We start from the raw sequence: 52,706 nt of genomic DNA on the forward strand, positions 1-52,706 counted from the left end.
CGCGAACAGGGAGATCAAACGTCCGCCCACAGGGAGATCCCGATGTCCCTTGACACCAGTCTGGGAGACCCAGAAGGTTGTGGACTCCGGCGAAACGGATGGCTCGATGTGTTCGAGCACGGCGGGAGGGAGCAGGCCCTCAGCGGTCGCGCCGACCATCTTGTCGTACGTAGACATTGTTCCCCTTTCGGGCATAAGAAAAGCGCCCGTGCGATGCATGGGCGCTTGGTGGAGTGGGGTGCCTATTCGGTCACTGATTCCTCGTCGACGGCGTGCAGGTCGATGCCACCGTCGTATGGGTCTGGGTCAGGCATCGGCACTCATAGCGGCGATCTGTTCCTGGGTCAGTGCGTCGGTGAGTGCCTGCTCGTCCCCGCCGCCGTCGCGGTACACCTTCGCCAGAGCCTCGATCTGTTCGGGGATCGCCGCGAGGTTCACGCGCCGCTCCTGCTCGGTGATGACCGCCCGGCGAGACTCGTCGAGTTCGTCATCCGAATACGTGCGGTAATCGTCCATTTCTGCTCCGTTCATGCCGGTTTGCCCGGTGGCATTGAGGGGGTGCTCTCCTGGGTCATCCACGACACGAGGCCCTGGATCGGCTGCACTGCACCTGCGCCGTCCTTCGCGCTGTAGATAACGAGGGAGCCGTTCGCCGCCAGCCGGACAGGCCCGAGAGCCTGGGACTGATTGACAAAAGTGTTCGCCGAGGACCGGCTTGACAGCGTCGGAGCCAGCGGAACATAGGACCAGTTGCGTGCGGTCCTGAACCCGTCCGGGATGGTCACGCCCCAGGAGTGCCACGTAGCAGAGGGAACGTCCGTGACGAGCAGGTTGTAGAAGTCGAGCCACACCGTCGATCCGGTCCGGGCAAGGTACAACTTCCCCGACGTGACCGGGACCGGGATCAGCGACGTGATGTCGCGCCACCCCGAGTCGTAAGCATCACTCGAGGGGGCCACTGTGTCGTACAGGCCCACCACGGCAGTCTCGACAAGGTCACCAAAGCCGCCGCCTGCGCCCTGGCGCGCCACCAGGCCCCAGTCCGCAGCGGAGACGCCAGGTTCGCCTGTGTCGCCAGCAGTCAGCCTCGCCCACGAGTCGCCACCGTGAGTGACGACGTCGTTGACCCGGTAGGTCTGGCCCGCCTCCCACGCTCCGACGTAGGTCATGCCCTCCATGCCCGCGATGTCAGCCGCAAGCACATCGTCGCGGGCGAGCGACGCGGACTCCACGGTCGAGGTGTATGACGTCGCGCCCGCGAGCCCGGCATCCACATAGCCCGTCGACGCCTTCCCTGCGAGATCCGAGTTGATACTGCTCTCGAGATCGTCGATAGCGAAAGCGGTTGTCGATGCGACCTTCTGCATCTCTGCGGCGCCCGTCTTGATGTTCTCGTCGTTCGCTGGCGCGGTGATTCCGCGGCCCATGTTCGGTGCCACAAGGGCCCCCTTTCGTGATGGTCACCCCAGCGGGGTGTTGCCGAAGTCTGTCCAGGTGTCCCCAGCCCGGTCAGCACCGAAGTCCGACCAGGTTTCCCCGGCGCGTGCGGCACCGAAGTCGTTCCAGGTGCGGGCGAGACTGATGACCGTGGTGGGCATCAGGCCGATGGACTGCGTCATGGTTCCGGCTGCGAGATCCACACGGAGCCGGTTGCTGGTCACCACGCCGGTGATGTCCAGCTCGGTCCGGTCCGGCATGACGGCGCGCACCCGGTCCCCGACCTGTAGGGCGAGGGCCGGCATTACATCGAGACCGTCGATCGTTGGCCGCGGCTGGGTGAGGGACGCTGCGGCGTAGTCGGCGGTCTGGCCCGCGTAAGTGGCGGACTGGATCCACCAGCCCGGATCGTGGGTGAAGTCCGGGGCTGCGCTATCGCCCCTGATGGACGATGTTGCGACGTCGTCCATGAACACGATGCGGCGCTTGCCGCGCAGGATCGGAAGCCTCTCGCCCCGGTTCCGTTGCCACAATGCCGTGTCCGTCTCGTACTCGCCCGGCAGTTCGAGCGCGGCCTGCTCGCCGGACTGCAGGTTGGTGACGGTGTGCTCGAACACGAACGTGTCATCCGTGACGCGGCGCACCGACGGGATGATCGAGTTTGTGACCCGCTCACCGCCCGTGTCGTTGACCGCGATCCCGCCGTAAACGGACTTGATGCCCCGGTTGATGACGTAGTAGTTCGGGGTGTTCGCGGAGTACCGGATCGGGTCGAGGTCGACGCCGAGCCAGATCTCATCCGAGGGGACGTTCACGAAGACCTCGGACGTGTCGCCCGCTTCGAGAGTGTCGCCCGAGTTCTGCCACAGGGTGAGGTTGGTGCGCCACCGCATGGTTACCATCGGGTCCCGGTACTTCACGTGCACGCGACGGCGGGCCGACTCGGCACTGTGCGACCAGGACAGTTCCTTCACATGGTCGGCCCCGGTGAGGGTGCCGACTGTGCCGCGTGAGGCGAGGAGGCCCCGGTCCCACCACTGCAGCACGTCGAGTTCGTCGATCCACCACTGGGCGAACTCGGCGTCCGCGAGATCGTTGAGCAGGTCGAGGACGTTGCCGTTCACCTGCGTGGGGAGGCCCGTCAGGGAGTTACGCCCGGACATGGACGCGTTGATCACCGCCGACGGCGTCGAAGACAGTGGCCCCCATTCGATGGTGGGATACCCGGCCTGGAATGCTCCCTGCGCGTCGGTACCGTTCGCCCAGATCTGGGTGACCACGCCGGACAGGTCGCCGGACTTGATCGTGGCCGTGCCGGTGCTGATCGTCGACAGGGTGCCGTCAGCGTTCCGGAAGCGCAGTTGCGCGGTTAGCGTCGAGCCTGAGCGGGAGTAGCGGACAGCGACCCGTGTCGCGTTCCCCTTCGTGGCAGACACCAGATCAACCGGCGAGCCTGACGAGGGGTAGTAGCGGGCGTACACGGTACCGGCAGCGTGACCGATCGCGAGATCGCCCGACCCGACACGCACTCGAAGGAACGTCGACCCGCCGTCGAGGTCGACAATCTCCTGCGTGATCTCCATCGGACGGTTGAAAGTCAGATCGAGGCCCGACCAGGAGAACGGCGCGTACGTCGCGGTCACGTTGTGGACCGCCATGCCGTAGCTGGTCTTGCGCCAGTTCGGGTACGCCTGGCCTGACGCGTCCGGCTCCTGCTTCACCGAGGTCAGGCAGTCGCCGCGCTCCGGCCACGTCGACCCCTGGAATGTCACCGACGAGAAGCAGTACGCCGATGGTGCCGGGGTCGCGTACCGGCCCGCCGCACGCAGCAGCCGGTCGGTGATCCACGTGGTGTGCAGGTAGATGTACCGGTGCGTGTTCGTGTCAACCAGGGACGGCATGATGTCCGACAGGGCAGGCAGAGTGACGAGGGTGTCGAGGGCGCGGTAGTTGTCCCGGACGCCGAAGCTGATCGTCCTGCTCGTGTCAGTGCCGGAAGGGTCAACGACCACACCCTTGAGCTGCGTCCACTCGGTGCCGGTGCCGTCGGAGAGGATCACCTCAACACGAGCCTGCGGGCGCGGAGGCCACACCGGATCAGTGCCCCACGGATGGTGGACACGGTCGTCGACAATGTCGCCCCACGTGGCAGTCACGTCGCCGGTCGCGGCAGTGAACCCCGCACCTGTCGGGAGCCCGGACGGGATCTCGCGATCCACCGACACGGTCTGCACGCTCGCACCGATGTCCCGGCCATCGACCAGGATTCGCCCCGTGATGTCGTAGACGTTCGATGTAGTGACTCCACCTACCTGCATTACCCGACCTCCGTGACTGTGAAGCTCGCATCTTCGAGCGTGAGCCTGGACTGGGCGATGATGAGTTCCCGAGACAGGCCGTGCACGACCGTGCGGGTTGCGCCCCGGCCCGGCGCGTACGGCATCAGCGAACTGGTCAGCGAGATTGCGATGCCTGCTGTCTGCTGCGCCCACATCTGGAACGTCATCGACGCGGCCCCCGGAGGGGGCGTCAGGGTGACGTGACGGCGCGTCAGTGTGCTCGTGCCTGTGAACCGTGTTGACTCGGTCGCGATGTACTCGCCAGCCGCGCCGCGCCAGATCACCGAGATCTGCGTGTCGCCAGAGACGGTCCCGCCGCGCATCCACGCCGACACAGTCACCGGGACACCCTGGGGGATCGGGACTTGATCCAACAGTCCGTTCCGGTAGGGGAACGAGAAGTTGTTGCCCGAAGCGGCGACCGCCTTCACGAACAGACCCGGCTCAACCTCCACCAGGCTCGCGTCGAGACCCGTGTGAGTCCCGACTGCGAGCGCCGCGTAGGCAGGGGCGAGGATGTTGTGCAGCACCGCGTCATCCGGGTAGTACACGAACGGCGGCATGGAGAAGTCGGCCAGATGCTCGAACACGGCCATGTCCCGCGGTGACACGGCCCCGATGTCCACGGACCACTCGCGGAGCACCGACCGGCCAAGGAACGCCTTGCGCCGCGACTGGGTGTCCTCGAACAACACCGCCCGCCCGCCCCCACTGGAAAGGCGGGACGGACAGGCGACCTTCATCAACGCGCCCGGTGTACCGATGTACGTCGTCATCGTGCCCCCATCGCTCGTGAGTTGGACTTGCCGCGCTGGTAGAGACCCGCCGCGACACGGTCAGTGACCTGAGCGATGACAGTCGCGGACTGGAGTCCACGCACCATCGCGGCCTCGATCCCTGCCTGGTCGACGGACGCCGTCACCGGGCCCGACTGCTGGGCACGCTGCTGCTGATAGGCCGGCGCATACTGCACGGGCGCCACCGACCCGTTCTCGACGCCGCCACCCGTTGCCAGGTGGAGCGTCTTCGCGCCGGCGAGGATCTGCTGACGGAGCGAGTAGATCGCCTGGTGTCCGCCTGCGACACCGACCTCGTTCGCGGTCCACACGTGCTCGTTGTTCGACAGCTTCGCGTCGATCGAGTCCGACGTGCCAGTGCCGGGACCGTGGACAGCGCCACCCGATGCGAACCGAGACGAGCCGCCACCACCCTTGAATCCAGGGTCGGAGTACGAGACGTTGATTCGCGCCGTACGTGTGCGCGCCGCGTAATTGATGGCGTTGTTGGCTGATCCCGTGTTGGCGTTCACGTCGATGGATCCGCTCGAGCTGTTCGCGTGCCCTACGGCGCTGTCCGTCGAGCCGATTGCGCCCGAGTTGTTGCCGTCGATGTCGACAGTGCCGCCTGAGCGGTTGATCGCCGCGATAGCGACACCGAGCGCCTGATCTGCGGGGTACGTGGTGCCGTCAATGGTCACCGTGCCATCGGAGTTGTTGATGATCCCCACCAGCGAATCCAGCACCTGATCGCCAGGTGTCGCATTGCCGTTGATCGTCACCGTGCCGCCGGCACTGTTGACCGCCAGTGACAGCTGGTTCAGCTCCCAGGAGGCGGGCTCGATGTCGGCATTGATCGGCACGTCACTCGTGTAGACGTCACCGACCTGGGAGCCCCAGATCGTGACTTCCTCCTGCGCACCCGACGTGTCCGCGTCGACCGGCACCTCGGGCGGCTCCTCGGACAGGATGCCCGTGGTGAACTCATCCCACTCGCCTTCGGCGGGGGCAGTATCTGCACTGATCGGCACCTCGGGCGGGTTGTAGCCGAGATCGTCCCAGTGCGCCGCCCAGTCAGCCTTCGCCTGGTCGGTCTCGAGCTTGACGAGAGTCTCGATCTCCTCCGGTGTACCGAGCAGCTGATCGACGTACTCCTCGGCAATCTCCTTGCTGCCCGTCATCTCCGTAGCGACGTCGATCAGATCCTCGCGGGCCTTCTCAAGGAACGTCCCCGACTTGCCCTCTGCGGCGAGAGAATCCGCCGTAGCGAGAGCCTGGTCCGCCAGGTCCAGGAGAGCGGTCTTGTTGGCGTCAGCCGCCTTAGTGCCGTCCTCCCAGTGCTTGCCGTTCTCGTCGACGGCCTTGCCGGCCTCCTTGAGAGACTCCTTGTAGTCCATCGCGGCACGCTCGGCGGTAATGAACTCGTTCGACAGGTCGTTCAGGGACTTTCGGTAGTCCTCCGTCGCTGTCGCGGCCTCCTCGGCCGCGCTAGCCGCACCATCGAGACCTTCCTCGAGGCCTGCGGCGGCAGCACCTGTCTCATCCATTACTGGGGCGAGCTCGCCGGTGGCGATCTTCGCCAACGTGGCATTATCGGCCGTCAAACCCATCTCGGTTGCGATCGGTTCAAGGGCGGTACGGAGTCCCGGCATCTGGGCGATGATGTCCTCAGCCGTGTACCCGTACTCGGCGGCAGACTCCACCGCGGCATTAAAGGTCTCCGACAGATGGTCCATCGTGCCAGCCATCGCGAAAGTTGACAGCGCCTGGTCGAGTGAGGAGATCTGCTCCTTCGCAAGCGACACATCACTGTCGAACAGCCCGAACACAGAACCAGCAGAGTCCAGGGCCTTCATGAAGCCGCCCATGTTGACGGACTCGATTGCGTACCCGAAGTCCTTCACGGACGCGCCACCCGTGCCCGTCACAGCCACCATTTCGTCGATGTCTGCTGCAGTGACGACAGCGGTGGCGGCGAGGTTCGCCAGCTTCGACGACATCTCATCGGCAGACACTGCCGTATCTGAGAACAGCTCAGCAACCGCGCTCGCCCCGGCGAGCACCGCGAACGCGGCGCCCGCAATGCCTGCGGCCCTGCCAACCTTGCCCATCCCGGACGCGACGCGTGGGTTGATGTCCGCCAGAGTCTTGAACGACTGGACGGTATCCATCACTCGCGGGAACAGTAGAAGGAAGCCGCCTGCCCCGAGACTTGCCGCACCTGCGATACCGGCCAGGCCGCCGAGCGCGGCGTGGATTGGCCCGGGCAGATCCGCGAACCAACCCGCCAGGTCCGCAACGCCGCCAGCCGCATCGGCCACCGCAGGGAGGAAGACGCCTCCGATGCTGATCCCAGCGTCCACGAAGGCGTTCTTCGCGATCTGCACGCGAGACTCGGCGGTCTTGTACCGCTCATTGGCCTCTTCTATGAGGGCGGTACCCTTCTCGAACTCAGAGTTCCCCAGCGCCATCGCGTCGGACATGACTCCAGTCGCGAGCGCGAGACGACGCATTGTGTCCGCTTCACGCAGGCCAGTGATGCCGAGCTCTGTGAGGACCCCGTTCGTGGACATCCCGAGCGCGGACGTGTCCGACAGCCCCTCAGTGAACGCCACGAGCGCCTGGGCCGGGTCGTTCTGCCATGCCTCGGTGAACTGTTCGGCAGTCATGCCGGAGACCGCCGCGAATAGGTCGAGCGAGTCGCCGCCCTCTTCGACAGCCTTGCTCATGCGGTTCATGCTCTGCGTCATGGCAGAGCCGCCTGCCTCAGCTTCGATGCCTACCTGAGACATCGCAGCCGAGAGACCCATGATCTCGCCCTCGGAGAGGCCGGCCTGCGTGCCAGCAGCCGCGAGGCGCTGGGAGAGTGCCACGATCTCCGATTCCGTCGTGGCGAAGTTATTGCCGAGGCCCACCACCGTGGCGCCCAGTCGACCGATATCGCCCTGGGATGTGCCAGTGACCGTGATGAAGCGGGCCAGGGCGGTCGCGGCTTCGTCTGCGGAGAGGTTCGTCGCCTCGCCCATGTCGATCATCGTGCGGGTGAAGCTGAGGATGTTCGGGGTCGCGATACCGAGCTGACCTGCAGCCTCAGCTACGGCTGCGATCTCCTGATGGGACGCGGGAAGCTCGCGTGCCATTCCGCGCAGGCCGGCTTCGAGTGCCGCGAATTCGGACTCCGAAGCGTCAACCGTCTTGCGGACGCCTGCGAACGCGGACTCCCAGTCCATCGCGGCCTTCGTTGCGAGACCGAGGCCACCCAGAGTCGCAGCGCCAAACGCCGTCAGTGTCGTGCCAGCAGTCGTCCACGCCGCCTGGTTGTTCTTTGCGGACTGGACCATCCGGCCCATCGATGTCTCTGCCTGCTTCGCAGACTGCTCCGTGGCCTTCGCTGTAGACTCGGCAGCCTTCGTCGCCGCATCGAACTGCGACTTGAAATCCTGGACATTCGCCCGGAGAGTGACTGTAATGCTGCGGTTTCCGGCCACGAATGCCCCCTATTTGGTTATGGAGTCGCCATGAACGGCCCACGCGGAACGGTCCTGCTCGCTGTGCTTCTTGTGATTTCGGGGTACCTCGGGGTCATCGCCCGGGCCCTCACGGGGTTGCCTCTGTTTGGGCTTATGGGGCTCGCCGGGTTCCTGTTCGCAGCCGCGCTGGTCTTGGGCGAAGTGCTAGCTCGGTTCCGCTCCGGTCTTGCCGAGCCGCGAGTCAAGGAGCGCAAGCCGAAGCCGGACGGGGAATACCGAGAAACCAGAGATGGCGGGCCCGTGCCGACCTTCCTCGACCCGCCGAAGCGGTCAATCCGCGAGGACTACTACCGGGGCCCCTAAGCGCTCCCGTCCCGCCAGCCCACAAGTAGCCCGCGCTCGCGCACGTTGCCCTCCTTGGACTGCTCCTCCGTGTACTCCTCGACCGCGACCAGCCACGCACACGTCGACTCGACTGGCTCGGGTTCCGGGTCCGTGAAGGTGGGGGAGTCTTCATCGCACTCATCGCGGTAGTGGCGAGCGCCCGCGCCGGACGGGCACAGCTCGGCGTCATGCACCTTCCGCGCCATAGCCAGCAGACGATCGACTTCATCCCAGCCAGGGGGGCCACCCAGGAAGTGGGACAGCGTCGTGCCCCACTCCCGGGCGACGTCCTGGGTGTCTCTCAGTCCCGGGAATCGTCGGAGGACTCGGGCGAGAAAGGGACGCTCGGAAGCACCTTCCCTGCGGATCGCAGCTCCGTCGCCGTCTGGTAGAGCGTCAGGGTCGGCCCGTCGCCGAGCTTCTGCCGCATCTTCGTCACCTGGCTGCGGGACAGCTTGGGAGACACCGTCGCCTCGGCCACGAGCGCGTCGCCGACAGCGACCTGGTCCGGCTTCATGCGGACCTGCTCCTTGCCATGCTGATCCGTGTACTTCTGCTCGATCTCGGGCACGCCGGCAGCGACGTCGCGAACTTCCTCGTTCGTGAGCGCCTGCAGAGTCACCTCGATCGCGGACTCGGCCAGCTTGTCGAGCACGGCCTGATACTGCTCGCGCAGTTCCTCGCCGGAGACATCATCCATCGACGGATCCTGCTCCTGATCGGCCGCGGTGATCTTCTCCTCGATGCGCACGAGCTCGCCCATGAGGGACCAGTCGCGGTACACCTTCACGGTCGCCTGCGGGCGCGATCCCTGGTCCAGCCAGTCATCGAGGTTGAATTCTTCGGGGGTGTCGCCAAAGTTCTCAGTCATGTCCTTCTCCTTCTCCTGTGTTCCTGTGTCCTGTGGGGTGCCCCCGAAGGGGCGGGCCGACGGAGCGCACAGGAAACACTCGACGCCGGCCCGCAGGCATAGAAAAAGGACCCCGTCAGGAGTCCTCCGTCATGCCGGTCTTGTCACGCGCCAGCGGCGATCTCGCCCTTCCAGGCGTTCCGAATCGCCAGCGGCACGATCCGCTTCTGATAGCCCTCGCGGGACGACGGACGCTGCGGCTCGTCGGTGACGACCTGGTACAGCTCGTACTCGTCACCCGAGGCCAGCGCCTCACGGGACCGCTTCGACGTGTCCCGGATCAGGACGTACAGCTCGGTGTCCTTGTCCTTGAGGAGCTGGTACACCTCGTCACGAACGTCGCCATCCGTGCCCTCCTCGGACGCGCCCATCTCGTCGAAGAATCGGAAAGGCGCCACGTTCCCCTCGAAGTTCGACTGCCCGAACTCCGTCACGGCGATCTCGTCGCAGATCGCCGGGTCAGAGAACGTCGCCGACGCGGCAGCGCTGATCCGGGAATCAGCCGAGGAGATCGCGCACGATGCGTCGATCCCGGCCTGCGCCTCGGTCAGGGTGACAGCGGTCGGGTCGGCGGGCGGTGCGGACAGGAGCATCCACTTCTCACGGCCTTCGGCCTTGGACTTGGGCATGGTCAGCCCTCCTTCGTGCTTGCGGCCTTCGAGGCCTTCGAGGCCTCAGCGGCCTTCTGAATGGGGGTCTTGCGGAGGTTCGGGAAGATACCGAACCACTTCTCAGGGACCTTGTACGGGATCTTCCGCCCCGTGGTCTTGTCGTACGCGTCGACCTTCGCCATCACGCACTCCCTTCTGTCGTCTCGACTCGATAGGTGAGGACGCCGAAGTACGGATACCGTGCCCCGCCGCCCGCAGTAGGTAGCTGAACCTCACGGTCCACCTGGACGGGGCGCACTTCCTGCCCGGCCAGCTCGAAGCCGTGGCGCCCCGGAACGTCCACCACGGCCCCATCGAGGAGATCCGCGATCGTGGACTGCAGCTGACGCGCGGCGCCCGCCACCGTCGACACGCACGTGACGCCGATATCGCCCACCACCTCGACCCGCGAGCCCGCGACGTCGACGGAGAACCGCTCGAAATCGCCGCCCCACAGGACGATGTACGGGAACACCGGCTCGCTGCCGGCGTCCGTGTCGTAGACGGTGTACTTGGCGGGGATGAGCGCCTTCACGGCCTTGAAGTGCTCAGCGATCACAGGACACCATCCAGCAGCTTGACGAGGGCGTTCTCGAAGTTGTCGCCCTCGGACTCGAGCGCATGCGCCGGGTCACGAACCGACGCGCCACCGCCCCGGGATCCGCCCCAGTAGGCGATGTGCGCGAGCTTCGCGCCGCCGCCTCGGGACTTGTCCGGGCCGATCTCCGCCTCGACATCACCACTCGAAGCAGTCACGTCGAAGGAGATCGTGCGAGCGATGTGGCCGAAGTGGCGGGAGCCGCGGAAGTCGCTCTGCATCGTCTTCTTGATGTTCAGCGCGCCCTTCTTCACGACCTGCGGAATGCCCTTCGCGACCTTCGGCGTGAACGCCTGCAGGTCTCGGGTGAGATCCCGCAGCTGGGACACGTCAGCCGGCATCGACGACACCTCCTCCGGTCTGGACGACCTCGAGCACGTTGAAGCGGACCGCGGTGGCCCACGTCTTATCGCCGTCGATGCGCACACGCACCTTGAGGCCGACGAGACGCTCGTTCCTCGACTCCATGCACTCGACGATGTCGCCGGTCTGCACTGACGTCGTGCCGATCGGGAAATGCACCTGCCGGACACCAGCCGTCCAACGCGCCCCGCCGGCATCGGGTGTCGACGGGTATGGATCCGAGTGCTGGAACTTCGCCAGACCCTCGTAGACGATCAGCGGTTCGGGCTCGAGGACGTTGCCGTCCGCGTCCCAGGATGGTTCGCCGTCAGGATCTGCGCGAGTGACGCGGACCGTGTCCGTCATACCTGCTTCCGCTCGCGCCTGAAATCCGGGCATCTCTCGTGCGATCTGTCGCCAGTGGTCATCCATCACGGACATCACCAGCTCGGGTTGATCGAGAAGGCGCCAGAGCGGCGGCGGGGGCGGAGCCTGGACAGCGAATCGTCGGGGAAGTACAGCAGCCCCGCAGACACGGCAGAGTCGATCGTCCGAGACACCGTGGCGTCATCAATCGTTGTCGACATCTGCCGCGTGAAGTCCGGGTTGACCATGACCCGCTTGAGGGCCATCGCAATCTCGAACCTCACCAGTTCCTCAAGCTCCGGGTCGGCGGCGACGCGATCAGCGAGCCCCGGCACTTCTCGCGCCAGGATCAGCCATGCGTAGCGGGCGAGCCCGTTGACCGTCGCCTTCTCGGCGTCAGTGAGGGGCCGCCAGATCGCCTCGACATCCTCGGGTGTAACGATGATCTGCACAGCCCCTCACCTTCTTCACTCGGTCGGCTTGCCGGCCGCAGCGATCGCCTTGATGATGTCGTCACGCTCGGCGGACTCGTCGACGCTCACGCCGACCGATTCCGCGTATTCGCGCCACGCGCCCTTTGCGGATCCGGGGCCGGACTTCGCAGGCGGCTTCACGTCGCCCTGCGACTCCTGACCCTCGTCCTCCGCAGACTCCTGGCCCTCGGCCTTCTCGATGTACCCCTCGCGCTCGAGGCGCTTGAGGTCGTCGCTCTTCACGCCACTGGGGACGGTCGCCCCGGTGAGCAGCTGACGCCACTCACCGGAGACGACCACCGCGATCAGGGGAGCGGTCACGACATGGGTCACGCGGTGATCCCGGTCAGCTTGATCGCGGCACCCGGATCGGTGATGTAGTGAGCGAGCGGACGACGGGCGCGGAGACGCCACTGATCGTTCAGCTCGTCACGAATCGACTTGGTCTCCACACCGGTCGCGGCAGAGCCCTGGTAGTTGCCGCCCAGATCCTCGAACGCGATACCGCCGAGGAAGTTGGTGTCGGCGATGAACGCCTCGGCACCGGCGGGCAGGTAGTTGGTCGGCAGCACACGCAGACCACCCACGATGGGGAACGACCCGGAGTAGGCCGGGTTGCTCCGGTCCTCACGCGCGTAGAACGCGGCGAGCTGCTGGTCCGAGGCGAGGAGTGCGAACACCTCGTCGTTGACGACGATGACGTTCGGGTCGTAACCCTTGTCCAGCTCGGTGACCTTCGCCTTGGCGAGCAGGATGTCACGGAGGACCTGGGGGGTATCGCCCGTCCCATCCCACGGTGCCGCAGCCCCGTAAGAAGCGGACACGGCGGACCCGATCAGCGACAGGCCGATGCTGTCGGTCTTGCGGACGTTGCTGTTGACCAGCTTGTTGAAGCCGCGATCGACCTCGTTGAGGCCGGACCGCTTCACCTTCTCGTCCGTGATGATCGTGTCCTGGCCGATCTTCTGGATCTTCGCGACCGCGGGGGCGACCTCGGAGATCGGGGTCAGCGGGTATTCGCCGCCGGGGGAGATCGGCTCGGGCTCCCGGACGGTGAAGTTGTCCTCGTCGACCTGGTACTGCACGGCACCGCCGGACACATCAGGGGTGCGGCCAGCGAGCAGCACATCAGTGACGTACCGCTGATTGGCGAGCTCGTTGACGCGGCGCTGCACGAGCGTCGGGGAGTTCAGGAACTTCGAGACCTGAACGCTGTCGCCGACCACAGTGGGGCCGGTGCCGGGGTAGGTGTATGCCATGGTGGCGTCTCCTTATCGAATGAACTGGACGCGAACTTCGGCGTCCGTGGCGGTGGTCAGGGCGACGCCGACAGCGGGCTCGTCAGCCGCGACAGTCGCGACCTTGCCCTCAGCGGCGACGGCGACAGCATCGCCAGCGGTGACAGCACCGTCAGCGGTGGGTGCCTGAGTGCCGCCAGCATGGACGGTGACTCGGTCACCCGACTTCGCGTCGAACGCGGCCACGCCGAGCCACTTGGCGGATTCCGCACCAGCGGGCGCGACGGTGTCATTACCGGAGACCTCGACGATCTGGCCCGCCGTGATAGCCGCAGAAGCGGTCGCCACGAGAGCCTGGCCGGGGATCCGAATCGGCAGGTAATCAGCCATGATTCATGTCCTCCTCAGGACTTGTTGGGGTAGAGAGAGTTGTAAAGCTGGTCATCCTCGGAGGCGGGCGCGTTGCCGCCAGCCCCCTGTGCCGGATTGGGGTTTGGGGCAGGCGCAGGCTTGTCGCCCCGCCACGTGAGCAGACGATCCGCATGGGCGGTCATCTCCTCCTCGGTAGCCCCGGTCAGCAGTTCCGGGTCCACACCCTTCGTGCGGGCGATATCGGAGCGGAGGCGTGCCTGTTCGGCCTGCTCCCACTTCGTTCGGAAGTCGTCACGCTCAGCCTGGGCACGCTCGATGTCGGAAAGCTTCTCCCGCTCGCGCTGCTCCTCGGCCTCCTTGAACGCCTTCACCTGATCTCGAGCCTTCTTGAGATCAGCGAGGAGAGACTGCTTCGACTCCTCGGACTTGAAGCCGTCGGGGCTCTGCTCGTCGCCGCCGGTCGTCTCGACCTGCTCCTGCGACTCGACCTGCTCCGGGGCCTGCTCCTGCTGTTCCTGCGTGTCATCCGGCATGGATGTTTCCTTCCCGTCTCGGGCTTGCCTCCGCGCATCACGCGCTCGGGACGAATGAACCCGCTTGATCAGCGGGTAGTAGGTAGGGCGGGATCGCCGCCATCGAGGCCGAGCACGTACTTCCTGTACGCCGCCTCGGCACGTGCACGGTCGGCATCGACCAGCGGGCGGGGGAGTGAACCACCCACCGGGGCCGCGCGACCTTCAACCAGTGCGCGCCACCGCTCGGGAGCGCCCGCCTGGTATGGATTGAGACCGGCCCGAACCATCTGCCAGTCACGGTCGGCGCGATAGACGCGCTGCTCGGCAGCTGTCATCGTCGCCATGTTTGTGGGGGCACGGATGCTCGTGGCCCAGGACTCGCGAGTCGCCTTCGAGGCGCCCTTCGCGATCGCTCCGGCACCTCGGATGCTCCCGACCGGGTTCTGCCCGCCAGGGAGGATGTACCCGTTATCCGTGAGCGCCTGGATCACCTGCTCGCGAGAGCGGGACCCGTCGCCGTAGATGCCGTACGGGGTGAGACGGTTCCGGTACTGCGACGTCTGCCGAAAGTTTCCGAACCGCGTCGTGCCCTCACGAGTCATCCGGCCACCCGCATACATGCCAGCACGGGGCGAGGTCGCGTTCACGACCTGGAACATGTCCGCACCGTCGCGGATCGCTTGCGAGCTGTACTCGCCGAAGATCCGGTGCTGCTCGTCGGCGGACATTCCCTCGAACGCCTTGTACGGGTCCGCGAACCAGCCCTCATCCTCGGCCCATTCCTTCGACTTCGCGGGCATGTGCTTGCACTGGCACGACGGGTGTCTCAGGAAGCCTGCATTCCAGCGGAAGAACTTCCCCGCCAGAATGATGCATCGCGAGCAAGCGCCGGCCTCGACGACGCGAACGTACCCCGTCTGCTTCCGGGTGATCATGTCCATCTGCATCGCTTCGCGGCCCGTGTCGGCCACGATTGTCGATGAGAGCGACGAGATCGCCGTTGCGCCATACAGCATCGCGTCAGCGAGAGGTGCGCCCGACTTGATCTGCGACTTGACGCCGATGACGGGCGAGTACAGAGCATCATCGAGGGGGACTCCCTGTGACCCGTAGCCAGAGAGGCTGCGCGGGTCGTGGAATGCCTCAGGGAGCTCGTACTGGCCAGTATCGACCGACACCTCCCGCGACGCCCTCACGGCTGAATCCGCGACGCGGTTCTGCTCGGAGGTGACCGCCGCGGCAAGCACCGGCACGATCGGCTCCCATGACTCCGAGATCCTGGCCGGGTCTACCTCGGACCATGCCAGGACAGCCGTCTCAGCGATCCGATCCTCAGACCTGTTCGACAGCTCCTCGTGAGTCCTCAGCGCCGGAGGAGCCATCTGCACCATCGAGCGCCCCCTCGTCCGTCATATTGCGCATGATCGCGCTGTACGTCCCATTGCGATCCTGCTCGTCATAGCCACGCATCCGGTTCCGCTGCTCCGGGGAGTAGCCGAGGTCGATGCGCGCCTGCTCGAGCGGGATGATCCGCGCCTGGAACTTCTTCACGACCGCGTCCGCCTTCTGGGCGACCGTTGGGGTGCCGGCATCGCGCCACTGCGTCTCCATTAGGCGCGCCTCAGGGAGTCGCTTCCCGGCCATGCGGTGCAAGACGTGTCGCTGAACGTTCTGGTGACCGCCACCGAACGACGTCTGCATGCGCTCCTCGCGCTTCACGAAATCGTTCTCCGCAGAGCGCATGGAGTCGGCAGACGGCGGGTTGACGGTGTCGAACGCGGTGGTGTGCCCCGGGAGGGCGACCAGCATGCCGATCATCTTGATCAGCAACTTCGCCGAGTCGTGGAAGTTCTTCAGGTCGGCTTCGTCGAACTGTCCGAACTTCGCTTCCTCCGAGGAGACGGCCCATACCTGATCGGCCATGAGCTTGAAGACAGACAGGTCGTTGCCGTTGTCGTCCTTGAAGTCCCGCTCGCTGAGCCCGGTCGCCCAGCGGCGCGGGATCGCATGGAACTCCATCGACGTCATCATGTCCGACAGCGTCTTGTTCAGCCCGTCCGAGATCGGCAGGAGCGACTCGAAGACCGACCGGCCGTTCTTGTCGAGCGTCCGCGGCTTGCACACGAGCGGCTCGACCGACACGGCGCCACGCTCGTGCACGTCCTCCCAATCCAGCACCCACCCCGCACCAGTGCGCCGGTATGTCGCGTCGCGGTCGGGAGTCCAGATCGCAGACCACAGCTGATCCTGTGAGGGCCGGTCGCCCGGCTCCGTCCAGAACTTGCCGGCCGACTTCACGCGCCTGGTCCGAGCGTCCCGAATGTCAGTCATCTGCAGGGCAGACTCGACCGTGATCAGCGGCGGGTCATCGCTCGAGTCACCGTCGCCAACGACCATGTACGAGCGGCCCAGCGCCAGAGCATCCGTGTGCGCCATTGATGCGCCCTCGTCCATGTCCGAGGCCCGCCAGACCTCCCACAGATCCTCTGGGGATGGCCCATCCTTCGGTGCCGGATAGTCGAACCCCTCGACATCGAGGCGTGCCTCATAGGTCTCCACGATGAACTCGCAGAAATTCGCCACCATCGGCAGGATCCGGTCGTCCAGCTTCTCCTTGATCAAGGGCTGCATGAACGCCAGCGGGTGCTCGCCGCGGAAGTACGCGTCGTTGCGGTTCAGAGTCTCCCGAGATGCAGCAAGCCTGCCCCCGAGATCAGTGATCAGCTTGTGCTCGACAGAGTCCGCGGGAAGCGCCTGAGAGAAATGCGGGACGGCCGTCATAGCGCCTCCTACCTTCCGAACCGACGCAGCCGCGCCGGGGTCGTTGAGTCCTGCTCGGGCCAGCCATCGGAAAACGCGTCCGCGCACGCCTCATGGGCGAGGATGCGAGCCATCGCTGGGTCGATCTTCTGGTGCTGAGCGCCAAGCGGCTTGCCAAGGAAGTACCTCTGGTTTCGCTTTGCGACCTTCTTCGCGTTCCGGACTGCCAGGGTCGCGAGCGGGCACCCGTCATGCTTGATCCGACGCTGAGCAAGATCCGTCTCAAAACGCTTGATCGCCGCATACATTGGTTGCTCCCGATATGTCGCCCACTCCATGAAAGCTCCGTGACCTCCGGCCATCTGGTCCCACTCCCATATCTCGGTGCGCCAATCAGGAGGGTCGCAGTACGCTAGGCGAACCCGAAAACGAGTGATCAGCTCATCAACGGCGGCCTTTACTTCCTGACGGGGGATCTGTCCGCCCCACTCGGCGGGATTCCAGATCGTCGGCCGCGCATCCGCCCCGTACCGCGGAGTGAAGCTGTACCCGTCGCGCGTCTCCGCCTGGATGACCGTGAGGTCATCGTTCTCGCTACCGTCGAAACCCAGACATACCTGTGTGCCATCAGGGGGATTCGGAAGCCATGTCATTTCCGGCATATGCGGCCTCCCAGACGTCATCTCGCAGCCATGAGCCGAGTCCCGCAACGATCCGGTTCCCGTAGAACCGTTCCGCCTGCGCAGGATCCGTCTCGAGGAGCTCCGCGGCTTCCGCCTCAATGTCATCGAGGATCACCCACGGTGATCCGTCGTAGACGAAGCGGTGGATCTTTGCACGGTCGCGCTTGTTCTTGTACGAGAGATCCGCCGGGGGCTTCCGGTAGAACTTGAAGATGTCAGGACGCTGCGACTCCATGCCCTGCTGAACACGCGAGTTCTCGGCGGGGTCGTAGGCGTTCGACCACTCGATGCCACGCCCGCCCATGCCAGCGAGGCCACGGGACATCGTCTGCGCGACCCGAAGCATGCCGTTGCTCTTCGTGTAGAGGCCCGACTCGTCGAAGTTCGCGAAGTTCAGCGGGTTGCCCAGACGGGTCTGCGCCGAGGACGTCACGATCTCGATCACGCCATCATTCGGCAGGCGAGCGAAAGCCTCGCCCACGTTGATCAGATCGATCAGTGGGCCGAGGCGAACCATCTGCTTGAGAGGGCGCCACATATTGTCGACCTGGTCCTCAGACATCGCGACCAGCTGGATTAGCGACGTCTCGCGCGGCATTCCCATCGGCTCGCCCGGATCGTAGGCGTACTCGAACCCGCACCAGCATCCGTGATCGGCGCACGAGTACACGTCGCCAGCCTCAGCCCAGCCTGCGAAGATGCATGGACCGACAGCCTCGAACAGCGTCACGCCTGCAGCCAACGGGCCCTTGCCTGTCTTCTGAGGCGCGATCACGATCGAGCGGCGGTAGTGGAACGCGGAAGCGCCGACCGGATGCTCGGGGTCGAACACCGCCGAGGACTTCACCCGGTAGTGATTGCACTGGATCCACGTCTGCCATGTCGACAGAGTGAACGCGTCACCCCGGGAGAACCCGTCCGGCACTCGAGCGTGCTGCTCGATCCAGTCGGACGCCAGAAACCCGAGAGTCGGGAAGTCGACGACGTACTCGTCAGCCGCCTCCACCGGAGACCACCTTGAGCCGCGCCTTCGACGACGAACGGCGAGGAGCAGCCTTCCGAGGCGCATCCTCCATCGCGGCCGGAGCGCCAATCTTCCAGCCGTTCTCCTTGAGGCCAGCAGGGGAGAGGCCGAGCTGGTCCTTGTACCGGTGCGTCTGGGCCACCAGGGCGGCATTCGCATCCGGCGACAGCTCGACGATCGCCTTGAGCCGGCAGAACTCTGCCAGCGTCTCCTGACGCCACGCCTCCTCAGCCCACACCAGCGCTTGCGGGTACGTCCACAGCGTCTCCCACACGGCCACCTCGCGGGATCCGATCAGCTCATCCGACGTTGACGCCGGCAGCGGAAACTCCGGGACCTTGCCGGAGTAGCCCGCCGCGTCCAGCGTGCGGAACGCCAGACCCCGCTTCGCGCTCGTCAGGGACGAGTCAGTCGGCTGGGGGCCAGACCGATTACGTGCACCTCCGCTCGCCATGATCACTCCTCAGCAGCATCTCGCTGCATAGAAATTGACCCGGCGTCTCGCCAGGTCAGAAAGCTTTGAACCCCAAAAAGTTCTTCGAGCCCTCCCCGGCGGTCCCTTGTACCAAGTGGGCTAGGGGTAATGGCCCAGGTCAGGGCGGCGCGACTTGATACAAGTTCGCACGTTGCGCTCGCGTCGACTCACGCACTGCACTGCGTAACTGCAGGTCAGAGTGTCGTCGCTTCATGCATGGTTGACCCTAGAAGAGCGTCGCGACCTGCCGCTTCGCCCGTCCGACCAGCACGAATGGCCGGTTTGACCGGCGCGCATTGCACCCGCGATGAGCGGCCCACACGTTGCCAGGCTCATGCGTCCCTCCGTTCGCCAGCGGGATGATGTGGTCGAGGGAGGGGGCGAGGTCGGCTTGGGGGTCGACGCCCTGGTCGATGGGGTCCCCGCATAGGCGGCATGCCCATCCGTCCCTGCGGTAGATGGCGAGGGGTGAGACGGGCTTGAGGTAGGCACTGCGCTTGCGTGCGCGGTACCGGTGCTTGTGGTCCCGCCTAGTATCGGCCTGGGACTGGGCCTGACATTCGGGGGAGCATGTGACTTGGGAGTGGATGGATACGAATGGGGTGGCGCAGATGCGACATACCCCCGAGACGAACCATCGGGGCTTACGGTCGGGTCGGGGGCGAGTGTCGCGCCGGGCCTCACGCGGGGTGTGCACGAGTGCCCTGCTGGCGCTAGGGGTGTTGCCGTAGCCGAGGTATCGACGGCAGGCGGCGGAGCATGACGCCCCGTACTTGCGCCCGCCTCCGCCCCACCGGGTGACCATGGTCCCGCACCATGCGCAGGGGGACTGCTTGGGCTTGTGCCGATTGGGGTTCTGCTGCCCGTAGTGAGTTCCGCAGAGTCCGCGTGCTCGGTGGGGCTTGCCGCAGTTGGGGATGGTGCAGGTGCGCATGGCGTCTCCTGGCATGCAAGAACCCCGGTCGCCTTGCGGGGCGCCGGGGCTGTTGATGCGGACACGTCTCACGACGAACCGGTCTGGGTTACTGGTGGGCCGCTCGTCCTGCTGCGCTGAGGTTGCAGTGCGCGCAGGAGGGGCCGAGGTATTGGGTGCGGTCGTCGGCATGATCTAGGTGCCATGGCGTGCCGGGGAGGATGCGTGTGTCGCATCGGGCGCAGTGGACTGGGGCGCCGGCGTCGATGAGTTGCTGCCATCGGCTTCGCTGGTCACGGTGCCCTGTTCCATATCCGCGCTGCGCGGTCGTCCCGCGCACCTTGTCCCGTGCTCGGGTGTGCACTGGGCACCGACTGGTGCCTGCGGGGACTGGTGTCGGGCATCCGGCTTGGGCGCATGGGTGCTTGGCCCTGGCCATCCCGACCTCCCGTACGTTGGCACCCGCCATCCCGGCCGGGTCGCGTCCGGTCGGGGGCGGGCTGGATGGGCGTGTGCCCGGTGGTCTGCGCCCCGGCCTGTGTTGGGGCCGGGGCGTGGCACCCTGTGGCTCGCGTGGGCCGTGGGTACGGCAGGTGTGCGCGGTGCCGGTGGGGTGCTGCCCGCGAGCTGGTGCGCTCGAGCGAGGGCTGGGTGCCGGGGTTCGCCGTGCTGACGCTCGGTTACATCGCCGGTCTTGGATACAGAAGAAGCCCCGACCGCAGTGGTCGAGGCTTGAGTGTCGGAGACAGTAATTCCAGGCAACTACAGATTAGGGGCACATGCTCGCTTTTGCAAGTCGGACGCGCACGGACTCGAGCGTGACCCTGCCGTCCGCTCCTGTTGTGAGCCTCCCTCGCTTGACTGCCATGCCGACGCCCCGTCTCGTAATGCCGAGCACCCATGCCGCCTCGGCGTGCGTGACCGTCTCGGCCTCGCGGCCCTGCAGGTGCTCCTGCAGCTCACTCTCATGGCCCGCCTGGCACCTCACGACGGGTGGTCGCTCGTGATAGATCCACTGGACTGCATGGCAGATCCCGCAGGGCTCGGGCATATATGTGCGGGGCGGGAGCATGCCGAGCATGCCGGTGCCCTTGCGTGTGGCGTCGTCGAGCTCGTCGAGCATGTCGGGTGCCCATGCTGCGCCCGCGATCCAGATGGCTCGTTGTCGCATGAACAGCGCTTGCGCCGTGGGGTTGTCGGCTGGCAGGTCGTCGCTGGACTCCTCGTGGACGAGCCGGGACCACGATTGAAGCAACTCTTCGATGTGGACGGCGAGGTCAAGCATGCTGATATCGGTGGGCGGGCGCGACCCGGACGCACCGGGGGCTGCGGGGCCGTTGTGGGATCGGATCTCGCCGCGCACCTTGAGGCCGTCGTGGATCTCCTCGGCCTGGTTCACGGATCGGATGACGGAGTTGGCGTCGGTCATGCGATCACCTCGTCGGCCCAGGCCTGGAGATCCGCGATCACTTCGTCGTTGGGCTTACTGCCGATTGCCTGCTGGCAGAGCACGAAGATGCCGAGCATGAGCGCACGGCACTGGTCATGCGTAGTCGTCTCCGGGCTGCTGCCCTTGTTGTCGAAGTCGAGCTGACCATCGCTGGTCAGGCTGATGGAGATCTTCACGGTGGGCTGGGTGATCATCGGGTTTCCTTCGGGGGGATGGGGCCGAATGCGAGGTCGGCCAGCTCGGACAGGGTCAGGTCTTCGGGGTCTCGGGCGAGGAGGGCTTCCTCGCGGGACAGGCCGCAGCGGAAGCGGTACGGGTTGTGGGTCTTGTGGTCGTGGGCGCTCACGGGGTGTCCTTTCGCTGGGCGAGGGTGGAAGCGACGAGCGCGCGGACGTCCCGCTGCTCGGTAGGGCCGATCGCGCGGCGGTGGGCACCGACAGCTCGGTCCGCCTCGTCCCGGGCCGCGGACGGTTCCGCGCCCCGGCCGAGTGCGCGGACGAGGGCGCGTCGCCATGCGAGCGTCGTGTCCGTGTCGATCGGGTTGTCACCGATCTGGTCCGGCGGTTCGATGGCGGCGATGTCCGCCCGGTCGAGGTTGCGGCGCATGACGCGCTTCGTGGCCTGGAAGATGTCGCCGGGTCGGATGGCGACCAGTCCCGGGTCGCGGCCGATCTCGAGGACAGCCTTCTCGGCCGTGGCGTAGTCGAGGGGCTCGAGCACCTGCTGCCAGACGGGGACACGTTCGTCGGGGCGGGTGCGGTCGAGGGGTGGGACGCGATGGTCGATTCCGGCGACCATGGCGAGGATCTTCCCGGCTTCGAACTCGTTCACTGGTTCTCCTGGGGTTGGAAGAAGGCGAGGCCTTCCATGGACGATTGGAGGCCGACGCCGCGGCGCTGTGTGCGGTCAGGCTGCTGGGCCTTGAGTCGGAGCTGGTCGAACTTCTCGCGCAGCTTCGGCATGGACTGGATGTTGGATCGCCAGAACTCGTCGGCCTGGGACCAGTTGACGAGGTAGGCGATCTGCTCGGTAGTGCGTCCATCGCGGTCGAGCATGAGGCGGACTGCGTCTCGCCACTTCTGGGTGATGGCGGGGCGCTTGGATCCGTTGTGCTCGATGAGGTCGGCGAGGAGGGTGCAGAGAGCTTCGATCTCTGGTCGTGGGGGCGCGGTAGCGACCTCCGACGTAAGAGGTATCTCTTCCTCTCCCTCTTCCTCTTCCTCTGCTTGGCGACTGGGTTTCGTTTCGCTAACCGACTGGGTTTCCGCTCGCTTAGCGACTGGGTTTCTCGGTCTGCCGCCCTTCGCGCCGTTTCTCGCGTTGACCTGCTGTCTTCCCTTGACTTCCTCTTTCGTCTCCTGTGCATCGGCGTATCCGTGGAGGGTCACGCTGCCGTCGTCGTTGATGACGATGGAGGGGTTGTCGGGATCGTTGGAAGCCAACTCGGCGAGCACTTCGAAACCGACTCGGTTAGCGACTCGGTTAGGGATCTCGCCGTCGGTCAGGTACCGGCGGGAGTAGACGATCATCTCGAGGTGGGCGACGATCGCGGCATCGGACAGCACCCCGATCTTCGGGTGATCGAAGTAGTCGAGGGCGAGGCGGGCGTAGTACGCGCCGTCGAGCTTCTTCTTCGGTGCCACGTCAGTCCTCCTCGTCGTCGTCGGGGTTGAGCAGTCCGCACTCGGGGCAGTAGTGGCCGGGGCGGACGGTGTCAGCGCAGTGGGGGCAGGGCACGGTGGCTCCTCATTCGTCGTAGGTGGGGTGGTCGGCTCCGAGGAGCCAGGCGAGGTCGGCGACGGTCATGTGGACCCACTGCTCGGCGGGGTCCGCAGTGCCGCGGCGCTTCGCGATGACTGCGCCGATCGCGGCGTCGTCGTTGCCTGCCTCGAGGTGGGCCTCGCGGATCCAGCCGGCGAGGTCGGTGCGGGCGGTGTCCTTGAGCTCGAGGACGACGCGGCGCCCGCGGTGTCTGACGCCGCCGATGTCGCCGCGGTCCTTGCTGCCTGTTTTCACCCGCCTGTCGATGCGGTCGTCGAGGTGTTCGGCGAGCCAGTCAGCGATCTGGCGTTCGAAGCGGGCACCAGCTGCGCGGGCGGAGGCGCGGGTGCGGCTCATCCCTTGCGCCCTTCGCAGATGTCCTGCAGTAGCTTCGGGTCGATCATGACGCCGCGGCGGATGTGGTCGGCGGCGAGGCGCCGGACGGCTGATAGGACGATCGCTGGACGTTGTTCATCCATGAGGGGTCTCCTGGGCATGAGGAAGGCCGCCCCATCAGGAACGGCCTTGTGATCGGTGCGGCGGTGTTGCTACTGCGGGTCGGGGGTCACGGTTCCGTCGAGTGCGCGGCGGACAGCTCCGATGCTCATCTGGCGGGTGCCCATCGCTGCCCACTCGTCGCAGAGGGCGAGTGCGTCAGCGATCCGCGCCTCGAATCCTTCGGCCCTCTCCTGCCAGTAGGCGGTCTGCTGTCGTCGCGTCTCGGATTGAGCCTCGGCACGAGTGAGCGCGTCGAGCAGGGCCGGGACGGCTCCGCGGACTGCGGTGATGAACTCGGCATCGGCCTCATCGGTCCACGTGCAGTCCGCGATCTCCCGGGCGGTGCCCTCCTCGGACACCCCGTCGATCCACGGCCCAACCAGGCCGCGTGAGTCGTCGTCCATTACCCACGGCCCAGGGGTCGCGGCGTCTGCGAGCCTGCGGAGTCGGTCTCGGTCTCGGTCTCGGTCGATGGTGGTCATCGCTTTCTCTCGATTCGTGTCATCACGCGGGCGACGGGCAGGGCGAGCCGGTACAGCATCCGGCCATGCCAGGGCGGGGACGCGACCATTGCGTCCATGCGCCACTGGATCGGGCATAGGTGGGCTTCTGCCCCAGCGCGGTGCAGGTCGTCCATGCTCGGGTAGGTCACGGGGTCTCCTCGGGGTAGTGGGTGTCGCGGTATTCCTGGGCGGCGTGCCTGGCATGCCCGCACTGATCTGCACCCTTGGCGTAGTTCTTCCACTCCTGCTCGATCAGCCCGTCGAGTGCTGCACGGGCGGCGTCACGCTTCACCTGTGCGAGCCACGCGTCGAACCGCTCGGCGCTGATGTCGAGGGGTTCTCCGAGGCGGTCACGCGGGTACGTGACGGCGTCGCGGATGACCTCGGTGGTGGGGGTGGTGTCCGCCAGGGCGCGGCGCTGCTCGGTGGTCATGCTCGGGCCTTTCTCGCGGCGGTGAGAGCGGCGCGGGCAGTAGCAAGCCTGCTGTTCCGCGCCTCCTCGCCCATCCTGTTCCACCAGGCGAGAACTTCCGTTCGGTCCTCCTCGTTCGCGAGGTCGTAGCCCTGCAGGTAGGCAAGCACTCCCAGTGCGGCGGCTTCGACCTCGGCGTCGGTGGGCTCCTGTGCTGCGAGGTGATCCCGCGCCCACTCGGCACCGGCCAAGAACTGCTCGGCCTCCCGCCGGTCCTCTCCGTCGTAGTACGCGGGGGTATCCCAATCCACGGCGTAGAGGGCCCCGGCTTCTGTGCGTGCGGCGGTGGTGAATGCGTCGGTGTTCATGACTGCTCCATCTCCTCTGCGATCTCGCACGCCTCGGCGTAGGAGATGTCTCCGTCGAGCCAGGCCTGCTCTGCCTCGTCCATGCGGTCCTGCCAGCTCATGACTGCTCCTTCTCGGTGAGGCCGACCTCGGCCAGGGCGTGCGCGAGAGCTTCGGCGTGGGTGGGGTAGGCGCGCAGTCCCGTCCACACGTGGCCGCCGATGTGGCTGAACATGACGCGCCACATCCCGTCCCGTTCGCGACGCCAAACCTTGGCTCGGGTCATGGTCACGAGTCACCGCCAGCCCGGATGCCATGGGAGGCGAGGTGGTCAGAGATGTCCCTGATGCCCGCGAGCGTGCCGGGGAACGTTCGCAGCACCTCGTCCAGCCCCTCGGCTCCTTCGGGGCGGGACGGGGGCGGGGTGAGAGCGGCACGAATGATGGTGCGTACGCGGGCATGAGCGCTCAACGCGGTCGGCAGGCCCCTGAACCTTTCCGCACCCCGCTTCACCATCTCGTCAGTGATGTCGTCGGCGGTGAGGGGGCGGGGGGTCTCCCTCATCTCGCGCAGGGCCGCGTCCGACTCCTTCAACGACTTGTGCGCATGGTCCCGCTCCCGACGCGCCTTGTCCCGCTCTGCGAGGGCTTCCACCAGATCGACGGTGCGGGCCCGGAGGAGTGCCCCGACCTTCTCCGCTGCCTCTGCGTGCGCGTCGTACTTCTCGGGGCGGGGGTTCTCGGTGCGGAGACGGAGGTTCTCCTCGATCGCTCGGGACATCGCCGCCTGCACGGAGTCCCGCTCCTGCTCGGCCTTCTCGGTGCGGTCGGCGAACTCCTGCTCGCGTCGTTCGGCGGTCATCACGTCGTGCCGGTACAGGTCGCGTGCTTCCTCGACTCGTCCGATCCGTGAGCGCAGCTCGTCGTTCTCCTGAACGAGGGATCGTGCCCGTTCGGGGGAGACCACCTCGGCTTCGATAGCGGCAGCGGTCACGCCACCGTCCATCAGGTCGCCGCTCACTTCGGCGTCACTTTCTACAGTGACGGCCTCAGTGAGGGAAGTGACGGGGAACGGGCCGACGGTGACCTCGTCGCGGTCCTCGGTCGCGGTGATCCACACGCCCTGGTGGTCGTGGGTGATGGTCAGGGCACCGCCGGCGGGGTCGGTGAGTTCGTGGTCGATCATGGTCATGCTCCTTCGGGGGATCGGGTTCTGTGCATGTGGCAGACGGGGTACTCGTGCCCGTCCTCGGGATCGGTGCGGGTGCTGGTGGCGGGGTGGTTGCAGGCCTCGAGGTGGCCGTCCTCGTCGGTGACCTCCTGGTGGCAGTAGGGGGTCACTGGTCGGTCGCGCATCCAGTCGGCGTACCTGGCCTCGTCGCGCATGTGCTCGGCGAACGCGGACTCCACGTCAGCGGAACCGAGGCCCTGCTCGTCGAACGCAAGCTCAATACCGCAGGTGCACATGTAGACCCGCTGCCACGGCTCCGGGAAGTCGCCGCCACAGCCGGGGTAGAACAGGGTCGTGATCGCGTGCTGGATGCGTTGAATCGTGGTCATGACGGGTCCTCCTTGCGAACATCGACGATCTGGTCGTGCGGAAAGCGGGGCTGGTCCATGCCAGGCGCGGCCCAGCACGTGACGGTCTTCGCGTTGACGCGGACCACGCGATGCCAGGACAGGCCGGTATGGCGACGGACCATCACCAGGGACGCGCCCTTGAGTCGGGCAGGATCCACGGGGGTGAGGGCTGCGCGTGCGGCTTCCCGCTCCTCGCGCCGCGCCTTATTCACTGCTTCCTCGAGGCGTTCCCGCTCCCGAGACTCACGGCCCAGACGGTTCAGGTATGAGCGCATGCCCTTGTTTCGCTTCGCCTGCGTTTCGTGGAATCGCATGGACTGCAGCCCGGGGTCGGTGGGCTGGACCTGGTGCGCGAGGTCCCAGGCCTTGAGCGCCGCTTCGGCGGCCTTGACAGTGGTCATGAGGTCATCTCCTCGAGTAGGGCGAGCATGTCCAGCTGCTCGGGTTCAGGTGGGGCGACGAGTGCGGGATCCCAGACGATGCGGGCGAGGTGGTCGAGCCATCGCTCGCACTGCCGGATCCGGGCCTCCTCCTCGTCGGTGAAGTAGCGCCACTGCCCGGGCTTAACGTCCGGCTGGGACTTGACCCGGCACCACTCGGCGTCGACGGCGCGGATCCAGTCGCGGGTCTCGTCGGTGGTGTGGGCGAGCACGTGGGCCTTGATCGCTTTCCAGGTGATGACGCGGTGGTCGCCGGTCTCCCGGTCGGTGACGTGGATGCCGTCCGGCTTCGTGTCGATCTGGGCGGGCCATGCGTAGCTGCCGTGCATCGACTGTCGCCAGGACGAGAACCCCTGTCCCGGGTGGGCTGCCATGCGGGCCAGGGAGTGGCCGCCCTTGAACCGCCACAGCAGTTCGATGTCGTCGGGGGTCATGACGCCACCCGCTCCGTAATCCGGGCCACGAGATCGTGCCGGCCACGCCGGTGCAGATTCCGTTTCGCCCCGGCGACAGACCAGCCGATCCGCGCGATGGCACGGTCGGGGTACTCGCCAACGTCGAGCAGGAACTCGAGGTCTTCGAGGCGAGCAGCCACGCGGCCCTGCGGCGGCGGTGCCGAGAGGTCTCGGGCGCGGACGGGCTTCGGGTCAGGTAGGCCGGCGCGGGCCCGGAGCTCCCGGCCGTAGGCGGCGTTCGCGTCACGGCAGGGAGTACACCTGCAGCCCCGCCCGTAGCGGCGGCGCGTTCCGTGATCGGGCATCATGGCGTCTCCTTCCTGGTGAACCCCGCGACATGGGGGAGTGGGTGCCCTTCTGGGCGGGTGCAGGGGCGTCGGCCCCGGACGAGGTGCGGACACATCACGCGGCGGCGCTCCTGACGGGGATGGACAGCAGGTCCACTGCGGTCGCCTCGCGGACGCGTTGCGCACGGCCCTGACAGATGTGCTTGATCGTCCAGATGCCGTACCCGGAATGGGTGGCGATCGCGGCCTGCGTCCATCCGTCCGCCCTGAGCGCGAGTAGGTGTTCACGGATCGGTGCCGCGTCGACCGTGCGGGATCCACCGCCCCGGTAGTAGTCCCGCTGGTAGTCAGCGTTCGCACGGGTGCAGTCCGTGCACCTACACGAGTCGATCGAATACTTGGAGCGAGTGCCATGGGATCGCATAGCGGTTACCTCTCAGTTGTGGATGAGGATGTGGATAAGCGCCCCGGCCGGGAGTCGAACCCGGCCTGCGACCATCGGGGCTACCTACTCGAAACGGTTGCGAGTAGCTGCGAGTAGGCATACGAAAGGCCCCCACCAGATCGGTGAAGGCCTCAGGGGTCGTGCGGGTCAGGCGGTCAGAACGGCGGGTCGTCGTACCCGCCCTGGTTGCCGCCGCCGGCCCACGGGTCGTTCGCGGGAGCGGGCGCGGACTGCCTGGCCTGTCCCTGCACGTGCTGGGCGGGACCGAACGTGAGCGCGAGACCGACGTGATCAGCGGTCACCTCGAGATCCTGGCGAGTCTCGCCGTCCCGCGTGGTCCACTCGGTCATCCGCTGGCGACCGGCGACGATGACGCGAGTCCCCTTCCTCACGGACTCGGAGACGGCCTCGGCGGGCTTGCCCCATACGGTGACCTTCACAAACAGAGGCGGGTCGTCCTGGAAGTTCCCCTGCTGGTCCTTTGAGCGGGTGTTCACCGCGAGGTTGAACGACGCCACGGCCTTGCCGCTGTTCGTGAAGCGGACTTCGGCTTCCTTCGTGGCGTTGCCTTCGTAGATCACGGTCATGTCAGTTGCTCTCCTGGTTCAGTCGGGTCTCGAGGGAGTCGATGAGGCGGGCGGCCTCGTCCTTGCTCAGGTCGGTCTTGCTAGTGATGTCGCGGCCCACGATCTGCGACATCGGGCCGTAGGCCTGCACGTCGATGCCGTTCTCGGTGAGGAGCGCGCACAGCTTCTTCATCTGCGGCTCGGTGATCCCGTCACCCCGGATTGCTTCCCGCAGCTCGTCCTGACCGTGCGTGTCGGCGTCGGTGTTCTCGGGCACGACCTCGGCGTCGACGGGCTCGGGCTCCTTCTTCTTGCGGGAGACCTTCGTGGTTGGGCCGGGCGCGGCGAACGCGGCCGGGGCACCCTCGGGCGCATCGATGAAGTCGCCGCCGAGCTCGTCGGGCGTGTACTTCGCGGGGCCGAGCACTTCGGGGCACGCCATGCGGCACGCCTCGGAGACGGCGCGGGAGCGGAGCATCGCGGCGGGGTAGGACTGCCAGGGGCCCTTGCGGCCCATGAGTCCGGCGTGCTTCGCGCGGCCAAGGGTCCAGACGATCTTGTGCTCGTGCTGCGGGTCGTCCTTTCGCCAGATCGACACGACCGCTTCGGAGTCCGTGGAGGTGACGCGGACGCGGTGGCCGGCCTCGAGCGCGCGGCGGTGCATCATGCTCGCGGACATCGACGGGCGACCCTCGACGACGTACACGTCGGTCAGGGCGGCGATGGGGTGCTCGCCGAGCGCCTGCGCGTAGCCGATGGCGACGAGGATGTTTGCGGGCTGGTTCTGGTACGCCTTCGGGATGATCGACGCGGCGGCGAGCGCCTTCGAGTAGCTCATCTGCTGCTCGAGATCCATGGCGTGCTGCGGTTGATGGACGATGACTTCACTCATCGGGTGACCTCCTTGAGGGTCTTGTTTCGGTGGTATCCGGCGAGGTTGATCGCTCGCCTACAGGTGCGGCACACGCGGGAGTGCCCGTACTGCGCTGTGTTCTCGGGCGTGAACTCGTGCCCGCGCTTGCAATGGGTCCGGGACCCCATGTTGTGTGTGCCGTGACGGATCTGGTCCTCGATGTTCTTCGAGTGCGTGGACCACATGAGGTTGCTCGGGACGTTGTTCTCGGGGTTGCCATCGCGGTGGCGCGCCTCGGTGCCGGGAGGCTTCGGGGCCACGAACGCCTCGAGCACCAGCTTGTGCACCTGGATGGTCTTGCGGGTGCGCCCGCCGGAGTAGAGGGTCACCAACGGGTAGCCGCCATGGTTCAGTGCGGGCCGGAGGGTCACGCCTCTCCGGTTTGCGACGAACCCGCGTGGGTTCCAAACCTCGCGGTCGAGGCTGCGGACGCGTCCCTGGTCACTGACCTCGTACAGGCCTTCGTGGCCGACAACGGACCTCCACTCCTCAGTCACGTTGCACCTCCTTGAGATCTCCGCTGGGCCGCTTGGCTACGGCGTAGGCCGAGAGAAATAGGCTGAACGCTGCGTCGATCTCCTCTCGGTTTCGGCAGAGCCAGTACGGGGTGGTGCCCTCGCTGGTGACGTGCACGACGATCGCCCCGGCGACGTCAGGGATTGGGAGCTCGGCGTCGGGGTCGTCGTCGGTGACCTGGAACTCGGCTCTGCTGTATGCCGCGACCTGCATTGCGGTATCGGCATAGACCTTGTTCGACGTCTTGATGTCAGCCGAGAACGGCTCCCCGTCGAACAGGAGGGGGGACCGTGCGATGAGGTCGTAGCGGCCTGAGAAGTTGTGCTCGCGAGAGGCGACGGAGCGTTCGGTCGAGACGGGTTCGATCTCCCACTCGTCGAGGAACTTCACGTACCCCTCGACGTAAGGCACGAGGTCGTCGGGCACGTCGACGTCTTCGCCGTGCACGACCCGTTCCGCTAGGGCGTGTACTGCGGTGCCTCGCACTGCGGCCTCGTCCCGCTTCTTCCAAGGTGCCTTCCGCCAGGTCTCGTACAGCGCGTCCCGGTCGATGCTGGCGAGGTTCCATGCCGCCTCCGAGGGCGGGAGTTCCTTGAAGGATGCGGCCCAATCGGCAGCAGCCTCAGCAGCCTGGTTCGCGGACCAGTACATGAGCCCCGGTTTCGGCACCCCAGCACCGATCAGTCCAGTAACGGAGCGGACCGGCTTCCCATCCAGCCGATACCGATGTGACGACTCGTTGAAGGTCAGGCTCATCCCGTCACCCCTTCCATGTATCGGCGGCGGAAGCCCTGGTACTGCACGGCTTCCCAGAGGTCGAACGGTTCGCGCCAGCCGTGGAGGATCGCTTCGCCTGCACGGTTCACGGCGGTCTCGTGACGGGTGAGGCGCACCCACGGCTCAGTGGCCGCGCGCTTGCCGTTGCATGTCGCCTCGACGGCGTTCTCTGCGAGTTGCGGCATCACGGCTTCCTTCCGTTGTGGATGACCTGACGGGGGTGCTGGTAGGCGCGGCCGAATGCTTTGGCTGCGCGATTGATGGCGCGTACAAACCCACTCAGATCGGCTTCGATCGTTACGAACGCGAGATGCGTGCCTGGCCGGCGCTTCCGGTTGCGCCGGATCGCTCGGCCGCGGTGGCGGCGGTCAATACTGGTCATCGCTTCCTCTTTCTGTTGCCGACGGCGGTCTCGCCAGTCGGGTCGGCGTAGCTGCGTTGGGTGCGGCGATCAGGCCGCTGGGGGATTGGCTTCATCGGGTTGTTGATGTTCGCGGTGCTGCGGGCGTTGCGCGGCATGCGGGGGAGGTCCGTGTCGTCGGCCCTGCGCTCGATGGCCGCGAGCATCGCGGCCAATACGTCATCCGCCATGTCGCCGCTCCTGCCAGTCGAGCCAAAGCTTCACGGCAACGATGGACAGGGCGATCGAGCCGGCCACGTACAGGCCACCGACCGCGAGCGTCAGGATCAGGTCATCGATCACGACTCGTCCTCCTTGTCGAAGTCGGGGCCGAGCTCGATCCGGTCCATGAGGTTCATGACGAAGCCCTCGTCCCTGATGCCGTTGCGCAGGATCATGTCCGCGATACGCGAGCGGGCCTCCATACGGTCGTCATTCACGCCCGCACCCAGCGCAGGCTCACGCTTCGGGATGAACGGGCCGGGGGAGGGGTTCGGGGTGGTGGTCATGACGCGTCCTCCATGTGTCGTTCGATCCAGGCGTCCAGATCGACGCGGCGGAACAGGCGCTTGGTGCGCTTCTCTCCGACCGCGGCGGATGGGATGTAGTCGAGGGGCTCGGTGGTGCGGGTGCACCGGTCGATCTCGCGCCGGGACACGCGGAGGTAGTCGGCGGCTTCGTCGGCGGTGAAGTGGGTCTGCGTCTTGGTGCTCATCGGTCGCTCCTGTGCGTCTGGGCGTGGGGGCCTACAACGTCCTCGTAGGCGCCGCGCGCGATGTCGCGGGCGGTCAGGGCGGTCTCGGCTCGGTCGGCTTCGGCCTGCATCTGCAGGGCCCACGGCGGGGCCATGTGTGCGGCGCTCATGACGCCTGCTCGATCTGGGCGAGCGCGAGATCGAGGAGTGCGTCGAGGTCGTCGGGCTGGACGTACGCCTTCTCGTGGAGTTCGCGTGCGTCGGCGGCCTGGTGTCGGAGTCGGATGATCTTCTGGTGGTCCATGGGGGTGCCTTTCTGGGCATGAGAGAACCCCGCCACCTGCTGTGACGGGGTCGGGGGAGTGCGGGGGTTAGAAGCGCTTCATCTCCGCGATCTCGGCTTCGAGACGGGCGATCTTCTCGTCCTTCGTCTCGTGCAGTCGCCACTCGATATCAGCCATCACGACCTCGGCGGCGACGCCGTTGTAGTCGAGGAGGCTGACCCTGTCGCGGGCGCCGGAGAGGGAGCGGTACGTCCGGCTCACGGAGGGGGTGAAGAAGTCCTCGCCGGGGAACCTCTGCTCGAACGCCTCGATCGCTCCGGGGTGCGGGGCGTGGTAGCCGGTGACGTTGACCCGGTAGAGCCGGGTCGGGTGATCGTTGTGGATGTACTCGATGTCGTCTTCGTCGAACACGGGGGCTCCTCAGGCAGGGATGGCGAATGCGGGCTGGGCGAGGCCGAGCTTCACGGCGAGCTGCTCGGCGTAGTACTGGCGGATGTAGAGCGTCTGGCGCACCTGGCCGTTGTGGAGGCGGGGCGCGTCATGCTGGGGGCGAAGGTCGAACCACTCGGAGGTCGCGAGGCCCTGGCGGGAACGCCACTCGTAGACCTTCTCCAGCTCACCCTTGGAGCGGGACCAGCGCTTGCCGACGAGCTTCCGTGCGGCGAGGCCGGAGTCGGCAAGGAGGCCTCGGACGGTCGGGCCGGTCGATCCGTACTGGCCGGCGAAGTTGTCGACGGTGACGATGTCGTCCTGCTCGGAAATGAACCGCTCGTGATAGTCGGCCATCGGCTTCTGCTGCTCGATGGTCGCGGCGAGAGCGAGCTTCTCCTCTTCGGCGTCTGCCGCGGCTCGCAGTGCCTCGGCGTAGGTGCGGGGGACCTGAGGGGCGGCGACCTCGCGGAGACGCTTCTCGGCGGCAATGAAGTAGCGCCGGATCTCCTGCCCGCGCTCGGTCCTCTGGACCATCGCGATCTCCTTCGCGGCGTCCAGTGTCAGAGCATGGTCGGTCTGCTCGTAGGAGCGATCTGCGCGGCCCGTGGGTACGGTTCCAGAAGTGGAAACGTAGTCCTCGCCCTCGATCAGGCCGTAGTCGGCCATGCGCTTGAACCACGTCGTATAGTTCGTCGCGACCTCGAGTCCGGCGTGGAGTGCGCGGCCGGAGACGGCGATCGTGCCGTCGTCGTTCTGGCTGATGGGGATGAGGTCATTCATGCTGCGGTCTCCATGTTCTTGATGGCGGTGAGGGCGGTGGGATCACTGCTGATGCCGAGGATCCTGAGCGCACGCTCGAAGTCCTCGACGGTCTGCAGCTTGTCTGCGAGGTGGGCGGTCTTCTTGGCGGCCTTCTTGACCTGGCCGCGAGATAGAGCGGGGCACATCTCTGCGATGCGCCGCTCGAATCCATGCGTGGACATGGGGTCTCCTTCGAGGGGGAGCCGTCCGTCGGGTTGCCAACGGGCCGGTACTGCGGGTGCGGGGTGGGGTGCGCTGTGCGCGGTGGTCAGGCGGCGGAGCGGCTGTGCTCGACGGCGCTGTTCTCTGCGAGGGAGAGGACCAGGGGAGTGGACACTTCGAGTGTCCGGGCGATGCGGCGGAGCTGGGTGACTGTGAAGTCGCCGTCCGCGAGGTGTCGCCGGAGGGTGGTGTTCGGAATGCCGGAGGCCTGTGCGAGGCCGTGGGTGCTGAATCCCTTAGACTGGATCAGCTCGGTGAGGGGTGTCTGTGTGGTTGCCATGTGGACAACAGTACGGATGCCAGACGGTCAACGCAACCGGCGTTATACGAATGTTCCTTAGTAGCCGCTCTGGCATACGTTGTTGTCCGCGTGGTACATTTCTGGCATGACAGAAGACGAGAAGTACCTACGCGCTGTTGGCCAGCAACTACGGGCAGAGATTGCCGCCTCCGGTCGAAGTGCAGCCTCAGTGGCGCGCATGATCGACATGGATAAGACGCAGCTGCACCGCTACCTGCACGGCACCCGCGACATACCGTCAACCACGCTCAAGCGCATCTGTGCTGCGATCGGCATCACACCCGCAGTCGTCCTCGACCGCGCAGAACAGCGCATGGACGCGGACTCCGAGTAGACGAGCTTCGCGGGCCAGCTCCAGCACCGACGCAGGCTTCATGGGCTCCCCCTAGTGTTCGAACGTGTGTTCGAATCCTACGGGGAGCCCCCGACACTACTGGTCAGTACCTATAACTTTCTGGACACGACTCCACAGGAGGCCCGCCGTGGGCATCATAATCTTCTTCGTCCTCGCCATCATCGCCGGCGTCTGTCTTGCTGGCTGGCTCGCCATCGCGCTGATCATCGGCACCAGTCGAGCCCAGAAGAAGGCTCTGGCCAACGCACCCGCGATCCTCGACGAGGCGTTCGACGGCCAAGACGACGTCGTCTTCAAGATCAACATGGAGTCTCTGCCCTTCGAGGACGTCGTGCTCGGCGCAAAGAAGCGCGGATACAAGCTGGCCTCTCAGTCGAAGGACACCGAGCACTCCCAGACGCTCATCTTCGAGCGCGCCGCAGTCTGAGGACACAACGAAAGCCCCCTCCCGCCGATCTGGCGAGAGGGGGCTGCGTGCATGTCAGGCGCTGAGCTGCAGGCGTTCGGCAACGCCGTCGAGCGCGGTGCGCATCATGTCCAGGTCGGTGTGCATGTAGGTGCGGCTGGACAGGACCGAGCTGTGCCCCATGATCGCGATGATGACCTGGGTGTCGACGCGCATCGCGAGCAGGATGCTCGCCGTCGCGTGCCGGGCCTCGTGGACGTGATAGAACCGCCCGCCGGGATGGGAAACGCCCGCGGCCTTCTGCAGGGTGTGGAACTCGAGTCGGTCGGCTTCCTTCTCGCGAACGCCGCCGTCGGGCGCCGGCCACACCAGGCCGAGGGCGGACTTCGGGGCGACGAGACGCCACTGCCGGAGGGCCTCGACCATCCATGGCACGAGTGGGATCAGGCGCTTGCCGGCGCGGGTCTTCGGTCGGATCCAGTGCCAGCGGCCGGCCATCTGCACGTACTCGTAACCGTCGGGGACGCGGAACTGTCGCGAGTGGCATGCCGCGCCGCGCTTCTTCCCGCATGTCGGCTTCTCGGGGTCGTCCGAGCAGCGGTGCTCGTAGACGAGCTCCTGTTGCTGCCAGGACACGTCGATCACGCCCGCCTCGAGGTTGACGCGGTCCCAGGTGAGGCCGAGTGCTTCGCCCTGTCGGATGCCGTTGAGGATCGCGGCGACCCAGCGGGAGGCGTACGGGTCTGTCTCGGCGGCCTTGAGGATCAGGAGGGCCTCGTCGACGGGAATGTCGGTCCGGTCCGATACGCCCTTCGTGGGCGCGTCTACGAGGAACAGGCGGTGCGAGATCGAGTAGCCCTCGACGGATGCCGCCTTGAGTGCGGCGGTGATGACCTCGTGGGAGCGGCGCACGGTCGACTGTCCCGGTGCGGGCTTCCCGGGCTTGCCCTTCTTGATCGCGGCCGTGATCTTGCGGAGGTCGGCGGGGGTGAGCTCGGACAGCTTGCGCGCACCGATCGCAGGGATGATCCAGCGGCGGCACATGGATGCGTCGTCGGTGTACGTCTTCGGCGCGACCCTGGTCTTGCGGATGGGGAGCCAGATGTTCAGCCATCGGGCGACGGTCATCTTCGGGTCGATGCCCTCGTCCTCTTCGGTCTTGCGGTTCCTGATCGCGCTATTGAGCGCGGCGCGGGCCTTATCCTCGGTGGTCGCGGAGACGGACTTGTAGGCGACGCTGCCGGAGGTGGTGAAGCCGTTGCGGTAGCGGCCGATCCAGCGGCCGTCCTTCCGCTGATAGACGGTGCCGGTTCCCACTTGCCGGCGCTTCTTCTCCTTGGCCACTGCATCCCCCTCGAGTGTGTTTGTTGGTGTGTTCACAAACATTCTAGAGCGTGCACGCCCATTCGGCTGTATGCGCAGGTCATAGGCGTTTCCGGCTCTCCCTCAGATTGTAGACCCCCTTGTTTACACCCAGGAGGTCGGGGGTTCGAGCCCCTCACGACCCACCCACGAGAAGGCCCCTGACCTGCACCGGGAGTGCGGAGTCAGGGGTCTTTCGGCGTCGTCGAGCGTATTTTGAGCACACGGCCGCGGGGAGTGCCGTGGCGACAGGGCAGGCTCCCGTCCGCTCCTGGGCACGACAGCGGGAACGCCCGCCCCGCTCAGCGCGAGACGACGTACAGCAGGACCAGTGCGCAGGGCACCAGCAGCACGAGGCAGCCCCAGATCTTCGCCGTCTGCCCGTCCCGCGCCTTCTGCTCCTCGGTGCGGGGCATCTCGCCGGAGGGGTATCCGGCCGCACGTGCCTCGTCACGGGTGCGTCGGCGCAGGGAGATCATCCGGTAGATCGCCACCGCGAGGATGCCGATGGTGGCGACGCCGAAGGCGAGCAGGATGAGGGTGTCGATGGCGAATCCTCCGAGAATGAACGGGACGGGCGAGGACTGGTGTGGACAGCGTCTCACGGCAGCCCGGCGCAGCCTGGACGGTTCCTATACTGGGATCAGCGTCGTGCGCGGGCCGAGCAGTCCCTTCCGGTCCTGGTCAGAGCCCCGCCCACGGCATCGCATGGAGGAGGAAACGCGCAGGTGAATGCACCGAGCAGACCGTTCGACATCGAGGCGATCCGGGCTGACTTCCCGATCCTGGGTCGCATGCTGGATCCGGAGACCCCGATGATCTACCTCGACGGCGGTGCCACCTCGCAGCGCCCCCGTCAGGTCATCGATGCCGAGGTCGCCTATCTGACCCACGACAACGCCGCCGTCAAACGCGGAGCGCACCGGATGGCGTCGGCGGCGACAGATGCCTACGAGGACTCACGAGAGACCGTCGCGCGCTTCCTCGGTGCCCCTTCGCCCGATGAGGTCGTCTTCACGAAGAACGCCACGGAGGCGCTGAACCTCGTAGCGTTTTCCCTGGGCAACGGTGACGCCTCGACCCCGGCGCATCTGCGGGTGCGCGAGGGCGACGAGATCCTGGTGACCGAGATGGAGCACCACGCCAACCTGGTGCCGTGGCAGGAGCTCGCCCGGCGCACCGGGGCGACGCTGCGCTGGATCCCGATGGCCGATGACTTCACCCTGGATCTGACGGACCTGGAGTCGCTGCTCACCGAACGGACCCGGGTGGTGGCTTTCGCCCACCAGTCCAACGTGCTCGGCACCGTCAACCCGGTCGCGCGGCTGGTCGAGGCTGCTCGGGCCGTCGGCGCGCTCACCGTGCTCGATGCCGCGCAGTCCGCGCCGCACATGCCGTTCGACGTCGCCGAGCTCGGCGTCGACTTCGTGGCGCTGTCCGGGCACAAGATGCTCGGACCCACCGGAATCGGGGTGCTGTGGGGCCGCTACGAGCATCTTGCGGCCATGCCGCCCTTCCTCACCGGCGGCTCGATGATCGAGATCGTCCATCTCGACCATTCGACGTACGCCGAGCCGCCCGCCCGCTTCGAGGCCGGCACCCCGCCGATCAGCCAGGCCGTGGGCCTGGCGGCGGCCTGCGACTATCTCTCCGCCCTCGGCATGGGTGTCATCGCCGAGCATGAGCAGGCGCTGACCGACCGTGCGCTGCGCGGCCTGGCAGGCATCGACGGCGTGCGCATCATCGGCCCGGCGGCCGGGCCGGACCGCGCGGGCGCGGTGTCCTTCGATCTCGCCGGCCGGCATCCGCACGACGTCGGCCAGGTGCTCGACTCCCTCGGCCTCGAGGTACGGGTGGGCCACCACTGCGCGTGGCCGCTGCACCGCCGGTTCGGTCTGCACGGCACCACTCGGGCCAGCTTCTCCGTCCACACCACCGCCGCGGAGGTCGACGCCCTCATCGCGGGCGTCGCGCACACCGCCGACTTCTTCGGAGCGTTCTCATGAGCTCTGCCCTGAACTCCCTCTACACCGAGCTGGTCATCGAGCACGACAAGCGTCCCCTGCATGCGGGGCTGCGCGAACCGTTCCAGGCGGAGGTCCACCACGTGAACCCCACGTGCGGCGACGAGATCACGCTGCGCCTGCGGCTCTCCGGCCACGGCCAGGAGCAGCGCATCGAGGACGTCTCCTACGAGGCGATCGGCTGCGCCATGAGCCGCGCCGCCGCATCGATCATGGCGGACCTCCTCATCGGGCAGACCGTCGCTCAGGTGGAGCCCGTGCGTGAGCACTTCGAGGCGGCCATGGGATCCCGCGGCCGGATCGAGGGCGACGAGGATCTGATCGGCGACGGCGTGGCCCTGCTGGGCGCCGCGAAGTTCCCGGCCCGGGTCAAGTGCGTCCTCATGCCGTGGAAGGCGTACCAGGCCGCGCTCGTCGAGATCCGGACGCTGGAGGCGTGATGCCTGAGCTGTCTGCGACCGTCGGCTCCGTCACCGGGATCCTGGAGGGGGCGTTCCCGCTCGCCTGGGCGGAGGACTGGGACCGCGTGGGCCTGGTGCTCGGGCGGCGCACCGCCGAGGTCACCCGGGTGCTGCTGGCCGTCGATCCCACGGTCGCCGTGGCCCGGGAGGCGGTCGACCTCGGAGCGCAGCTGCTGATCACCCACCATCCGCTGCTGCTGCGGGGCGCGAGCTTCCTGCCGGCGGATCAGGGCAAGGGCGCAGTGGTCACCGATCTGCTGCGAGCCGGCACCGCTCTGTGGTGCGGGCACACCAACGTGGACCGGTCCACCCGCGGCACCGTCGGGGCCTGGATTTGCGCCCTCGACCTCCGCGATGCGCGCCCGCTGGCACCGGGTCGTGAGGCCGACGACGGCGCCCACGGCTCGGCACTGTTCGGTCTCGGTGCGGTCGGTGCTCTCCCGGCCCCGACGACCGTCGCAGCCCTGACCTCCGCGGTCGCCGACATCGTCCCGGCCACCGCGCGCGGCATCGTGCACACCGGGGATCCCGAGCGCGAGGTCCGCACGGTGGCCGTGTGCCCCGGCGCCGGAGACTCCTTCCTGGAGGCTGCCGTCGCCGCCGAGGTCGATGCGTACATCACCTCGGATCTGCGGCATCATCCCGCGCTCGAGCATCTGGAGACCGCCGCGGATCACCTCGCCGTGCCCGCACTCGTCGACGTCCCCCATGCGGCGAGCGAGGCCCTCTGGCTGCCTCTCGCGCAGGAGCTGCTCGCGGAGACCGCCCCGGAGCTGGATGTGCTGATCAGCGAGCAGACCACGGATCCGTGGGGCGGCCGCGCCGGCTGAGGACACCCATCCCGCCGAACTCAGCCCACCCGGTCCACGACGACCAGCCGGTCGCCGTCGAGCTCGACCTGCAGCGCAGCGCCGAACGCGGCACGGACCACGTCGACGACCTCGTCGGCCGTCGTCGGAGTGTGCTCGGCCTGCACGAGCGCGCGGGTGACGAGCCCGCGGTACCGCTTCGCATCGTGGGAGATCACCTTCCGCACTCCGCCGCGCTCCTGCACGGGGGACACCTCCAGCACCCGCACGTCGCCCCCGCTGCGCATCGTCATCATCGAGCGATACGAACCGGACCGGCTGTCGATGACCAGCGGCGAGCCGCTGATCGCGAGCTCGGTGCGCAGGCGTGCGGCCACCGGCTTCAGGCGGGGCGCCCACCAGGATCCCGCTTTGCCCAGGCGCGACACGGTCGAGGCGGCCGACAGCCGGTAGGCCGGGATCCGGTCGGTCGCCGCGTCCACGAGTCCGAACAGCGCGCTCTGCACGAGGATCCGTCGGTCGTCGCCGAGGTCGTGGGTGGGTTCCAGCTGGTCGTAGAGGACCCCGGAGTACACGCTCAGCGGCGCGTCCGTCGGCTCCTCCTCGAGCTGCGCCATCCGCTCCACGAGCTCGGGGGAGGAGGCCGGGACGCCGAGCTTGTCCGCTCCGCCATGGGCCGCGGCGGTGCGCACAGCGGCGCGCAGCATCATGCGGCGGGAGTCGGTGAGCTCCGGCATCCCGAACGCGTCGAGATCGAGCGGCGCGGCCTCCGCGCGCACCGGGCGGGTCTTGGTCTCCGAAGGGGGAAGCAGGATCAGCACTGCACCATTCTCGGTCGCGGCCACCCGATCCGCGTTCCCGGACCCGCGAGACCTTCCGCACGTCAGGGCGTGGGGAGCGCTGATCGTGATGGCGGCCGACGGCACGGATCAGCGTAGACTCCGGGGCGGACCAGTCGGCCGGGCAGTCGCGTCCTCGGGGCTCACGCCTCGGGGCCGAGGAAAGTCCGGGCTCCATCCGGCACGGTGGTGGGTAACGCCCACCCGGAGTGATCCGCGGGACAGTGCCACAGAGAGCAGACCGCCGCCAGCGCCCCTCGGGACGCCGGCGGTAAGGGTGAAAGGGTGGTGTAAGAGACCACCGCGGCCTCGGTGACGAGGTCGGCACGGTAAACCCCACCGGGAGCAAGGTCAGACAGGGAATGTTCGAGGGCGCCGGCCCGAGTTCCCGGGTAGACCGCTGGAGGTCGTCGGCAACGGCGATGCGAGATGGATGGCTGCCGATAACAGAACCCGGCTTACAGGCCGGCTGGTCCGCCCTACGTCCTGACCCGGGCCGCGCATCCGTGCGCGTCCCGGGTCAGCGGGGACTCCTCTCGGCGAGGCCCCCGTCGAGGACCTCCTTCGACGAGCTACTTCGACGAGCTCTTCGTGTCCTTCTCGGACTTCTTGGGCTTCTTGTCCTCGGTGCCCTCTTCGCCCGTCTCCAGCGCCTTCTGCTCCTTGCGGGCCAGCACTGCGGCACCGATGATCCCGGCCTCGTTGCGCAGCTTCGCCGGGACGATCTCGGCCTTCAGATCCAGCAGCGGCAGGAACTTCTCGTGCTTCTTCGAGACGCCGCCGCCCACGATGATCTTCGTCGGCGAGAACAGGAACTCGATGTGGGAGAAGTACTCCTGCAGGCGCCCGCCCCAGGTCTCCCAGTCCAGGTCCTCCTTCTCACGGATGGAGCTGGCCATGTACTTCTCGGCGTCGTCGTCGTGCAGCAGCACGTGCCCGAGCTCGGTGTTGGGGACCAGCTTCCCGTCCACGAACATCGCACTGCCCACTCCGGTGCCCAGGGTGATCACCAGGACGACCCCGGAGGACTTGCGACCCGCGCCGAACTCCATCTCGGCGATGCCCGCTGCATCGGCGTCGTTGACCACGAAGACGTCGTGACCGGTGCGTTCGGTGAGCAGCGCATCGACGTCGGTGTCGATCCAGGCGTCGTCGACGTTCGCCGCCGTGAGCGCGACGCCGTTCTGGATGACGGCGGGGAAGGTGACGCCCACCGGCATGCCGCCGGCGATGTCGTAGGAGCTGATGAGCTCGGCGACCGTGTCGGCGACCGCATCGGGTGTCGAGGGCTGCGGGGTCGTCAGACGGATCCTGTCCGCCACCAGATCGCCCTTCTTGAGATCGACGGGCGCGCCCTTGATCCCGCTCCCGCCGATGTCGATCCCGAACGCTGTGCGGTGCTTCGCCTTGGCCATCGCCACTCCTGATCGCGGTGAACCGGGCGGAGGGACCGCCCGGCGGGGCCCCGTCGTCGGGGCACCTACGGTGCGTTCACGATACCGGGATCCGGACGTGATCGGCCCCCGGGTCCGGGAACCGGGCGGCGGGCCGTCGAGCGGGGGCGTCAGACGACGGTGAGGAGCTCGGGGCCCTCCGCGGTGATGAGCATCGTGTGCTCGAACTGGGCGGTGAAGGAGCGATCCTTCGTGACCACGGTCCAGCCGTCGTCCCACTGCTCCCAGGACTGCGAACCGATCGTCACCATGGGCTCGATCGTGAAGGTCATGCCCTCCTCGATGACGTCGTCGAACAGGGGCGCTGAGTCGTAGTGGGGGATGACGAGTCCGTTGTGGAAGCCCTCGGCGACGCCGTGCCCGGTGTAGTCCTGCACCGACTCGTAGCCGTGGCGGGCCACGAACTTCTCGATCACGCGACCGATGACGTTGACCTGACGGCCGGGCTTGGCGACCTTCACCCCGCGCATCATCGCCTCGTGGGAGATGTCGATCAGCTGCTGCGCCCGCGGGTCGATGTCCCCGACCGCGAAGGTGGCGTTGGTGTCGCCGTGGACGCCGTGGAGGAAGGCGGTGACGTCGACGTTGAGGATGTCCCCGGACTGCATCACGGTGGAGTCGGGGATGCCATGGCAGATCACCTCGTTCAGGCTGGTGCAGCACGACTTCTCGAAGCCGAGGTAGCCGAGCGTCGAGGGATAGGCGCCGTTCTCGACCAGCACGTCATGCACCACGGCGTCGATGTGGTCCGTGGTGACGCCGGGCTCGGCGGCCTCACCGGCGGCCTGGAGTGCGAGGGCGGCGACGCGGCTCGCCTCGCGCACCCGCTCGATGATCTCGGGGGTCTGGACGCGGGGCCCGGAGTCGGAGACCGCCTCGTCCTTGCCCACGTACTCGGGGCGCTCGATGCGCGCGGGCACCGTGCGTCGGGGGCCGATGGTGCCGGGCACCAGCTCGTCGCGGCCTTCTGGACGGAACCACACCTGCTCTACAGTCATACCCACCAGTCTCTCATCGACGCGGAAGGAGACCGACGTGACCGACGGCACGGAGTTCTTTTACAACCTCAGCACGGGCAGCGTGGAGGAGGGTCGGCAATCACCGGCGACGGACCTGATGGGCCCGTACGCCTCGCGCGCGGAGGCACAGCAGGCGCTGAAGACCGCTGCGGCCCGCAACGAGAAGTGGGAGCAGGACGACGATGCCTGGGAGGGCACCGACGAGGCGTAGTGCCTGGCGGGCATCGCCTCGCGGAACGTCCCGGGCAGGGCACCGCCCCGGTGACCACGAGCAGGTTCTCGCGGTCACCGGGGCGGTGTCATGCGGCGGGCGGAGCGCGGTGCTGATCAGTCGAAGGAGTGCTCGGGTCCGGGATAGGAGCGCTCGGCGACCTCGACCCGGTACTGCTCGGCGGCGTGGGTGAGGTCACGGCGCAGATCCGCGAACGCCTTGACGAACTTCCCGTGGAAACCGGACAGGCCCGCCATGTCCTGCCACACCAGCACCTGGCCGTCGCAGGACGGCCCTGCCCCGATCCCGATCGTCGGGACCGTCACCACCTCGGTGATGCGTGCGGCGACCTGTGCAGGGACGAGCTCGAGCACGATCGCGGAGGCGCCGGCCTCCTGGATCGCCAGGGCATCCTCGGCCAGCTGATCGGCTCCGGCGGCATCCCGGCCCTGGACCCGGTGCCCGGAGAGCGCATTGACCGACTGCGGGGTGAACCCGAGGTGGCCCATCACCGGGATCCCGGCCTCGACGAGCGCGCGGATCTGCGGCACGATCGCGCGCCCGCCCTCGAGCTTGACCATCTCCGCACCGGCGCGGATCAGCTCGACGCCATGGCGCACGGCGTCGGCCGGGCCGGTCTCGTAGGTGCCGAAGGCCAGATCTGCCACGATGAGCGGGCGGTGCACGCTACGGGCCACGGCACCGGTGAAGGTGAGCATGTCCTGATGGGTGGTCGCGGTGGTCGAGGAATGGCCGAGCACCGTGGTGCCCACGGAGTCACCGATCAGCAGCACGTCGATCCCGGCCGCCTCGAAGGCCTGCGCCGAGTACTGGTCGTAGGCCGTCAGCATCGAGAAGGGACGCCCGCGGTCCTTGGCGTCGTGCAGATGACGGATACGGACCTTGGCCGGGCCGACGGGGCCGGTGCCGGAGGGGGTGCTCACGATGTGCTCCTGGGCGAAGGGGTGGGATGTTCGGGCCGACGCCTTCCCGAGGAGGCGCCCGCGCCGACTGCAACGCATGTTCCGTGCGACGCCAGCCTATCCGCGCCCGTCGGATGCATCGTCGACCGTTCGCGGGCGTCGACGACGTACCGATCTCCGGACCGCGAACTGGACCTGTGGTGATCACGAAGCCACAACATGGGCACTCCTCCCCATGACGCTCCGTGTCGTGGTGTGGCAATCTACTCGGAGCCGGTACGACCGCTGGCACCGATGAGGGAGGACAAGAACATGACGTCGATCATGCGCAGGACAGTTCGTGGAGCCGCAGCAGGCTTGGGGGCGCTTGCGATCGTCGCCGGTGCCGCGGCATGTGGGGGCAGCGAGTCGACCGAGGAGAAGCCTGCGGCCGAGCAGGAGCAGCCGGCCGAGGAGGAGCAGCCTGCCGAGGAGAAGGAGCCTGCAGCCGAGGAGGAGCCCGCAGCGGAGGAGGAATCCGCCGCTGACGAAGGCGAGAAGGCTGCGGAGGACGCCGCCGAGGAGGGCGAGGACGTCGCTGACGACGAGGGCGACGCTGACGCCGCGGAGTCGGGTGACTCCGCTCCGCTCGAGGAAGCGGACCTGACCGCCGCAGGCGACCGATTCCTCGAGTTCATCCAAGTGATGGATGACGGTGATGGAGAGGCGGCATGTGGCTTCTTCCTGGATCCGACCACGGGCGAGCCTGTGTCCGGTGAGGTGCTCACCCAGTGCGGCGAGCAGCTCGCGCCGAGCATGGAGAGCATGGAGCCCGGCAGCATGGATATTCTCGAGCGGTCGATGATCGAGACCACCGACAACGGCGATGGAACGGTCGCGGTGAACATGATGGGTACGGACTTCCCGTACACGATGATGCAGGACTCCACCGGCGAGTGGTACCTCTCCCTCAGCTGAGCGGGTCGTGACGCTCTTCGGCGAACGCCCCGACATCCACTGCGGATGTCGGGGCGTCGTGCTGTCGTCGACGGGCACGACCTGAGGCAGACTGAGCGCATGGAACATCTCCACGACGACGTCATCCGAACGGTCTCCGATCGCGACGTGCGGTTCATCCGCCTGTGGTTCTGCGATATCGCGGGGACGCTGAAGTCCATCGCGATCTCTCCGTCGGACCTCGAAGCGGCGTTCACCGAGGGCATCGGGATCGACGGCTCCACGATCGAGGGCCTCACCCGCAGCTACGAGTCGGACATGATCCTGCGCCCGGACCCCGGCACCTTCGAGCTGCTGTCGTGGCGCGGCGAGGCCAACGCGACCGGCCGGATGATGTGCGATGTGCTCACCCCGGACGGCGAGCCAGCCGCTTCGGACCCCCGCCGCGTGCTGCGCGAGGCGCTCTCCCGCGCCGAGGAGAAGGGCCTGGAGTTCTACGCCCATCCCGAGATCGAGTTCTACCTCTTCGAGCAGCCGTACCGGCAGGGCGAGAAGCTGCGCCCGATCGACAGCGCGGGATACTTCGACCACGTGCACCGCGGGCAGGGGCAGGACTTCCGTCGGACCGCGATCCAGCACCTGGAGGCGATGAACATCCAGGTCGAGTTCTCCCACCACGAGAACGGTCCCGGCCAGAACGAGATCGACCTGCGCTACGCCGATGCGCTCACCACGGCGGACAACATCGTCACCCTCCGCACGGTCGTCAAGGAGGTCGCCCTGTCGATGGGACAGGTCGCGACCTTCATGCCCAAGCCGATGATCGACCAGCCCGGCTCGGGCATGCACACCCACCTGTCGATGTTCCAGGGCGGCAAGAACGCCTTCCACGAGCCGGGCGCCGAGTACGGCCTCTCCCGCATCGGCCGGCAGTTCATCGCCGGGCTGCTGCGCCATGCTCCCGAGTACAGCGCGGTCACCAACCAGTGGGTGAACTCCTACAAGCGGCTGTGGGGCGCGCAGGAGGCCCCGAGCTACATCTGCTGGGGCCACAACAACCGCTCCGCGCTGGTTCGGGTGCCGTTCCACAAGCCCACCAAGGGGACCAGCTCCCGCGTCGAGTTCCGGGGGCTGGACTCGTCCGCCAACCCCTATCTCGCCTTCGCCGCCCTGCTGGCCGCCGGGATGGCGGGCATCGAGGGGGAGTACGAGCTGCCCGAGGGCGCCGAGGATGCGGTCTGGGACCTCTCCGAGCGGGAGCGCCGTGCCATGGGCATCGAACCGCTGCCCACCGACCTGTTCCGCGCGCTGGAGAACTTCGAGAGCTCGGAGCTGATGGCGGCGACCCTCGGCGAGCAGGTCTTCGAGTTCTTCCTGCGCGATAAGAAGCAGGAATGGGATCGCTACCGCGAACAGGTGACCGATCACGAGCTGGCCTCGACCTTCAGCCGGGTCTGAGACCCCGGGAGCTCCTGCCTGCACCTGCCCGCACCTGACCTCGAGGGAGCGCATATGACGATCGAACCACCCACGACGACCGGCGCCCTCGCCCGGCTGGGATTCAGCAGCACCGACCGTGTCCACCGTTTCCTCGCCGAGCCCGTGCTCGCCGCACTGGGCTCCCGTGGGCCCGCCCGCCTCGGGGCGACGGCCGACGGCGATGATGCCGTGCTCGGCCTGCTGCGCCTGGCGGAATCCGCCCACGAGAGCGGGCAGTCGGCGCTGATGGACGACTTCCTCGCCTCCGTCGGCACGCCCGGCAGCCATGGGGAACGGCTGATCCGTCTGCTGGGCACCTCGGTCGCGCTCGGTGACTTCCTCGCACGCCATCCCGAGCGGCTCGAGTCGCTGCGGGAGGGCGATGATCAGCTGACGCTGCCGGCGGCGAGGGTCCGCGAGATGCTGCTGGCGGCCGTCGACGCCGATCCGTCGGCCGAACTCCCGGTGGCGGGGGCGGGCGCGCGGGAGATGCGCGATGCGCTGCGCATCGCGTACCACGAGCGCCTGGTGCAGATCGCCGCCGCGGATGTCATGGCCCCCTCGCCGACGGCGCTGCAGCCCCAGGTCTCCGCGGCGATCAGCGATCTCGCCGACGCCGCCCTGGACGCGGCCGCGGCGATCGCCCGGGCGGCGGTCGACGGGCACGAGAAGGTGCGCTGGGCCGTGATGGCGATGGGCAAGACGGGCGCCCGCGAGCTCAACTTCATCTCCGATGTCGACGTCATGCACGTGGTCGCCCCGGCCCAGGACGTGGCCCCGGGGGAGCCGGCGGACGAGGAGGAGCTCGTCGTCATCGGATCAGCCCTGGCCCGCGAGCTGGCGCGGGCCTGCTCGGATCGCACCTCCGAGGGGTCCCTGTGGCAGGTCGACGCGAACCTGCGCCCGGAGGGCAAGGACGGCCCGCTGGTGCGCACCATCGATTCCTACGCGCACTACTACGAGCAGTGGGCGAAGTCCTGGGAGTTCCAGGCCCTGCTCAAGGCCCGCGCCGCCGCAGGTGACACGGAGCTCGGCGCCCGTTTCGAGGAGCTCGTCGAGCCCTGGATCTGGCAGGCCTCCACCCGTGACAGCTTCGTCGAGGACACCCGTGCCATGCGTCGCCGCGTCGTCGCGCACATCCCGCGCGGCGAGGTGGATCGCAACATCAAGCTCGGCCCCGGCGGGCTGCGCGACGTCGAGTTCACCGTGCAGCTGCTGCAGATGGTCCATGGCCGCACCGACGACCGCCTCCAGAGCCGATCCACCCTCGAGGCCCTCGCGCGGCTCGGGGAGGGCGGGTACATCTCCCGCGACCACGTGGTGGAGATGGACGACGCCTATCGCTTCCTGCGCTGCGTGGAGCACCGCCTGCAGCTGCATCGCCTGCGCCGCACCCAGGTGCTGCCCACCTCCGGGGCGGACCTGCGCCGCCTCGCCCGCACCATGGGACTGAGCCGGGACGAGTTCGACAGGCAGTACAGCCGCACCCGGCGCCGCGTGAGGCAGCTGCACGAGGAGATCTTCTACAGGCCTCTGCTGGTGACCTCCTCCCAGCTCAGCGACGGACAGATCGCGCTGACGCCGGAGTCGGCGAAGGCTCGTCTCGCCGCGATCGGCTATCGCGACGGCGCCCGCGCCCTCAGCCATATCTCCGCGCTGACCGGGGGCATCTCCCGGCGTGCGAAGATCCAGCGCCAGCTCCTGCCGGCCATGCTCGAATGGTTCGCCGACGGGATCGACCCCGACATGGGCCTGCTCGCCTTCCGTCGCATCTCCGACGAGATCGGCTCGGAGCACTGGTACCTGGGCCTGCTGAGGGACTCCGGGCTCGCCGCCAAACGGCTCACCCGGGTGCTCTCCGCCAGCCGCTTCGTCGGCGAGCAGCTCGAGAAGATCCCCGGTGCCGTGCGCTGGCTGGCCCGCGACGAGCACCTCAGGCCGCTGCCCCGCGACGTGCTGGGGCGCGAGTTCCTCGCCGTCATCTCGCGCGTGGACTCCGTCGAGGTGGCCCAGGACGTGCTGCGTCGCACCCGGCGCCGTGAACTGCTGCGCATCGCCCTGGCGCATCTGACCGGGGTGGCGACCCCGCGCGAGGTCGCCCGGGCGCTCACCGATCTCGCCGAGGCTGTGCTCGAGGCGGGGCTGCTCGTGGCCTTCCACGTCGTCGCCCTGGAGCGGGAGGTGGTCGACGAGGACACGGAGACCCTGGACGAGGTGGACGTGGTCGACGTCGGCACCGCGAAGCGGCTGCGTGAGCGGCGTTCCGATCCGGCGCGCGCGCTCGGTGTGGAGATGGCGATCCTCGCGATGGGCAGCTTCGGGGCCCGGGAGATGGGTTACTCCTCCGATGCGGACGTCCAGTTCCTGGCGCTCGACCGCGGGGCCGGTGGGGCGACGGGGGAGATCGCGATCGCCGTCGCCACCCAGACCCAGCGGATCCTCAATGCCCCGGCCGCCGGTGCGGACATGAAGGTCAGCGCCGATCTGCGCCCCGAGGGCAAGATGGGCCCGCTGGCCCGCAGCATCGAGGCGTGGACGACCTACTACCGACGGGACGCCCAGACCTGGGAGAAGCAGGCCCTGCTGCGCGCCCGTCCGGTGGTGGCCTCCGAGGCGGTCGCCGCCGGGCTGCGGGAGGAGATGGATCGGCACCGCTACCCGTCGGGCGGCCTGGACGCGAGCGCGCGGCGCGAGATCACCCGGATGAAGGCTCGCGTGGAATCGGAGCGGCTGCCCCGCAACGCCGAGCCGTCCCGGCACGTGAAGCTGGGCCGCGGAGGGATGACCGACGTCGAGTGGAGCGCGCAGATCCTGGCCCTGGACCACGGGCACGAGATCGAGGGCCTGCGCACCACGTCGACGATGGATCAGCTCGAGGCCGCCGCCGAGGCGGAGCTCATCACCGGACGCGAGGCGCGGGAGCTCACGAAGGCCTGGGACCTGGCCTGGCAGGTGCGTCGCTGCCTGTTCCTGTGGAAGGGCCGGGAGGGGGACGTGCTCCCGTCGGACCGCAACGAGCTGCGCGCCCTGGCCTGGCTGATCGACGGCGACGACTGCACCGCGTCGGACCTTGAGGAGCGGTACCTGCGCCGCACGAGGCGGGCCCGGATCATCGCCGAGCGCCTCATCTTCGGCACCGAGGAGTGAGGTCGACGAGACCGAACATCTTCTGGCGAGGTGACGTGGGCGCGGTGCGCGGCGCGTCCGTCCCCAGCGCCCCCGCCGCGACTCCGGCACGTCGTACCGTGGTCGCTGTCCCTGCACCCTGTGCGGCCTCCGCACGCCATCGCACTCCGTCGCACCCTCCTGAGGAGCTATGACCACCCCGAAGCTCAGCGCCGACACTCCGCGCGGCCGCATGTACCGACTCGAGCCCGACGGGCCGCTGCTGTACCCCTCGATCACGAATGTCGCGGGGATGCGGGCGAAGGACTTCCTGCAGGGCTGGTACGCCACCATGGCCTCGAAGCGCGCGCTGGAGATGTACTCCTGGCTGGACCGGAACCCCGATCGTGCCGCCGCCGAGATCTCCCGGGTCTCGCGGGACACCTGGGGCACCCAGAAGCGCATCGCCGCGGCCGCCCCGGAGTACACCCGCACCACCGCCGATTTCGGTACGCTCGTCCACGCCGCCTGCGAGCTGTGGGGCACCAGCGGCTCCCGGCCCTCCGACGCCGAGATCGGTGAGCTCGCCGACTCCATGCGCACGGCGCAAGGGGCGTTCGTGACGGAGAAGGATCCGCAGGCGCTCATCGCACGGGCTGGCATCCGCCTGGACGGCTACGGTCGGTTCCTGGAGGACTACCAGCCCGAGTTCGTCGAGATCGAGCAGACGGTCGTGAACCACACCGTGGGCTACGCCGGCACCACCGATGCGATCGTGCGGATCGGCAACACGCTGCTCAGCGCCGATATCAAGACCTCCAAGAAGGTGCGCGGCGACTACGCGCTGCAGGGCGTGGCCGTGTGCCGCGCCGAGGAGCTCCTGGACGACGACGGCACGCTGCGCGAGATGCCGGAGCTCACGGGCGCGTTCATCATCCACCTGCCGGAGGCCGGCGGATACCGGGCCGTCCCCCTGCGCACCGGGGACGCCGAGTTCGAGGTGTTCCGCTCCCTGCGCAGCGCCTGGTCGTTCGAACCCGACGAGTGCGCGCTCGAGCCGAGCTCGGGGCCCAAGGATCTGCTGCTGTCGCTGCTGCGGGCCAAGGGTGGGATGGACGGGCTGGGCTGACCTGCCGGGCCGGCGGCCCTGCCGGCTCAGGCCGGTCCGGACCGGTTCACGACATCGAGGTCACTCGGGCCGCAGCATGCCGGTGGCCCGGGCACGGGCGACCGCCTCGGTGCGCCGGGTGACGCCCAGCTTGTCGAAGACATGCACCAGGTGCGTCTTGACGGTGGCCTGGGAGAGGAACAGGTCGCTCGCGATCTGAGCGTTGGTGCGGCCGGCTGCGACCAGGGTGAGCACCTCGAGCTCACGGGCGCTGAGCGAGGTGTCCAGGTGACGCTCCCGCAGCCGCTGGGAGATCCGTGGATCGACCGTCCCTGCCCCGTCGGCCGCGCGGCGCACGCCGGCGACGAGCTCCTCGGCGGGGGAGTCCTTGAGCAGGTAGCCGCCGGCTCCGGCATCCATCGCGGCGGTGACGTCCTGGTCGTTGTCGTACGTGGTCAGCACCAGCACGGTGGGCGGGGAGGCTGCCTGGCGCAGGGCCGGGATGACGTCCGTGCCGCGCTCCTGGCCGACCCCGAACTGGAGGTCCAGCAGCACCACGTCCGGGGCCGTGGAGCGTGCCAGCAGCACGGCCTCCTGCGGCGTCGCGGCCTCGCCGACCACGTCGAGGCCGTCCTCCGCGCTGAGCACGGCGATCAGTCCGCGACGGACGATCGCATGGTCATCGGCCAGGAGAACTCTGATCATGTGGACTCCTCAGGAGCAGGGATGTTCGGGCGGTCGAGGTCGACGGGATCGTCGGGTGCGGAGTGGTCGGGTACGGCCGCAGGGTGGGGGAGCGGCATGACCACCTGCACGGCGGTGCCGCTGCCCGGAGCGGATTCGATGAGCAGGGTGCCTCCGGCAGAGGCGGCGCGGGCACGGGCGGAGCGGAGCCCGAAGCCCGCCACCTGTTCGGGGATGAAGCCTCGGCCGTCGTCGACCACGTCCAGCATCACCTCATCGCCGTGGACCTCGAGGGTCACCATGGTGCGCGAGGCCTCGGCGTGCTGGACCGTGTTGGCCAGCAAGGACTCGACCAGGCGCAGCACGGCACGGGCGGTGCTGCGGGGCAGGGCCTCGAGCTCGCCGTCCGTGATCTCGTCCCGCAGCGTGATCTGCGTGCGGCCCACCCGCCCGGCATCGGCCACGAGGCGCTGCAGCTCGTCGCGCAGGGCGGCGCCCGAGGGGACCTCAGGATCGGCGGCATCGACGAAGCGGCGGGTCTGCATGCCGGTGCGGGCCGCGGCGGCCCGGGCCTCCTGCACGAGCCCGCGGGCCTCCTGCGTGTCCTGGCGGTCCAGGGCGACATCGGCGGCGTCCAGCAGCAGATGGATCGAGAGGTTCGACTGCGCGACCGTGTCATGCAGCTCGCGGGCGATCCGGTCCCGTTCCGCGGCCGTGGTCGCCGCGCGGGTCTGCTCGGCGATGGTGTCCCGGGCGGTGGCGAGCTGGCGGGCCAGGCGGGTGCGCCGGTCGACCTCCCGCTGGAGGGCACGGACCGTGACCACCACGGCGAGGACGACCAGCGCCCCGATCACGGGGCCGGCCACCTCGCCCGGCATCGGGTCGGAGGACCACGCGGTGTACCCGAGCACGCCCACGGCCGTGACGAGCACGAGGGCGATCAGGCCGCCGACGAACGGCAGGGCGTAGAGCACGGCGAAGTCCAGGCCGAAGGCCACCCACACCGTCTCCGGGCCTAGGGCGAAGGTGCAGGCCCAGACGGCGATGCTCGGCGCGAGATATGCCAGAGCGCTCCAGGACCCGTCGGGGCCGGCCCGATGGCGCAGGGTGCGCCGGGCGCCGATGGAGTAGACGGCGGTGAACACGACGAGCAGGGCGACCATGAGCCAGCTGCGGGCGGTGGTTGGCGGGGCCAGGGCGAGGCCCGTGACCAGCATGACCAGGAGGTAGACGAGGGCATGGACGGCCCAGCGCAGGGAGGCGGCGAAGGGCGTCGGGGCGAGATCGGCGTGCGACACCTCAGGAGTCTGGTCGATCGCCTCGTGCTCGGTCATACCGCGACCCTATCCGGGGCAGGGCCAGGATTCCTCTTGCCAGGTGTTGAACACACGTATAGCGTGTTGAACAGTCGTTCAGCGGTCGGCAGTCCGGGCTCCGTCACGCACAGCTCCCGTCTCGCCTCCCGCACTCCGCGTCCCGTCACCCGTCCTCCGCCGGCACACCCTGAGGAGCACCATGGATCATCCACCTCCCTCCGACGAGAGGATCCTGAGCGCGGCGCTGCGACGCTTCGCGGTCGACGGGCTGTCCGCCTCGCTGCGACGCGTCGCCGAGGACGCCGAGGTCAGTGCAGGCCTGATCATCCACCATTACGGCTCCCGTGGCGCCCTGCTCGAGGCCTGCGACCGGCGTGCCCTCGAGGTCACCCGTCGGGAGAAGTCG

77 protein-coding genes and 1 other RNA gene (1 of these 78 running past the window's edge) are annotated in these 52,706 nt (G+C 67.6%); 13 read left to right on the top strand and 65 right to left on the bottom strand.

Going from position 1 to position 52,706, the window contains the following annotated elements:
* Positions 1-306: 306 nt before the first annotated feature.
* From INT49_RS07065 to INT49_RS07085, 5 genes are all read right to left on the bottom strand, one after another.
* Positions 307-516 carry a hypothetical protein gene (locus INT49_RS07065; protein ID WP_193117026.1) on the bottom strand — a complete coding sequence of 70 codons (210 nt, stop codon included), beginning with the start codon at positions 514-516 and terminating at the stop codon, positions 307-309.
* An 11-nt stretch (positions 517-527) separates the two neighbouring features.
* Positions 528-1,439: a hypothetical protein gene (locus tag INT49_RS07070; RefSeq protein WP_193117027.1), complete on the bottom strand. Its 912-nt coding sequence runs from the start codon at positions 1,437-1,439 to the stop codon at positions 528-530.
* A 21-nt stretch (positions 1,440-1,460) separates the two neighbouring features.
* Positions 1,461-3,497 (bottom strand): hypothetical protein, encoded by a 2,037-nt coding sequence (locus INT49_RS07075; protein ID WP_193117028.1) that lies wholly within the window; start codon positions 3,495-3,497, stop codon positions 1,461-1,463.
* Positions 3,498-3,754: 257 nt separating this feature from the next.
* Positions 3,755-4,552, bottom strand: a complete 798-nt coding sequence (locus INT49_RS07080; protein ID WP_193117029.1) for a hypothetical protein — start codon at positions 4,550-4,552, stop codon at positions 3,755-3,757.
* Positions 4,549-8,040, bottom strand: coding sequence for a phage tail tape measure protein (locus INT49_RS07085; RefSeq protein ID WP_193117030.1), 3,492 nt, complete (start codon positions 8,038-8,040; stop codon positions 4,549-4,551). The genes INT49_RS07080 and INT49_RS07085 overlap by 4 nt, the downstream gene beginning before the upstream one ends.
* A 30-nt stretch (positions 8,041-8,070) precedes the next feature.
* Here INT49_RS07085 and INT49_RS07090 point away from each other — a divergent pair, with 30 nt between their 5' ends.
* Complete coding sequence (locus tag INT49_RS07090; RefSeq protein ID WP_193117031.1) at positions 8,071-8,385, top strand: hypothetical protein; 315 nt, start codon at positions 8,071-8,073, stop codon at positions 8,383-8,385.
* Here the strand turns inward: INT49_RS07090 and INT49_RS07095 are convergent.
* From INT49_RS07095 to INT49_RS07340, 52 genes are all read right to left on the bottom strand, one after another.
* Positions 8,382-8,612 carry a hypothetical protein gene (locus tag INT49_RS07095; protein WP_193117032.1) on the bottom strand — a complete coding sequence of 77 codons (231 nt, stop codon included), beginning with the start codon at positions 8,610-8,612 and terminating at the stop codon, positions 8,382-8,384. The genes INT49_RS07090 and INT49_RS07095 overlap by 4 nt on opposite strands.
* A gap of 95 nt (positions 8,613-8,707) precedes the next feature.
* Positions 8,708-9,277, bottom strand: coding sequence for a hypothetical protein (locus INT49_RS07100; RefSeq protein ID WP_193117033.1), 570 nt, complete (start codon positions 9,275-9,277; stop codon positions 8,708-8,710).
* A 143-nt stretch (positions 9,278-9,420) separates the two neighbouring features.
* Positions 9,421-9,945, bottom strand: a complete 525-nt coding sequence (locus INT49_RS07105) for a phage tail tube protein (RefSeq protein ID WP_193117034.1) — start codon at positions 9,943-9,945, stop codon at positions 9,421-9,423.
* Positions 9,946-9,947: 2 nt separating this feature from the next.
* Entirely contained in the window at positions 9,948-10,109 is a 162-nt protein-coding gene (locus INT49_RS07110) for a hypothetical protein (protein WP_193117035.1), read from the bottom strand.
* Positions 10,109-10,525 (bottom strand): hypothetical protein, encoded by a 417-nt coding sequence (locus INT49_RS07115; protein WP_193117036.1) that lies wholly within the window; start codon positions 10,523-10,525, stop codon positions 10,109-10,111. The genes INT49_RS07110 and INT49_RS07115 overlap by 1 nt, the downstream gene beginning before the upstream one ends.
* Positions 10,522-10,905 carry a hypothetical protein gene (locus INT49_RS07120; protein ID WP_193117037.1) on the bottom strand — a complete coding sequence of 128 codons (384 nt, stop codon included), beginning with the start codon at positions 10,903-10,905 and terminating at the stop codon, positions 10,522-10,524. The genes INT49_RS07115 and INT49_RS07120 overlap by 4 nt, the downstream gene beginning before the upstream one ends.
* Positions 10,895-11,347, bottom strand: coding sequence for a DUF6093 family protein (locus tag INT49_RS07125; RefSeq protein WP_319021541.1), 453 nt, complete (start codon positions 11,345-11,347; stop codon positions 10,895-10,897). Before INT49_RS07125 ends, INT49_RS07120 begins: the two co-directional genes overlap by 11 nt.
* Positions 11,347-11,724, bottom strand: a complete 378-nt coding sequence (locus tag INT49_RS07130; protein WP_193117039.1) for a hypothetical protein — start codon at positions 11,722-11,724, stop codon at positions 11,347-11,349. Before INT49_RS07130 ends, INT49_RS07125 begins: the two co-directional genes overlap by 1 nt.
* 15 nt (positions 11,725-11,739) lie before the next feature.
* Entirely contained in the window at positions 11,740-12,078 is a 339-nt protein-coding gene (locus INT49_RS07135; RefSeq protein WP_193117040.1) for a hypothetical protein, read from the bottom strand.
* Positions 12,075-13,004, bottom strand: coding sequence for a phage major capsid protein (locus INT49_RS07140; RefSeq protein WP_193117041.1), 930 nt, complete (start codon positions 13,002-13,004; stop codon positions 12,075-12,077). Before INT49_RS07140 ends, INT49_RS07135 begins: the two co-directional genes overlap by 4 nt.
* Before the next feature lie 12 nt (positions 13,005-13,016).
* Positions 13,017-13,373 carry a capsid cement protein gene (locus tag INT49_RS07145; RefSeq protein WP_193117042.1) on the bottom strand — a complete coding sequence of 119 codons (357 nt, stop codon included), beginning with the start codon at positions 13,371-13,373 and terminating at the stop codon, positions 13,017-13,019.
* 14 nt (positions 13,374-13,387) lie between these two features.
* Positions 13,388-13,888: a hypothetical protein gene (locus tag INT49_RS07150; RefSeq protein WP_193117043.1), complete on the bottom strand. Its 501-nt coding sequence runs from the start codon at positions 13,886-13,888 to the stop codon at positions 13,388-13,390.
* A 68-nt stretch (positions 13,889-13,956) separates the two neighbouring features.
* Positions 13,957-14,670 carry a hypothetical protein gene (locus INT49_RS07155; protein WP_193117044.1) on the bottom strand — a complete coding sequence of 238 codons (714 nt, stop codon included), beginning with the start codon at positions 14,668-14,670 and terminating at the stop codon, positions 13,957-13,959.
* A gap of 532 nt (positions 14,671-15,202) precedes the next feature.
* The gene (locus INT49_RS07160) at positions 15,203-16,651 is read right to left on the bottom strand and encodes a phage portal protein (RefSeq protein WP_193117045.1); all 1,449 of its coding nucleotides are present in this window, start codon (positions 16,649-16,651) and stop codon (positions 15,203-15,205) included.
* Positions 16,652-16,659: 8 nt separating this feature from the next.
* The gene (locus tag INT49_RS07165; RefSeq protein WP_193117046.1) at positions 16,660-17,292 is read right to left on the bottom strand and encodes a terminase; all 633 of its coding nucleotides are present in this window, start codon (positions 17,290-17,292) and stop codon (positions 16,660-16,662) included.
* Positions 17,258-18,319, bottom strand: a complete 1,062-nt coding sequence (locus INT49_RS07170; protein WP_193117047.1) for a terminase — start codon at positions 18,317-18,319, stop codon at positions 17,258-17,260. The genes INT49_RS07165 and INT49_RS07170 overlap by 35 nt, the downstream gene beginning before the upstream one ends.
* Positions 18,306-18,797 (bottom strand): hypothetical protein, encoded by a 492-nt coding sequence (locus tag INT49_RS07175; RefSeq protein WP_193117048.1) that lies wholly within the window; start codon positions 18,795-18,797, stop codon positions 18,306-18,308. Before INT49_RS07175 ends, INT49_RS07170 begins: the two co-directional genes overlap by 14 nt.
* A 241-nt stretch (positions 18,798-19,038) precedes the next feature.
* Entirely contained in the window at positions 19,039-19,917 is an 879-nt protein-coding gene (locus tag INT49_RS21645; protein WP_404801944.1) for an HNH endonuclease, read from the bottom strand.
* A gap of 577 nt (positions 19,918-20,494) precedes the next feature.
* Positions 20,495-21,154, bottom strand: coding sequence for a hypothetical protein (locus INT49_RS07185; protein ID WP_193117050.1), 660 nt, complete (start codon positions 21,152-21,154; stop codon positions 20,495-20,497).
* On the bottom strand, positions 21,151-21,369 hold the full coding sequence (locus INT49_RS07190; protein WP_193117051.1) for a hypothetical protein: 219 nt from the start codon (positions 21,367-21,369) through the stop codon (positions 21,151-21,153). The genes INT49_RS07185 and INT49_RS07190 overlap by 4 nt, the downstream gene beginning before the upstream one ends.
* Positions 21,366-21,521, bottom strand: a complete 156-nt coding sequence (locus INT49_RS07195; protein ID WP_193117052.1) for a hypothetical protein — start codon at positions 21,519-21,521, stop codon at positions 21,366-21,368. Before INT49_RS07195 ends, INT49_RS07190 begins: the two co-directional genes overlap by 4 nt.
* A complete protein-coding gene (locus INT49_RS07200) occupies positions 21,518-22,006 on the bottom strand; it encodes a hypothetical protein (protein ID WP_193117053.1) in 489 nt (162 codons plus the stop codon). The genes INT49_RS07195 and INT49_RS07200 overlap by 4 nt, the downstream gene beginning before the upstream one ends.
* Positions 22,003-22,818, bottom strand: a complete 816-nt coding sequence (locus tag INT49_RS07205; protein ID WP_193117054.1) for a hypothetical protein — start codon at positions 22,816-22,818, stop codon at positions 22,003-22,005. The genes INT49_RS07200 and INT49_RS07205 overlap by 4 nt, the downstream gene beginning before the upstream one ends.
* Positions 22,819-22,921: 103 nt before the next feature.
* Positions 22,922-23,293, bottom strand: coding sequence for a hypothetical protein (locus INT49_RS07210; RefSeq protein WP_193117055.1), 372 nt, complete (start codon positions 23,291-23,293; stop codon positions 22,922-22,924).
* On the bottom strand, positions 23,290-23,415 hold the full coding sequence (locus INT49_RS21385; protein ID WP_264298754.1) for a hypothetical protein: 126 nt from the start codon (positions 23,413-23,415) through the stop codon (positions 23,290-23,292). Before INT49_RS21385 ends, INT49_RS07210 begins: the two co-directional genes overlap by 4 nt.
* A 69-nt stretch (positions 23,416-23,484) precedes the next feature.
* The gene (locus INT49_RS07215) at positions 23,485-23,838 is read right to left on the bottom strand and encodes a hypothetical protein (protein WP_193117056.1); all 354 of its coding nucleotides are present in this window, start codon (positions 23,836-23,838) and stop codon (positions 23,485-23,487) included.
* Positions 23,839-23,912: 74 nt separating this feature from the next.
* Entirely contained in the window at positions 23,913-24,086 is a 174-nt protein-coding gene (locus tag INT49_RS07220) for a hypothetical protein (protein WP_193117057.1), read from the bottom strand.
* On the bottom strand, positions 24,083-24,370 hold the full coding sequence (locus INT49_RS07225) for a hypothetical protein (protein WP_193117058.1): 288 nt from the start codon (positions 24,368-24,370) through the stop codon (positions 24,083-24,085). Before INT49_RS07225 ends, INT49_RS07220 begins: the two co-directional genes overlap by 4 nt.
* Positions 24,367-24,717 (bottom strand): hypothetical protein, encoded by a 351-nt coding sequence (locus tag INT49_RS07230; RefSeq protein WP_193117059.1) that lies wholly within the window; start codon positions 24,715-24,717, stop codon positions 24,367-24,369. The genes INT49_RS07225 and INT49_RS07230 overlap by 4 nt, the downstream gene beginning before the upstream one ends.
* A 97-nt stretch (positions 24,718-24,814) precedes the next feature.
* Positions 24,815-24,988, bottom strand: coding sequence for a hypothetical protein (locus tag INT49_RS07235; RefSeq protein WP_193117060.1), 174 nt, complete (start codon positions 24,986-24,988; stop codon positions 24,815-24,817).
* A complete protein-coding gene (locus INT49_RS07240) occupies positions 24,985-25,881 on the bottom strand; it encodes a hypothetical protein (protein ID WP_193117061.1) in 897 nt (298 codons plus the stop codon). The genes INT49_RS07235 and INT49_RS07240 overlap by 4 nt, the downstream gene beginning before the upstream one ends.
* Before the next feature lie 2 nt (positions 25,882-25,883).
* Entirely contained in the window at positions 25,884-26,255 is a 372-nt protein-coding gene (locus INT49_RS07245) for a hypothetical protein (RefSeq protein WP_193117062.1), read from the bottom strand.
* The gene (locus INT49_RS07250; protein ID WP_193117063.1) at positions 26,252-26,677 is read right to left on the bottom strand and encodes a hypothetical protein; all 426 of its coding nucleotides are present in this window, start codon (positions 26,675-26,677) and stop codon (positions 26,252-26,254) included. The genes INT49_RS07245 and INT49_RS07250 overlap by 4 nt, the downstream gene beginning before the upstream one ends.
* Positions 26,674-27,150, bottom strand: coding sequence for a hypothetical protein (locus INT49_RS07255; RefSeq protein WP_193117064.1), 477 nt, complete (start codon positions 27,148-27,150; stop codon positions 26,674-26,676). The genes INT49_RS07250 and INT49_RS07255 overlap by 4 nt, the downstream gene beginning before the upstream one ends.
* A complete protein-coding gene (locus INT49_RS07260; RefSeq protein WP_193117065.1) occupies positions 27,147-27,479 on the bottom strand; it encodes a hypothetical protein in 333 nt (110 codons plus the stop codon). Before INT49_RS07260 ends, INT49_RS07255 begins: the two co-directional genes overlap by 4 nt.
* A 94-nt stretch (positions 27,480-27,573) precedes the next feature.
* A complete protein-coding gene (locus tag INT49_RS07265; protein WP_193117066.1) occupies positions 27,574-27,882 on the bottom strand; it encodes a helix-turn-helix domain-containing protein in 309 nt (102 codons plus the stop codon).
* A gap of 176 nt (positions 27,883-28,058) precedes the next feature.
* Positions 28,059-28,490 carry a single-stranded DNA-binding protein gene (locus INT49_RS07270; RefSeq protein ID WP_193117067.1) on the bottom strand — a complete coding sequence of 144 codons (432 nt, stop codon included), beginning with the start codon at positions 28,488-28,490 and terminating at the stop codon, positions 28,059-28,061.
* Position 28,491: 1 nt separating this feature from the next.
* Complete coding sequence (locus tag INT49_RS07275) at positions 28,492-29,361, bottom strand: recombinase RecT (RefSeq protein ID WP_193117068.1); 870 nt, start codon at positions 29,359-29,361, stop codon at positions 28,492-28,494.
* On the bottom strand, positions 29,358-29,879 hold the full coding sequence (locus tag INT49_RS07280) for an NUMOD4 motif-containing HNH endonuclease (RefSeq protein WP_193117069.1): 522 nt from the start codon (positions 29,877-29,879) through the stop codon (positions 29,358-29,360). The genes INT49_RS07275 and INT49_RS07280 overlap by 4 nt, the downstream gene beginning before the upstream one ends.
* Positions 29,872-30,654, bottom strand: coding sequence for a hypothetical protein (locus INT49_RS07285; protein WP_193117070.1), 783 nt, complete (start codon positions 30,652-30,654; stop codon positions 29,872-29,874). The genes INT49_RS07280 and INT49_RS07285 overlap by 8 nt, the downstream gene beginning before the upstream one ends.
* Complete coding sequence (locus INT49_RS07290; RefSeq protein WP_193117071.1) at positions 30,651-30,860, bottom strand: hypothetical protein; 210 nt, start codon at positions 30,858-30,860, stop codon at positions 30,651-30,653. The genes INT49_RS07285 and INT49_RS07290 overlap by 4 nt, the downstream gene beginning before the upstream one ends.
* Complete coding sequence (locus tag INT49_RS07295; protein ID WP_193117072.1) at positions 30,860-31,057, bottom strand: hypothetical protein; 198 nt, start codon at positions 31,055-31,057, stop codon at positions 30,860-30,862. Before INT49_RS07295 ends, INT49_RS07290 begins: the two co-directional genes overlap by 1 nt.
* Positions 31,054-31,266, bottom strand: coding sequence for a hypothetical protein (locus INT49_RS07300; protein WP_193117073.1), 213 nt, complete (start codon positions 31,264-31,266; stop codon positions 31,054-31,056). The genes INT49_RS07295 and INT49_RS07300 overlap by 4 nt, the downstream gene beginning before the upstream one ends.
* Complete coding sequence (locus tag INT49_RS21395; RefSeq protein WP_264298755.1) at positions 31,256-31,378, bottom strand: hypothetical protein; 123 nt, start codon at positions 31,376-31,378, stop codon at positions 31,256-31,258. Before INT49_RS21395 ends, INT49_RS07300 begins: the two co-directional genes overlap by 11 nt.
* A complete protein-coding gene (locus INT49_RS07305) occupies positions 31,375-31,584 on the bottom strand; it encodes a hypothetical protein (RefSeq protein WP_193117074.1) in 210 nt (69 codons plus the stop codon). The genes INT49_RS21395 and INT49_RS07305 overlap by 4 nt, the downstream gene beginning before the upstream one ends.
* A complete protein-coding gene (locus INT49_RS07310) occupies positions 31,581-31,790 on the bottom strand; it encodes a helix-turn-helix domain-containing protein (protein ID WP_193117075.1) in 210 nt (69 codons plus the stop codon). Before INT49_RS07310 ends, INT49_RS07305 begins: the two co-directional genes overlap by 4 nt.
* The gene (locus INT49_RS07315; protein ID WP_193117076.1) at positions 31,787-31,939 is read right to left on the bottom strand and encodes a hypothetical protein; all 153 of its coding nucleotides are present in this window, start codon (positions 31,937-31,939) and stop codon (positions 31,787-31,789) included. Before INT49_RS07315 ends, INT49_RS07310 begins: the two co-directional genes overlap by 4 nt.
* On the bottom strand, positions 31,936-32,073 hold the full coding sequence (locus tag INT49_RS07320; protein ID WP_193117077.1) for a hypothetical protein: 138 nt from the start codon (positions 32,071-32,073) through the stop codon (positions 31,936-31,938). The genes INT49_RS07315 and INT49_RS07320 overlap by 4 nt, the downstream gene beginning before the upstream one ends.
* A gap of 67 nt (positions 32,074-32,140) precedes the next feature.
* On the bottom strand, positions 32,141-32,464 hold the full coding sequence (locus INT49_RS07325) for a hypothetical protein (RefSeq protein WP_193117078.1): 324 nt from the start codon (positions 32,462-32,464) through the stop codon (positions 32,141-32,143).
* A gap of 9 nt (positions 32,465-32,473) precedes the next feature.
* Positions 32,474-33,265, bottom strand: coding sequence for an antA/AntB antirepressor family protein (locus INT49_RS07330; RefSeq protein ID WP_193117079.1), 792 nt, complete (start codon positions 33,263-33,265; stop codon positions 32,474-32,476).
* On the bottom strand, positions 33,262-33,468 hold the full coding sequence (locus INT49_RS07335) for a hypothetical protein (protein WP_193117080.1): 207 nt from the start codon (positions 33,466-33,468) through the stop codon (positions 33,262-33,264). Before INT49_RS07335 ends, INT49_RS07330 begins: the two co-directional genes overlap by 4 nt.
* 86 nt (positions 33,469-33,554) lie before the next feature.
* Positions 33,555-33,788 (bottom strand): hypothetical protein, encoded by a 234-nt coding sequence (locus INT49_RS07340; protein WP_193117081.1) that lies wholly within the window; start codon positions 33,786-33,788, stop codon positions 33,555-33,557.
* A gap of 106 nt (positions 33,789-33,894) precedes the next feature.
* On the opposite strand from INT49_RS07340, the gene INT49_RS07345 reads away from it, so the two are divergent.
* A complete protein-coding gene (locus INT49_RS07345) occupies positions 33,895-34,143 on the top strand; it encodes a helix-turn-helix domain-containing protein (protein WP_193117082.1) in 249 nt (82 codons plus the stop codon).
* Between the two features lie 148 nt (positions 34,144-34,291).
* The gene (locus INT49_RS07350) at positions 34,292-34,591 is read left to right on the top strand and encodes a hypothetical protein (protein ID WP_193117083.1); all 300 of its coding nucleotides are present in this window, start codon (positions 34,292-34,294) and stop codon (positions 34,589-34,591) included.
* Positions 34,592-34,645: 54 nt separating this feature from the next.
* Here the strand turns inward: INT49_RS07350 and INT49_RS07355 are convergent, their stop codons facing one another.
* Together INT49_RS07355 and INT49_RS07360 are read right to left on the bottom strand one after the other, a co-directional pair.
* Positions 34,646-35,914 carry a tyrosine-type recombinase/integrase gene (locus tag INT49_RS07355; protein ID WP_193117084.1) on the bottom strand — a complete coding sequence of 423 codons (1,269 nt, stop codon included), beginning with the start codon at positions 35,912-35,914 and terminating at the stop codon, positions 34,646-34,648.
* A 320-nt stretch (positions 35,915-36,234) separates the two neighbouring features.
* Entirely contained in the window at positions 36,235-36,537 is a 303-nt protein-coding gene (locus INT49_RS07360; protein ID WP_193117085.1) for a hypothetical protein, read from the bottom strand.
* Positions 36,538-36,660: 123 nt separating this feature from the next.
* Between INT49_RS07360 and INT49_RS07365 the strand changes: the two genes are divergently transcribed.
* The 3 genes from INT49_RS07365 to INT49_RS07375 are packed head-to-tail and all read left to right on the top strand — an operon-like array spanning position 36,661 to position 39,247.
* Positions 36,661-37,938, top strand: coding sequence for an aminotransferase class V-fold PLP-dependent enzyme (locus tag INT49_RS07365; protein ID WP_193117086.1), 1,278 nt, complete (start codon positions 36,661-36,663; stop codon positions 37,936-37,938).
* Entirely contained in the window at positions 37,935-38,396 is a 462-nt protein-coding gene (sufU, locus tag INT49_RS07370) for a Fe-S cluster assembly sulfur transfer protein SufU (protein ID WP_193117087.1), read from the top strand. The genes INT49_RS07365 and sufU overlap by 4 nt, the downstream gene beginning before the upstream one ends.
* Positions 38,396-39,247 (top strand): Nif3-like dinuclear metal center hexameric protein, encoded by an 852-nt coding sequence (locus INT49_RS07375; protein WP_193117088.1) that lies wholly within the window; start codon positions 38,396-38,398, stop codon positions 39,245-39,247. The genes sufU and INT49_RS07375 overlap by 1 nt, the downstream gene beginning before the upstream one ends.
* A 20-nt stretch (positions 39,248-39,267) precedes the next feature.
* Here INT49_RS07375 and INT49_RS07380 read toward each other — a convergent pair whose 3' ends face one another.
* Positions 39,268-40,047: a YaaA family protein gene (locus tag INT49_RS07380; RefSeq protein ID WP_193117089.1), complete on the bottom strand. Its 780-nt coding sequence runs from the start codon at positions 40,045-40,047 to the stop codon at positions 39,268-39,270.
* A 130-nt stretch (positions 40,048-40,177) separates the two neighbouring features.
* Between INT49_RS07380 and rnpB the strand changes: the two genes are divergently transcribed.
* Positions 40,178-40,542: RNase P RNA component class A (gene rnpB / locus INT49_RS07385), an RNA gene on the top strand.
* A 95-nt stretch (positions 40,543-40,637) separates the two neighbouring features.
* Here rnpB and ppgK read toward each other — a convergent pair.
* Together ppgK and map are read right to left on the bottom strand one after the other, a co-directional pair.
* Positions 40,638-41,480 (bottom strand): polyphosphate--glucose phosphotransferase, encoded by an 843-nt coding sequence (gene ppgK, locus INT49_RS07390; RefSeq protein WP_193117090.1) that lies wholly within the window; start codon positions 41,478-41,480, stop codon positions 40,638-40,640.
* 149 nt (positions 41,481-41,629) lie between these two features.
* Positions 41,630-42,517: a type I methionyl aminopeptidase gene (map, locus tag INT49_RS07395; RefSeq protein WP_193117091.1), complete on the bottom strand. Its 888-nt coding sequence runs from the start codon at positions 42,515-42,517 to the stop codon at positions 41,630-41,632.
* A 37-nt stretch (positions 42,518-42,554) separates the two neighbouring features.
* Between map and INT49_RS07400 the strand changes: the two genes are divergently transcribed.
* A complete protein-coding gene (locus tag INT49_RS07400) occupies positions 42,555-42,749 on the top strand; it encodes an SPOR domain-containing protein (RefSeq protein WP_193117092.1) in 195 nt (64 codons plus the stop codon).
* Between the two features lie 116 nt (positions 42,750-42,865).
* Here INT49_RS07400 and panB read toward each other — a convergent pair whose 3' ends face one another.
* On the bottom strand, positions 42,866-43,693 hold the full coding sequence (panB, locus tag INT49_RS07405) for a 3-methyl-2-oxobutanoate hydroxymethyltransferase (RefSeq protein WP_319021542.1): 828 nt from the start codon (positions 43,691-43,693) through the stop codon (positions 42,866-42,868).
* A 291-nt stretch (positions 43,694-43,984) separates the two neighbouring features.
* On the opposite strand from panB, the gene INT49_RS07410 reads away from it, so the two are divergent.
* The 4 genes from INT49_RS07410 to INT49_RS07425 all read left to right on the top strand — a co-directional run bounded on the left by INT49_RS07410 (position 43,985) and on the right by INT49_RS07425 (position 50,321).
* Positions 43,985-44,629 carry a hypothetical protein gene (locus INT49_RS07410; RefSeq protein ID WP_193117094.1) on the top strand — a complete coding sequence of 215 codons (645 nt, stop codon included), beginning with the start codon at positions 43,985-43,987 and terminating at the stop codon, positions 44,627-44,629.
* Positions 44,630-44,728: 99 nt separating this feature from the next.
* On the top strand, positions 44,729-46,066 hold the full coding sequence (locus INT49_RS07415; protein ID WP_193117095.1) for a glutamine synthetase family protein: 1,338 nt from the start codon (positions 44,729-44,731) through the stop codon (positions 46,064-46,066).
* A 54-nt stretch (positions 46,067-46,120) separates the two neighbouring features.
* Complete coding sequence (locus tag INT49_RS07420; protein ID WP_193117096.1) at positions 46,121-49,234, top strand: bifunctional [glutamine synthetase] adenylyltransferase/[glutamine synthetase]-adenylyl-L-tyrosine phosphorylase; 3,114 nt, start codon at positions 46,121-46,123, stop codon at positions 49,232-49,234.
* A gap of 169 nt (positions 49,235-49,403) precedes the next feature.
* Entirely contained in the window at positions 49,404-50,321 is a 918-nt protein-coding gene (locus INT49_RS07425) for a hypothetical protein (protein ID WP_193117097.1), read from the top strand.
* 60 nt (positions 50,322-50,381) lie between these two features.
* Here INT49_RS07425 and INT49_RS07430 read toward each other — a convergent pair whose 3' ends face one another.
* Together INT49_RS07430 and INT49_RS07435 are read right to left on the bottom strand one after the other, a co-directional pair.
* A complete protein-coding gene (locus tag INT49_RS07430; protein WP_193117098.1) occupies positions 50,382-51,005 on the bottom strand; it encodes a response regulator in 624 nt (207 codons plus the stop codon).
* On the bottom strand, positions 51,002-52,318 hold the full coding sequence (locus INT49_RS07435; protein WP_193117099.1) for a sensor histidine kinase: 1,317 nt from the start codon (positions 52,316-52,318) through the stop codon (positions 51,002-51,004). The genes INT49_RS07430 and INT49_RS07435 overlap by 4 nt, the downstream gene beginning before the upstream one ends.
* A 181-nt stretch (positions 52,319-52,499) precedes the next feature.
* On the opposite strand from INT49_RS07435, the gene INT49_RS07440 reads away from it, so the two are divergent.
* Positions 52,500-52,706 carry the beginning of a TetR/AcrR family transcriptional regulator gene (locus INT49_RS07440; protein ID WP_193117100.1) on the top strand. 465 nt of this gene lie beyond the right edge of the window, so the window shows 207 of its 672 coding nt (coding positions 1-207); its start codon is at positions 52,500-52,502; the stop codon falls past the right edge of the window.

This window comes from Brachybacterium tyrofermentans, from assembly GCF_014897585.1.
GTDB lineage: Bacteria > Actinomycetota > Actinomycetes > Actinomycetales > Dermabacteraceae > Brachybacterium > Brachybacterium tyrofermentans.

Coding starts and splice junctions, on each gene's coding strand:
- INT49_RS07270 (WP_193117067.1), bottom strand. CDS start 28,490: ATGACCGTGATCTACGAAGGCAACGCCACGAAGGAAGCCGAAGTCCGC.
- INT49_RS07150 (WP_193117043.1), bottom strand. CDS start 13,888: ATGCCGGATGACACGCAGGAACAGCAGGAGCAGGCCCCGGAGCAGGTC.
- INT49_RS07140 (WP_193117041.1), bottom strand. CDS start 13,004: ATGGCATACACCTACCCCGGCACCGGCCCCACTGTGGTCGGCGACAGC.
- INT49_RS07300 (WP_193117073.1), bottom strand. CDS start 31,266: ATGGCGGATGACGTATTGGCCGCGATGCTCGCGGCCATCGAGCGCAGG.
- INT49_RS07430 (WP_193117098.1), bottom strand. CDS start 51,005: ATGATCAGAGTTCTCCTGGCCGATGACCATGCGATCGTCCGTCGCGGA.
- INT49_RS07210 (WP_193117055.1), bottom strand. CDS start 23,293: ATGAGCCGCACCCGCGCCTCCGCCCGCGCAGCTGGTGCCCGCTTCGAA.
- INT49_RS07155 (WP_193117044.1), bottom strand. CDS start 14,670: ATGCCCGCGAAGTCGAAGGAATGGGCCGAGGATGAGGGCTGGTTCGCG.
- INT49_RS07125 (WP_319021541.1), bottom strand. CDS start 11,347: ATGTCCGTGATGGATGACCACTGGCGACAGATCGCACGAGAGATGCCC.
- INT49_RS07165 (WP_193117046.1), bottom strand. CDS start 17,292: ATGCCGGAAATGACATGGCTTCCGAATCCCCCTGATGGCACACAGGTA.
- INT49_RS07110 (WP_193117035.1), bottom strand. CDS start 10,109: ATGGCGAAGGTCGACGCGTACGACAAGACCACGGGGCGGAAGATCCCG.
- INT49_RS07320 (WP_193117077.1), bottom strand. CDS start 32,073: ATGGACCACCAGAAGATCATCCGACTCCGACACCAGGCCGCCGACGCA.
- INT49_RS07090 (WP_193117031.1), top strand. CDS start 8,071: ATGAACGGCCCACGCGGAACGGTCCTGCTCGCTGTGCTTCTTGTGATT.
- INT49_RS07095 (WP_193117032.1), bottom strand. CDS start 8,612: ATGGCGCGGAAGGTGCATGACGCCGAGCTGTGCCCGTCCGGCGCGGGC.
- INT49_RS07245 (WP_193117062.1), bottom strand. CDS start 26,255: ATGACCACGATTCAACGCATCCAGCACGCGATCACGACCCTGTTCTAC.
- INT49_RS07250 (WP_193117063.1), bottom strand. CDS start 26,677: ATGACCACTGTCAAGGCCGCCGAAGCGGCGCTCAAGGCCTGGGACCTC.
- INT49_RS07295 (WP_193117072.1), bottom strand. CDS start 31,057: ATGACCAGTATTGACCGCCGCCACCGCGGCCGAGCGATCCGGCGCAAC.
- INT49_RS07315 (WP_193117076.1), bottom strand. CDS start 31,939: ATGAGCGCCGCACACATGGCCCCGCCGTGGGCCCTGCAGATGCAGGCC.
- INT49_RS07065 (WP_193117026.1), bottom strand. CDS start 516: ATGGACGATTACCGCACGTATTCGGATGACGAACTCGACGAGTCTCGC.
- ppgK (WP_193117090.1), bottom strand. CDS start 41,480: ATGGCCAAGGCGAAGCACCGCACAGCGTTCGGGATCGACATCGGCGGG.
- sufU (WP_193117087.1), top strand. CDS start 37,935: ATGAGCTCTGCCCTGAACTCCCTCTACACCGAGCTGGTCATCGAGCAC.
- INT49_RS07190 (WP_193117051.1), bottom strand. CDS start 21,369: ATGATCACCCAGCCCACCGTGAAGATCTCCATCAGCCTGACCAGCGAT.
- INT49_RS07105 (WP_193117034.1), bottom strand. CDS start 9,945: ATGCCCAAGTCCAAGGCCGAAGGCCGTGAGAAGTGGATGCTCCTGTCC.
- INT49_RS07230 (WP_193117059.1), bottom strand. CDS start 24,717: ATGAACACCGACGCATTCACCACCGCCGCACGCACAGAAGCCGGGGCC.
- INT49_RS07340 (WP_193117081.1), bottom strand. CDS start 33,788: ATGGCAACCACACAGACACCCCTCACCGAGCTGATCCAGTCTAAGGGA.
- INT49_RS07435 (WP_193117099.1), bottom strand. CDS start 52,318: ATGACCGAGCACGAGGCGATCGACCAGACTCCTGAGGTGTCGCACGCC.
- INT49_RS07410 (WP_193117094.1), top strand. CDS start 43,985: ATGACGTCGATCATGCGCAGGACAGTTCGTGGAGCCGCAGCAGGCTTG.
- INT49_RS07080 (WP_193117029.1), bottom strand. CDS start 4,552: ATGACGACGTACATCGGTACACCGGGCGCGTTGATGAAGGTCGCCTGT.
- INT49_RS07145 (WP_193117042.1), bottom strand. CDS start 13,373: ATGGCTGATTACCTGCCGATTCGGATCCCCGGCCAGGCTCTCGTGGCG.
- INT49_RS07420 (WP_193117096.1), top strand. CDS start 46,121: ATGACGATCGAACCACCCACGACGACCGGCGCCCTCGCCCGGCTGGGA.
- INT49_RS07255 (WP_193117064.1), bottom strand. CDS start 27,150: ATGACCCCCGACGACATCGAACTGCTGTGGCGGTTCAAGGGCGGCCAC.
- INT49_RS07225 (WP_193117058.1), bottom strand. CDS start 24,370: ATGACCACCGAGCAGCGCCGCGCCCTGGCGGACACCACCCCCACCACC.
- INT49_RS07275 (WP_193117068.1), bottom strand. CDS start 29,361: ATGAGTGAAGTCATCGTCCATCAACCGCAGCACGCCATGGATCTCGAG.
- INT49_RS21645 (WP_404801944.1), bottom strand. CDS start 19,917: ATGCCGACGACCGCACCCAATACCTCGGCCCCTCCTGCGCGCACTGCA.
- INT49_RS07330 (WP_193117079.1), bottom strand. CDS start 33,265: ATGAATGACCTCATCCCCATCAGCCAGAACGACGACGGCACGATCGCC.
- INT49_RS07285 (WP_193117070.1), bottom strand. CDS start 30,654: ATGAGCCTGACCTTCAACGAGTCGTCACATCGGTATCGGCTGGATGGG.
- INT49_RS07215 (WP_193117056.1), bottom strand. CDS start 23,838: ATGGACGACGACTCACGCGGCCTGGTTGGGCCGTGGATCGACGGGGTG.
- INT49_RS07185 (WP_193117050.1), bottom strand. CDS start 21,154: ATGACCGACGCCAACTCCGTCATCCGATCCGTGAACCAGGCCGAGGAG.
- INT49_RS07160 (WP_193117045.1), bottom strand. CDS start 16,651: ATGACGGCCGTCCCGCATTTCTCTCAGGCGCTTCCCGCGGACTCTGTC.
- INT49_RS07305 (WP_193117074.1), bottom strand. CDS start 31,584: ATGACCACCACCCCGAACCCCTCCCCCGGCCCGTTCATCCCGAAGCGT.
- INT49_RS07425 (WP_193117097.1), top strand. CDS start 49,404: ATGACCACCCCGAAGCTCAGCGCCGACACTCCGCGCGGCCGCATGTAC.
- map (WP_193117091.1), bottom strand. CDS start 42,517: ATGACTGTAGAGCAGGTGTGGTTCCGTCCAGAAGGCCGCGACGAGCTG.
- INT49_RS07310 (WP_193117075.1), bottom strand. CDS start 31,790: ATGAGCACCAAGACGCAGACCCACTTCACCGCCGACGAAGCCGCCGAC.
- INT49_RS07265 (WP_193117066.1), bottom strand. CDS start 27,882: ATGCGATCCCATGGCACTCGCTCCAAGTATTCGATCGACTCGTGTAGG.
- INT49_RS07335 (WP_193117080.1), bottom strand. CDS start 33,468: ATGTCCACGCATGGATTCGAGCGGCGCATCGCAGAGATGTGCCCCGCT.
- INT49_RS21385 (WP_264298754.1), bottom strand. CDS start 23,415: ATGGATGAACAACGTCCAGCGATCGTCCTATCAGCCGTCCGGCGCCTC.
- INT49_RS07290 (WP_193117071.1), bottom strand. CDS start 30,860: ATGCCGCAACTCGCAGAGAACGCCGTCGAGGCGACATGCAACGGCAAG.
- INT49_RS07120 (WP_193117037.1), bottom strand. CDS start 10,905: ATGCCGGCTGACGTGTCCCAGCTGCGGGATCTCACCCGAGACCTGCAG.
- INT49_RS07240 (WP_193117061.1), bottom strand. CDS start 25,881: ATGATCGACCACGAACTCACCGACCCCGCCGGCGGTGCCCTGACCATC.
- INT49_RS07260 (WP_193117065.1), bottom strand. CDS start 27,479: ATGATGCCCGATCACGGAACGCGCCGCCGCTACGGGCGGGGCTGCAGG.
- INT49_RS07100 (WP_193117033.1), bottom strand. CDS start 9,277: ATGACTGAGAACTTTGGCGACACCCCCGAAGAATTCAACCTCGATGAC.
- INT49_RS07375 (WP_193117088.1), top strand. CDS start 38,396: ATGCCTGAGCTGTCTGCGACCGTCGGCTCCGTCACCGGGATCCTGGAG.
- INT49_RS07415 (WP_193117095.1), top strand. CDS start 44,729: ATGGAACATCTCCACGACGACGTCATCCGAACGGTCTCCGATCGCGAC.
- INT49_RS07345 (WP_193117082.1), top strand. CDS start 33,895: ATGACAGAAGACGAGAAGTACCTACGCGCTGTTGGCCAGCAACTACGG.